The 56,997-nt window shown below is 68.0% G+C and carries 49 protein-coding genes and 3 tRNA genes (2 of these 52 running past the window's edge); 32 read left to right on the plus strand and 20 right to left on the minus strand.

The window, feature by feature from the left end:
• The 6 genes from ubiD to ACOMD9_RS02835 all read left to right on the plus strand — a co-directional run.
• Positions 1-185, plus strand: the final stretch of a protein-coding gene (gene ubiD / locus ACOMD9_RS02810) for a 4-hydroxy-3-polyprenylbenzoate decarboxylase (protein ID WP_421412037.1). 1,312 nt of this gene lie to the left of the window's left edge; the window shows 185 of its 1,497 coding nt (coding positions 1,313-1,497); its start codon lies beyond the left edge, outside the window; its stop codon occupies positions 183-185.
• Positions 182-961 (plus strand): NAD(P)H-flavin reductase, encoded by a 780-nt coding sequence (locus ACOMD9_RS02815; RefSeq protein WP_421412038.1) that lies wholly within the window; start codon positions 182-184, stop codon positions 959-961. The genes ubiD and ACOMD9_RS02815 overlap by 4 nt, the downstream gene beginning before the upstream one ends.
• Complete coding sequence (gene folM / locus ACOMD9_RS02820; RefSeq protein ID WP_421412039.1) at positions 958-1,671, plus strand: dihydromonapterin reductase; 714 nt, start codon at positions 958-960, stop codon at positions 1,669-1,671. Before ACOMD9_RS02815 ends, folM begins: the two co-directional genes overlap by 4 nt.
• Positions 1,672-1,882: 211 nt before the next feature.
• Positions 1,883-2,008, plus strand: a complete 126-nt coding sequence (locus tag ACOMD9_RS02825) for a hypothetical protein (RefSeq protein WP_421412040.1) — start codon at positions 1,883-1,885, stop codon at positions 2,006-2,008.
• Positions 2,009-2,544: 536 nt separating this feature from the next.
• Entirely contained in the window at positions 2,545-3,615 is a 1,071-nt protein-coding gene (locus tag ACOMD9_RS02830) for a 3-deoxy-7-phosphoheptulonate synthase (RefSeq protein ID WP_421412041.1), read from the plus strand.
• 242 nt (positions 3,616-3,857) lie between these two features.
• The gene (locus ACOMD9_RS02835) at positions 3,858-4,370 is read left to right on the plus strand and encodes a DUF3087 family protein (RefSeq protein ID WP_421412042.1); all 513 of its coding nucleotides are present in this window, start codon (positions 3,858-3,860) and stop codon (positions 4,368-4,370) included.
• Here ACOMD9_RS02835 and ppk1 read toward each other — a convergent pair.
• Together ppk1 and hemB are read right to left on the minus strand one after the other, a co-directional pair.
• A complete protein-coding gene (gene ppk1, locus ACOMD9_RS02840; RefSeq protein WP_421412043.1) occupies positions 4,367-6,556 on the minus strand; it encodes a polyphosphate kinase 1 in 2,190 nt (729 codons plus the stop codon). The genes ACOMD9_RS02835 and ppk1 overlap by 4 nt on opposite strands.
• Before the next feature lie 54 nt (positions 6,557-6,610).
• Positions 6,611-7,609, minus strand: coding sequence for a porphobilinogen synthase (hemB, locus tag ACOMD9_RS02845; protein WP_421412281.1), 999 nt, complete (start codon positions 7,607-7,609; stop codon positions 6,611-6,613).
• A gap of 223 nt (positions 7,610-7,832) precedes the next feature.
• Between hemB and elbB the strand changes: the two genes are divergently transcribed.
• The gene (gene elbB, locus ACOMD9_RS02850; protein WP_421412044.1) at positions 7,833-8,495 is read left to right on the plus strand and encodes an isoprenoid biosynthesis glyoxalase ElbB; all 663 of its coding nucleotides are present in this window, start codon (positions 7,833-7,835) and stop codon (positions 8,493-8,495) included.
• A 95-nt stretch (positions 8,496-8,590) separates the two neighbouring features.
• On the opposite strand, the gene tatC is transcribed toward elbB, so the two are convergent.
• The 13 genes from tatC to ACOMD9_RS02915 form a co-directional block, all read right to left on the minus strand.
• Complete coding sequence (gene tatC / locus ACOMD9_RS02855; protein ID WP_421412045.1) at positions 8,591-9,358, minus strand: twin-arginine translocase subunit TatC; 768 nt, start codon at positions 9,356-9,358, stop codon at positions 8,591-8,593.
• On the minus strand, positions 9,355-9,810 hold the full coding sequence (gene tatB / locus ACOMD9_RS02860) for a Sec-independent protein translocase protein TatB (RefSeq protein ID WP_421412046.1): 456 nt from the start codon (positions 9,808-9,810) through the stop codon (positions 9,355-9,357). Before tatB ends, tatC begins: the two co-directional genes overlap by 4 nt.
• A 6-nt stretch (positions 9,811-9,816) precedes the next feature.
• A complete protein-coding gene (tatA, locus tag ACOMD9_RS02865) occupies positions 9,817-10,080 on the minus strand; it encodes a Sec-independent protein translocase subunit TatA (protein WP_421412047.1) in 264 nt (87 codons plus the stop codon).
• A gap of 50 nt (positions 10,081-10,130) precedes the next feature.
• A complete protein-coding gene (locus ACOMD9_RS02870) occupies positions 10,131-10,466 on the minus strand; it encodes a phosphoribosyl-ATP diphosphatase (RefSeq protein ID WP_421412048.1) in 336 nt (111 codons plus the stop codon).
• Positions 10,467-10,512: 46 nt separating this feature from the next.
• On the minus strand, positions 10,513-12,135 hold the full coding sequence (gene ubiB / locus ACOMD9_RS02875) for a ubiquinone biosynthesis regulatory protein kinase UbiB (RefSeq protein WP_421412282.1): 1,623 nt from the start codon (positions 12,133-12,135) through the stop codon (positions 10,513-10,515).
• Positions 12,135-12,761 carry a ubiquinone biosynthesis accessory factor UbiJ gene (locus tag ACOMD9_RS02880; protein WP_421412049.1) on the minus strand — a complete coding sequence of 209 codons (627 nt, stop codon included), beginning with the start codon at positions 12,759-12,761 and terminating at the stop codon, positions 12,135-12,137. The genes ubiB and ACOMD9_RS02880 overlap by 1 nt, the downstream gene beginning before the upstream one ends.
• The gene (gene ubiE, locus ACOMD9_RS02885; protein WP_421412050.1) at positions 12,761-13,516 is read right to left on the minus strand and encodes a bifunctional demethylmenaquinone methyltransferase/2-methoxy-6-polyprenyl-1,4-benzoquinol methylase UbiE; all 756 of its coding nucleotides are present in this window, start codon (positions 13,514-13,516) and stop codon (positions 12,761-12,763) included. Before ubiE ends, ACOMD9_RS02880 begins: the two co-directional genes overlap by 1 nt.
• 322 nt (positions 13,517-13,838) lie before the next feature.
• Positions 13,839-14,222 carry a gamma-butyrobetaine hydroxylase family protein gene (locus ACOMD9_RS02890; RefSeq protein WP_421412051.1) on the minus strand — a complete coding sequence of 128 codons (384 nt, stop codon included), beginning with the start codon at positions 14,220-14,222 and terminating at the stop codon, positions 13,839-13,841.
• A gap of 29 nt (positions 14,223-14,251) precedes the next feature.
• The gene (gene hslU / locus ACOMD9_RS02895; RefSeq protein WP_421412052.1) at positions 14,252-15,574 is read right to left on the minus strand and encodes an ATP-dependent protease ATPase subunit HslU; all 1,323 of its coding nucleotides are present in this window, start codon (positions 15,572-15,574) and stop codon (positions 14,252-14,254) included.
• A gap of 11 nt (positions 15,575-15,585) precedes the next feature.
• On the minus strand, positions 15,586-16,104 hold the full coding sequence (hslV, locus tag ACOMD9_RS02900) for an ATP-dependent protease subunit HslV (protein WP_421412053.1): 519 nt from the start codon (positions 16,102-16,104) through the stop codon (positions 15,586-15,588).
• Positions 16,105-16,221: 117 nt separating this feature from the next.
• The gene (locus tag ACOMD9_RS02905) at positions 16,222-16,971 is read right to left on the minus strand and encodes an SPOR domain-containing protein (RefSeq protein ID WP_421412054.1); all 750 of its coding nucleotides are present in this window, start codon (positions 16,969-16,971) and stop codon (positions 16,222-16,224) included.
• A gap of 3 nt (positions 16,972-16,974) precedes the next feature.
• Positions 16,975-18,660 (minus strand): arginine--tRNA ligase, encoded by a 1,686-nt coding sequence (gene argS, locus ACOMD9_RS02910; protein ID WP_421412055.1) that lies wholly within the window; start codon positions 18,658-18,660, stop codon positions 16,975-16,977.
• A gap of 266 nt (positions 18,661-18,926) precedes the next feature.
• Positions 18,927-21,170, minus strand: coding sequence for a primosomal protein N' (locus ACOMD9_RS02915; RefSeq protein ID WP_421412056.1), 2,244 nt, complete (start codon positions 21,168-21,170; stop codon positions 18,927-18,929).
• Between the two features lie 165 nt (positions 21,171-21,335).
• Here ACOMD9_RS02915 and rpmE point away from each other — a divergent pair, with 165 nt between their 5' ends.
• Both rpmE and ACOMD9_RS02925 read left to right on the plus strand, forming a co-directional pair.
• Positions 21,336-21,551 carry a 50S ribosomal protein L31 gene (rpmE, locus tag ACOMD9_RS02920; protein WP_421412057.1) on the plus strand — a complete coding sequence of 72 codons (216 nt, stop codon included), beginning with the start codon at positions 21,336-21,338 and terminating at the stop codon, positions 21,549-21,551.
• Positions 21,552-21,844: 293 nt separating this feature from the next.
• Positions 21,845-23,113, plus strand: a complete 1,269-nt coding sequence (locus ACOMD9_RS02925) for a malic enzyme-like NAD(P)-binding protein (protein WP_421412058.1) — start codon at positions 21,845-21,847, stop codon at positions 23,111-23,113.
• A 71-nt stretch (positions 23,114-23,184) separates the two neighbouring features.
• Here ACOMD9_RS02925 and ACOMD9_RS02930 read toward each other — a convergent pair whose 3' ends face one another.
• Positions 23,185-23,949 (minus strand): DUF481 domain-containing protein, encoded by a 765-nt coding sequence (locus tag ACOMD9_RS02930; RefSeq protein WP_421412059.1) that lies wholly within the window; start codon positions 23,947-23,949, stop codon positions 23,185-23,187.
• Positions 23,950-24,050: 101 nt separating this feature from the next.
• The gene (locus tag ACOMD9_RS02935) at positions 24,051-26,579 is read right to left on the minus strand and encodes a penicillin-binding protein 1A (protein ID WP_421412060.1); all 2,529 of its coding nucleotides are present in this window, start codon (positions 26,577-26,579) and stop codon (positions 24,051-24,053) included.
• Positions 26,580-26,843: 264 nt separating this feature from the next.
• Between ACOMD9_RS02935 and pilM the strand changes: the two genes are divergently transcribed.
• The 12 genes from pilM to eno all read left to right on the plus strand — a co-directional run bounded on the left by pilM (position 26,844) and on the right by eno (position 43,977).
• Positions 26,844-27,905: a type IV pilus assembly protein PilM gene (gene pilM / locus ACOMD9_RS02940; RefSeq protein WP_421412061.1), complete on the plus strand. Its 1,062-nt coding sequence runs from the start codon at positions 26,844-26,846 to the stop codon at positions 27,903-27,905.
• A complete protein-coding gene (locus ACOMD9_RS02945) occupies positions 27,902-28,483 on the plus strand; it encodes a PilN domain-containing protein (protein WP_421412062.1) in 582 nt (193 codons plus the stop codon). The genes pilM and ACOMD9_RS02945 overlap by 4 nt, the downstream gene beginning before the upstream one ends.
• Positions 28,480-29,109, plus strand: coding sequence for a type IV pilus inner membrane component PilO (locus ACOMD9_RS02950; RefSeq protein ID WP_421412063.1), 630 nt, complete (start codon positions 28,480-28,482; stop codon positions 29,107-29,109). Before ACOMD9_RS02945 ends, ACOMD9_RS02950 begins: the two co-directional genes overlap by 4 nt.
• Entirely contained in the window at positions 29,106-29,633 is a 528-nt protein-coding gene (locus ACOMD9_RS02955) for a pilus assembly protein PilP (protein ID WP_421412064.1), read from the plus strand. The genes ACOMD9_RS02950 and ACOMD9_RS02955 overlap by 4 nt, the downstream gene beginning before the upstream one ends.
• A 78-nt stretch (positions 29,634-29,711) precedes the next feature.
• Positions 29,712-31,796 (plus strand): type IV pilus secretin PilQ, encoded by a 2,085-nt coding sequence (gene pilQ, locus ACOMD9_RS02960; RefSeq protein WP_421412065.1) that lies wholly within the window; start codon positions 29,712-29,714, stop codon positions 31,794-31,796.
• Positions 31,796-32,338: a shikimate kinase AroK gene (gene aroK, locus ACOMD9_RS02965; protein ID WP_421412066.1), complete on the plus strand. Its 543-nt coding sequence runs from the start codon at positions 31,796-31,798 to the stop codon at positions 32,336-32,338. The genes pilQ and aroK overlap by 1 nt, the downstream gene beginning before the upstream one ends.
• A gap of 4 nt (positions 32,339-32,342) precedes the next feature.
• Positions 32,343-33,449 (plus strand): 3-dehydroquinate synthase, encoded by a 1,107-nt coding sequence (gene aroB, locus ACOMD9_RS02970; protein ID WP_421412067.1) that lies wholly within the window; start codon positions 32,343-32,345, stop codon positions 33,447-33,449.
• 437 nt (positions 33,450-33,886) lie between these two features.
• Positions 33,887-38,335, plus strand: coding sequence for a glutamate synthase large subunit (gene gltB, locus ACOMD9_RS02975; protein WP_421412068.1), 4,449 nt, complete (start codon positions 33,887-33,889; stop codon positions 38,333-38,335).
• 47 nt (positions 38,336-38,382) lie between these two features.
• A complete protein-coding gene (locus ACOMD9_RS02980) occupies positions 38,383-39,801 on the plus strand; it encodes an FAD-dependent oxidoreductase (protein ID WP_421412069.1) in 1,419 nt (472 codons plus the stop codon).
• Between the two features lie 331 nt (positions 39,802-40,132).
• Positions 40,133-41,788 (plus strand): CTP synthase, encoded by a 1,656-nt coding sequence (locus ACOMD9_RS02985; RefSeq protein ID WP_421412070.1) that lies wholly within the window; start codon positions 40,133-40,135, stop codon positions 41,786-41,788.
• An 8-nt stretch (positions 41,789-41,796) separates the two neighbouring features.
• A complete protein-coding gene (gene kdsA / locus ACOMD9_RS02990; protein ID WP_421412071.1) occupies positions 41,797-42,648 on the plus strand; it encodes a 3-deoxy-8-phosphooctulonate synthase in 852 nt (283 codons plus the stop codon).
• A gap of 36 nt (positions 42,649-42,684) precedes the next feature.
• Positions 42,685-43,977: a phosphopyruvate hydratase gene (gene eno / locus ACOMD9_RS02995; protein WP_421412072.1), complete on the plus strand. Its 1,293-nt coding sequence runs from the start codon at positions 42,685-42,687 to the stop codon at positions 43,975-43,977.
• 498 nt (positions 43,978-44,475) lie between these two features.
• Here the strand turns inward: eno and fdxA are convergent, their stop codons facing one another.
• Both fdxA and mutS read right to left on the minus strand, forming a co-directional pair.
• The gene (fdxA, locus tag ACOMD9_RS03000; protein ID WP_421412073.1) at positions 44,476-44,799 is read right to left on the minus strand and encodes a ferredoxin FdxA; all 324 of its coding nucleotides are present in this window, start codon (positions 44,797-44,799) and stop codon (positions 44,476-44,478) included.
• 414 nt (positions 44,800-45,213) lie between these two features.
• Complete coding sequence (mutS, locus tag ACOMD9_RS03005) at positions 45,214-47,793, minus strand: DNA mismatch repair protein MutS (RefSeq protein WP_421412074.1); 2,580 nt, start codon at positions 47,791-47,793, stop codon at positions 45,214-45,216.
• 137 nt (positions 47,794-47,930) lie between these two features.
• On the opposite strand from mutS, the gene ACOMD9_RS03010 reads away from it, so the two are divergent.
• From ACOMD9_RS03010 to ACOMD9_RS03050, 9 genes are all read left to right on the plus strand, one after another.
• Positions 47,931-48,443, plus strand: coding sequence for a CinA family protein (locus tag ACOMD9_RS03010; RefSeq protein ID WP_421412075.1), 513 nt, complete (start codon positions 47,931-47,933; stop codon positions 48,441-48,443).
• Positions 48,444-48,553: 110 nt separating this feature from the next.
• Positions 48,554-49,618, plus strand: a complete 1,065-nt coding sequence (recA, locus tag ACOMD9_RS03015) for a recombinase RecA (RefSeq protein WP_421412076.1) — start codon at positions 48,554-48,556, stop codon at positions 49,616-49,618.
• Positions 49,619-49,621: 3 nt separating this feature from the next.
• Positions 49,622-50,116: a regulatory protein RecX gene (locus ACOMD9_RS03020; protein WP_421412077.1), complete on the plus strand. Its 495-nt coding sequence runs from the start codon at positions 49,622-49,624 to the stop codon at positions 50,114-50,116.
• 111 nt (positions 50,117-50,227) lie between these two features.
• Positions 50,228-52,837, plus strand: a complete 2,610-nt coding sequence (gene alaS, locus ACOMD9_RS03025; protein WP_421412078.1) for an alanine--tRNA ligase — start codon at positions 50,228-50,230, stop codon at positions 52,835-52,837.
• Between the two features lie 107 nt (positions 52,838-52,944).
• Positions 52,945-54,195, plus strand: a complete 1,251-nt coding sequence (locus tag ACOMD9_RS03030) for an aspartate kinase (protein ID WP_421412079.1) — start codon at positions 52,945-52,947, stop codon at positions 54,193-54,195.
• Between the two features lie 211 nt (positions 54,196-54,406).
• A complete protein-coding gene (gene csrA, locus ACOMD9_RS03035) occupies positions 54,407-54,604 on the plus strand; it encodes a carbon storage regulator CsrA (RefSeq protein WP_421412080.1) in 198 nt (65 codons plus the stop codon).
• Between the two features lie 98 nt (positions 54,605-54,702).
• A tRNA-Ser gene (locus ACOMD9_RS03040) sits at positions 54,703-54,795 on the plus strand.
• 28 nt (positions 54,796-54,823) lie between these two features.
• Positions 54,824-54,900, plus strand: a tRNA-Arg gene (locus ACOMD9_RS03045).
• Between the two features lie 74 nt (positions 54,901-54,974).
• A tRNA-Arg gene (locus ACOMD9_RS03050) sits at positions 54,975-55,051 on the plus strand.
• Positions 55,052-55,249: 198 nt separating this feature from the next.
• Here ACOMD9_RS03050 and ACOMD9_RS03055 read toward each other — a convergent pair.
• A complete protein-coding gene (locus ACOMD9_RS03055; RefSeq protein ID WP_421412283.1) occupies positions 55,250-56,251 on the minus strand; it encodes a tRNA dihydrouridine synthase in 1,002 nt (333 codons plus the stop codon).
• Between the two features lie 173 nt (positions 56,252-56,424).
• Here ACOMD9_RS03055 and ACOMD9_RS03060 point away from each other — a divergent pair, with 173 nt between their 5' ends.
• Positions 56,425-56,673 (plus strand): OadG family protein, encoded by a 249-nt coding sequence (locus ACOMD9_RS03060; protein ID WP_421412081.1) that lies wholly within the window; start codon positions 56,425-56,427, stop codon positions 56,671-56,673.
• A gap of 50 nt (positions 56,674-56,723) precedes the next feature.
• Positions 56,724-56,997, plus strand: the start of a protein-coding gene (gene oadA / locus ACOMD9_RS03065) for a sodium-extruding oxaloacetate decarboxylase subunit alpha (protein ID WP_421412082.1). 1,553 nt of this gene lie beyond the right edge of the window; the window shows 274 of its 1,827 coding nt (coding positions 1-274); it begins with the start codon at positions 56,724-56,726; its stop codon lies off the right edge, out of view.

A 56,997-nucleotide genomic window follows, 5' to 3' on the forward strand; every position in this document is an offset into this window, starting at 1 on the left:
CTTCACCGGTGGCCGGCCTGGGGTCCAAGATGGGCCTGGATGCCACCACCAAGTGGCCCGGCGAGACCGACCGCGAATGGGGCACGCCCATCGTCATGGACGAGGCCGTCAAGGCCCGCGTCAGCGATCGCTGGAACGACCTGGGCATTGTGCTCCCCCCCGACAACGACACGAGGCATTCATGACGCCAAGGACCCTGACCTGCCAGGTGAGCGAGGTGGAGGATCTCACGCCGGACGTCTTCCGCGTCACCCTGGAGGGCCGTGCCGAGGCCGTGGCCCATGCACCCGGCCAGTACCTGGAACTCAAGCTCGACGACGCGACCTGGGTGCCGTTCTCGATCGCCAATGCCCATGGCGGCGACGGTATCATCGAGCTGCATATCCAGCACTGGCCCGAGCGGGAGAACTCCGCACGCCTGCGAGAGCTGGTCCAGGTCGCCGAACGGCTCACCCTGCGCCTGCCCGGCGGCGACTGCGTGCTCGATCCGGACAGCTCGCGGCCGCTGCTGCTGGTCGCCGCCGGTACCGGCTTCGCCCAGATGAAGGCGATCATCGAGGCGGCGCTGCACGCCGACCCCGAGCGGGAGATCGAGCTCTGGTGGGCGGCCCGGGAGCATCGTGACCTCTATCTGGAGCGGCTGCCGCGGGAGTGGGCCGAGACCCATGACAATCTCCGCTTCCACGTGGTCACGGAAGTGATGCCCGAGGAGCCGGTGGCGGGCGAGCGGATCCTCGCCCATCGCGGTCGCATCGACCAGGCCCTGGCCGAGGGGCTCGACGACGTCTCCGGCCATGACGTCTACCTCTCGGGCTCGCCGGGCATGGTCTACGCCTGCGTGGACGTGCTGGCGTCCCTGGGACTGTCGCCCTCGCGGGTCTTCTCCGACGTCTTCGCCTATGCGCCGCGGGATCCCATCGTGCCCACCGCCGGCAGCCTGGTCAGGGAGGCCCGGTCATGAGCGCCTCACCGATCCTGATCACCGGCGGCGCCCAGCGGCTGGGGCGACACTGTGCGGAGCGCCTGCGTGACGACGGTCACCCGGTGATCATCAGCTACCGGCGGGAGCGCGATGAACTCGAGGCGCTGCGCGAGCGGGGCATCGTCACCCTGCAGGGGGATTTCGCCACCGAGGCGGGGATCCTCGATTTCATCACCCGCCTCAAGGCGGTAACCTCGTCGCTGCGAGCCATCGTCCACAATGCCAGCGACTGGGCCCCGGACACCACCGGTGACGCGGCCGGGGCCAACTTCGAGCGGTTGTTCCGCATCCACATGCTGGCGCCCTACCTGATCAACCTGCATGGCCGTGAACTCCTCGAGGCGTGCAGCGAGCCCCAGCGCGACATCGTCCACATGACCGACCATGTGGTGCAGAAGGGGTCCAGGAAGCATGCCGCCTATGCCGCCTCCAAGGCGGGGCTGGCCAACCTGACGCTGTCGTTCGCCGCCATGTATGCGCCGGCGATCCAGGTCAACGCCATCGCGCCGGCGCTGATCATGCTCAACGAGGGCGACGACGAGACCTATGTGGAGAAGGCGAAGGCCAAGTCGGTGATGGAGATGATCCCGGGCCCCGGGGTGATCTACCAGAGCCTGCGCTACCTGCTCGACAACCGCTATATCACCGGGGTGACCCTGCCGGTGGATGGTGGCCGTCACCTCCGCTAACAGGCCGTGCCCACGACAACGCCATCACCGGGGTGACCCTGCCGGTGGATGGTGGCCGTCACCTCCGCTAGCAGGGTCACCCCGGTGATGGTGGCCGGCATCCCCGCCGGCTGCGACAATCCGGCCCTGCCGGGCGGTCGATGGCGGGCGTCTTCTCCGCTAGAATGCTCCGACCCTGACAACACAATCCTCGCAGAAGGAGAAGAGACAGATGGCCGGACATGACGAGAACTTCAAGGATGGCAGTGGCCTGCTGGCCGTGGCGCTGGGCCTGGCGGTGCTGGTGGGCATGAGTGCCCTGCCGGCGACCATCGGCTGGGTGCAGTACTTCGCCTGAGCGAGACGAAGCCCTTGCCAAATCCCCATCGACACGGCACGATGGGGGCATCGCTCAGGAGATGACCATGACGACGACCCACCCCGCTGCCACCCGTTGCCCGAGCGCCCCCCGCGGCGTGCTGGTCGCTGGTCGTGGTGACGACGAGGGTGTCGCCGCGGGTCGTCGCTATTGGTCTGGATACTGGTTTAGCACCGGCGTGCCGGTGACCATGTCCTGACGACAGACCGAGCAGAGACATCGTCGCGAGGCACGCCCCCCAGGGGTTGCCTCCTCCACAGAACCCCCGGACGGCAACCCCGCCCGGGGGTTCTGCTTTTCGGGACGACACGAGACCTTCATCGAGGAGACGCATCATGACCGCTGCCATCGCTTTCCCGCTCCGTTACCCGACTCTCGGTCGCGGCTATTACGGCGCCTGGCGATTTAGCGACGCGCGGTCGGGCCAGTGCGCCACCTCCGACCGTGGCATCACCGGTGGCATCCACCCGATGTGTCCCACGACACGATGTCTGTCCGTTTCCCGGAGTTGAGCCATGACCGCCTCGCTTGCCACCGCGACCCTGAACGATACCGCCCGATCCATCCACTCCCCCGTCCGGGCCCTGCCCACCGCCGCCGAGCTGCGCCGTGCCCTGCCGCTGGCGCCTGGCCTCGCCGAGCGCATCGCCCACCAGCGCCGGGCGATCCGCGACATCCTCGCCGGCCGCGATGATCGCCTGCTGGTGGTGGTCGGGCCGTGCTCCATTCACGACCCCGAGGCGGCCCTGGCGTATGCCCGCCGGCTGGCCGAGCTTGCGGAGCGGGTCGCCGATCGGCTGTTGATCGTGATGCGTGTCTACGTGGAGAAGCCGCGCACCACCGTGGGCTGGAAGGGGCTCGTCTACGACCCCGACCTGGACGACAGCGGCGACATGGCCCGCGGCCTCGAGGTCTCGCGGCGACTGATGCGCGAGGTCGCCGAGCTGGGCCTGCCGGTGGCCACCGAGCTGCTGCAGCCGATGCTGGCGCCCTACCTGGAGGACCTGCTGGCCTGGGTCGCCATCGGGGCGCGGACTACCGAGTCCCAGTTGCATCGCGAGCTGGCCAGCGGCCTCGACGCCGTGGTCGGCTTCAAGAACGCCACCAGCGGCGATATCGGCGTGGCGCTGGACGCCATGCGGGCCGCCGCCCATCCGCACCAGCATTTCGGCCTCGACGCGACGGGGCGACCGGTGGTGCAGCACACCTCGGGCAACGCCCATACCCACCTGGTGCTGCGCGGTGGCCACGGCGAGCCCAACTACCAGGCCGCCCACGTCACGGCGGCGCGCCGTGCCCTCGAGGAGGCCGGGCTCACGCCGCGGCTGATGGTGGACTGCAGTCACGCCAACGCCCGCAAGGACCACCGCCGCCAGAGCGAGGTGCTGCTCGACGTGCTGGCCCAGCGGCTGGCGGGGGAGACCGCCCTGTGTGGCCTGATGATCGAGAGCCACCTGCACGAGGGCAAGCAGCCGCTGGCGCCGGGCCAGCTGCGCTACGGGGTCTCGGTCACCGATGCCTGCCTCGGCTGGGAGACCACCGAGCAGTTGCTGCTTGGCGCCGCGGAGCGCCTGCGCCAGAGCTGAGATCGCCTCGCTGTCAGGGGGTCTTTGCCATCTCGATGGGGCGGGGCTATCCCGGGGGCAGGCCTGCGCGAGGGCGCTGTGAACCCCTCCCTGGGCGCTACCTTTTCCTTCCCTGGAAAAGGACCCTCTTGCAGGCCTGCCCCCGGCGCCCCTCACCAAGGGCCGGCTGCCTGCCTGTACCCGGACGGAGAATGTCGGGATAATGCCGCCATTTGCCGCCTAGCACCGGTCCAGGAGATGCCATGCCGTTCCAGTTCGAAGACCACGACCCCGAAACCTATCGCCGCAAGGGCCGTTTCATCAGCCTGGCCATGGCCGGCCAGCTGATCGTCTTCGGCCTGGTGTTCGTCCAGCTGCTGCATGCCCTCTTCGATGGCGGCTTCTGGCTCAACGTGGCAGGGGTGCTGCTCGGCCTGGTGGCCACCAGCCTGGTGTTCGCCGTGCTGCGCGAGCGGCCCTGGATGACCGAGATGCGCTACGTCTGGCAGCTCAAGCATCACCTGTCGCGGGTCAGCGGCTACCTGCCGGCGTTGCGGCGTGCCGTGGCGGAGGACAACGACACGGCGCTGGCGGTGCTCTCCTTCTACCACCAGGGCATGGCCCAGCTTGCCGAACTCAACGGCCGTACCCTGGACGACGACGCCGAGCTGCTCGCCGAGCGCGAGACCGTCAGGGTCGCCCGCCGGGAGAGGGGACTGCCCGAGCGGGTCGACGGCTTCGATCCCGAGGACCTGCGCGCCTTCCGGCGCGGTTAGGCCCGGTTGGCGTAGGCGTAGAGCAGCGTCTCCTGGGCACTGATCGGCGCCGCCGCGCCGGGCTGCTGCTTGACGTAGAGGCCGTCGCTGCGCAGCAGCCAGCTCTGGCAGTTGTCCACCAGGTAGGTCTCGAGGTCCTTGCGGACCCGGGCGGCCAGCTTCCTGTCCAGCAGCGGGAAGCCGATCTCGACGCGATGGAACATGTTGCGTGCCATGAAGTCGGCACTGGAGCACCAGGTCTCCGGCTGGCCGTCGTTGTGGAAGTGGAAGACCCGGGTGTGCTCCAGGAAGCGGCCGATGATCGAGCGCACGCGGATGTTCTCCGAGATGCCGGGGATGCCCGGGCGCAGGCAGCACATGCCTCGGATGATCAGGTCGCACTCCACCCCGGCCCGCGACGCCCGGTAGAGGGCCTGGATCAGCTTCGGCTCGGTCAGCGCGTTGCACTTGACGATCAGGTGGGCACGCTTGCCCTGACGGGCATGCTCGGCCTCCCGGTCGATCCTGGCCACCAGCCCCTCGTGGAGGGTGAAGGGGGCGTGCAGCAGCTGCTCGATATGCCGGGCCCGGCCCATGCCCGAGAGCTGCTGGAAGACCTTGTGCACGTCGGCGCAGAGCACCGGGTCGGCGGTCAGCAGGCTGTAGTCGGTGTAGAGCCTGGCGGTCCGCGAGTGGTAGTTGCCGGTGCCCAGGTGGGCGTAGTAGCGCAGCCTTCCCCGTTCGCGACGCACGATGTGCATCATCTTGGCGTGGGTCTTGTAGGCCATCACCCCGTAGATGACGATGGCCCCGGCCTCCTGCAGGCGCGAGGCCAGCGCCAGGTTGTCGGCCTCGTCGAAGCGTGCCCGCAGCTCGATCACCACCGTGACCTCCTTGCCGTTGCCGGCGGCCTCGACCAGGGCATTGACGATGGGCGAATCGGCGCCGGTGCGGTAGAGGGTCTGCTTGATGGCCAGCACGTCCGGGTCCCGGGCGGCTTCCGCGAGCATCTCCTCCACGGGGGAGAAGGAGTGGAAGGGGTGATGGAGCAGGATGTCGCCATCGGCGATCGCGGCCAGCACGCTGTCGGCCTTGCGCAGTGACTTGGGCAGGCCAGGGGTGAAGGGGCGGTGGAGCAGCTCCGGGCGCTCCACGTCGCCCAGCACCGACAGCATGCGGGTCAGGTTCACCGGGCCGTTGACGCGGAAGAGGTCCGCCTCCTCGAGCTGGAACTGCCTGAGCAGGAATTCGGCCAGCTCGTCGGGGCAGTTGTCGGCCACCTCCAGGCGGACCCCGCTGCCGTAGCGCCGCGACAGCAGCTCGCCGCGCAGCGCCGAGGCGAGGTCGGAGACCTCCTCGGGGTCCACGGAGAGGTCGGCGTTGCGGGTCAGCCGGAACTGGTAGCAGCCGCGTACCGTCATGCCGGGAAAGACCTCCTCGGCATGGGCATGGATCATCGAGGAGAGGAAGACGTACTCGCTGAAGCCCGCCTCGCAGAGCGCCCCGGGCAGGGCGATCACCCGGGGCAGCGAGCGGGGAGCCGGCAGGATGGCGAGGCCCCCCTCGCGGCCGAAGGCATCCCTGCCCTCCAGCTGGACGATGAAGTTGAGGCTCTTGTTGACCAGGCGCGGGAAGGGGTGGGAAGGGTCCAGGCCGATGGGGCTGAGCACCGGCATGATCTCGTTCTCGAAGGTATCGCGGACCCAGGCCCGCTGCTCCTCTGACCAGTCTCCGCGGCGGCGAAAGCGCAGCCGCCGGGCCTCCAGGGCGGGGATCAGGACCTCGTTGAGGATCCGGTACTGGCGCGCCACCTGGGCGTGGGCCACCCGGGCGATCTCGGCCAGGACCGACCGGGGGGAACGCCCGTCGGCGCCGGTGGCATCATCGCCGAGCAGGATCTGGCGCTTGAGGCCGGCCACGCGGATCTCGAAGAACTCGTCCAGGTTGGACGAAAAGATCAGCAGGAACCTCAGCCGGTCGAGCAGCGGGTGCGCCTCGTCCAGGGCCTGTTCCAGCACCCGGACGTTGAACTGCAGGTGGGAGAGCTCGCGGTTGAAGTAGAGCCCGGCATCGGCCAGGTCCGCCGCCGGGTCCGGCAGCGCCCTGGGCTTGATCCCGGTGCGGGTCTGGTTCAGCCGGGGGGTGGGCGGCTCGGCCGACGGGACCTGGGGGGAGTCCTGAGTGTCGGGACTGCGCGGGGTTTCCATCCTCTCTCCTGGCGTCGATGGAAAGGCCCGCGTCGGGTCAACCGAGCCCTTCCCTCACTGGGCGAGCAGCCGCGCTGCCCGTTTGGCGAAATAGGTCAGCACGCCATCGGCGCCGGCACGCTTGAAGCAGAGCAGCGACTCGAGGATGACCTCGTCGGCCTCGAGCCAGCCGTTCTCGAAGGCGGCCATGTGCATGGCGTACTCGCCGCTGACCTGGTAGGCGAAGGTCGGGACCTTCAGCTCGTCCTTGATGCGACGCACCACGTCCAGGTAGGGCATGCCGGGCTTGATCATCACCATGTCGGCCCCCTCGGCGAGGTCGAGGGCCACCTCGTGGAGCGCCTCGTCGCCGTTGCCCGGGTCCATCTGGTAGGTGGTCTTGTCGGCACGGCCCAGGTTGCCGGCGGAGCCCACGGCGTCGCGGAAGGGGCCGTAGTAGCGCGAGGCGTACTTGGCGCTGTAGGCCATGATGCGGGTGTTGACCAGGTGCTCCTGCTCCAGCACCTGGCGGATCGCGCCGATGCGTCCGTCCATCATGTCCGAGGGGGCCACCACGTCGGCCCCGGCCTCGGCATGGGAGAGCGCCTGCTTGAGCAGTGTCTCCACGGTGCGGTCGTTGTGCACGTAGCCCTGCGCATCGAGGATGCCGTCCTGGCCATGGCTGGTGTAGGGGTCCAGCGCCACGTCGGTGATGATGCCGAGCCCGGGGAGCGCCTCCTTGAGGGCGCGCACGCTGCGCTGGACCAGGCCCGCCGCGTTATAGGCCTCCTCGGCGAGTTCGCTCTTCAGCGAGGCGCCGACCACCGGGAACAGGGCCAGGGCGGGAATGCCCAGTTCATGGGCCTCCCGGGCCTCCTCGATGAGCAGGTCCAGCGACAGTCGCTCGACGCCGGGCATGGAGGGCACGGCCTCCCGCTGGCCCTCACCCTCGAGCACGAACACCGGCCAGATCAGGTCGGCAGGGGTCAGCAGCGACTCGCGCATCAGGCGGCGCGAGAAGTCGTCACGGCGCATCCGGCGCATTCGGGCGGCGGGGAACTGACGTGTGGTCATGAAGCTCAAGGCGTGTCTCCAGCGGTGAGGTCGGGACCGCCACGGTTACAGGATGGCGGACGACGATGACGATACGATGACAGGGAATCGTTGCCTTGGAGTATATCAGCGCGGCCGTGCATCGAAAGTCGTGCCTTGTCGCACCCCGGGCGACTCTCTAAAGTGATGGGTTCGAATTATCGGGTCTGCTCGTCGGCAGGCGCATACCTTCAAGGAGATAGGCATGAGCAAACAGGTGGCGGTCATCCTCTCGGGCTGTGGCGTGTTCGATGGCTCGGAGATCTACGAGACCACCCTGACCCTGCTGCGGCTGGACCAGCTGGGCATCGGCTATCGCTGTTTCGCCCCGGACATCGACCAGCACCATGTCATCGACCATCGCAGCGGCGAGGTGGCCGAGGGCGAGGCCCGCAACGTGCTCGCCGAGTCCGCCCGCCTGGCCCGGGGGGAGATCTCGGCCCTGACCGAGCTCGAGGCGGGTGACTTCGATGCGGTGATCCTGCCGGGAGGCTTCGGTGCCGCCAAGAACCTCTCCAACTTCGCCGAGGCCAGCGACGAGATGGAGGTGCTTGGCGAGCTGGCCGCGGCGCTTGCCGGTTTCCACGAGGCGCGCAAGCCCATCGGCCTGATGTGCATCAGCCCGGTGCTGGTGCCGCGGCTGCTGGGGCGGGGCATCGCCGTGACCATCGGCCATGACCCGGGCGTGTCGGGGGCGATCAGCGCGATGGGCGGGCTGCACCGCAGCTGCGGCGTCGAGGACATCGTGGTCGACTTCGAGAACCGGGTGGTCACCACCCCGGCCTACATGCTCGCCACCCGCATCAGCGAGGCCGCCACCGGGATCTTCAAGCTGGTCGATCGCATCGACGAGCTGATGGACCTGTAGCCGCGAAGCGGCTGGAGCTGGAAGCTGGAAGGGAGATCGCCCCCATGGCCTTGCCATGGGGGCGATCTGTTTCAGGCTGCTTTCCAGCTTTCAGCTTACGGCTCGTCCGCTTCTTCCGCCTCGCGCTTCTTGCGCCGTGCCAGGCGGCCGAACAGAAGGCCGACCTCGTAGAGCAGGTACATGGGCACGGCCAGCAGGCTCTGGGAGATGATGTCCGGCGGGGTCAACAGCATGCCGATCACGAAGCAGCCCAGCACGATGTAGGGGCGCTTCTTCGACAGGCTCTCCACGCTGGCGGCGCCCGAGGCGATCAGCAGGAAAGTGGCGATGGGGATCTCGAAGGCCACCCCGAAGGCGAAGAACAGCTTGAGGACGAAGTTGAGGTAGGCGTTGATGTCGGTCATCACCGCCACGTTCTCCGGCCCCGTCTGGGTGAAGAACTGGAACAGCAGCGGGAAGACCACGTAGTAGGCGAACGCCGCCCCGGCGTAGAACAGTGCCACGCTGGAGGCGAGGATCGGCAGCGCCAGCGCCTTCTCGTTGTCGTAGAGCCCCGGGGCCACGAAGGCCCAGGCCTGGTGCAGCACGTAGGGGATGGCGATGAACACCGCCACCACCAGGGTCAGCTTGAAGGGCGCCAGGAAGGGCGAGGCCACCTCGGTGGCGATCATCTGGGAGCCTTCCGGCAGCAGGGCCATCAACGGCTGGGCCACGAAGCTGTAGATGTCGTTGGCGAAGGCGTAGAGGCCCAGGAAGATCACCAGGATGGCCACCACGGCACGCAGCAGCCGCGAGCGCAGCTCGATCAGGTGCTCTATCAGTGGGGCCTGGCTCTGCTCCTTGGGGTCACCGGTCTTGCTCATCGGGAGGTGGAGTCCTTGTCGCCGGCGTCGGCAGGTTCATCGGAGGGCGTATCGAGGCGTGCACGGGCCAGGGCGTCGTCCAGGCGTCTTTCCGGTGGCTCGCTCGGTGCCGAGGAAGCAGGGGCGTCGGCCGCCTTATGGCGTTCGGATGCGGGGTTGTCACTCGGGGTGTCGTCCGCCTTGCCGGTCTCCGGCTCGGCGATGCCTTCCACGCCGCGCTTGACCTGCTTGACGCTCTCGTCGAGCTTCTGCTGCTGCTCGTTGAGCTTCTGGCGCAGCTCCTCCGCCTCGAGCTGGGCGCTGATCTCACGCTGCATGCCGGAGACGGTACGCTTGATCTTGCCGATCCACAGCCCCAGGGTGCGCGCGGCCTTGGGCAGGCGCTCCGGGCCCAGCACCAGCAGGCCCACCACGCCGATGATCAGCAGTTCGAGAAAGCCCATATCGAACATGGCGGGTTACTTGCGCTCTTCCTGGTCCTCGACCTTGTGCTCGGCCTTGACGTCATAGGTGTCACCCTCGTCGTCATGGCTGACCTTGGCCTGCGGCTTTTCCTCCTCGTCCTTCTCCTTGTCCTTCTCCTCCTCGTGCATGGCCTTCTTGAAGCCCTTCACGGCGCCCCCCAGGTCGCCGCCGACATTGCGCAGCTTCTTGGTGCCGAAGATCAGGATGATGATGCCGAGTACGATCAGCAGCTGCCAGATACTGATACCACCTAACATGAGTGTTTCCTCTGATTGGGGTTCCGGTCCATCCGGAACGGCCGTTGAATCTATTGTTGCCTTGCGGCCTTCTCGTCGTGCCCCGACACGCCGAAGCGTCGGGCCAGCTCGTCCAGCACTGCGCGATGATCAAGATCGAGGTGCGACAGCATGACCATGCTATGAAACCACAGGTCCGCCGTTTCGGCGATCAACGCTTGCCGCTCGACCGCGCCGCCATGCTCGGCATCCTTGGCAGCCAACAGGGTCTCGGTGACTTCCTCGCCCACCTTCTCGAGTATCTTGTTCAGCCCCTTGCAATGCAAGGCGGCGACGTAGGAATCCTGTGGGTCGGCATGACGGCGTTGCTCGAGGATATCATGCAACTGGTCGAGTATATCGCACATGTATCAAGGTTCCGTTGATGGGGGCCATGCAGGCCGTTGTCGAGGGTCAGTGCCAGGCCAGCAGCAGCACGCCGATGGCGGCGGCGGCCAGCACCGGCCAGGGCTGGCCCGCTGCCCACTCGGTCAGCGGCTGCCAGGCGAGTGCCAGGGCCAGCAGCAGCGCCCCCAGGCGCAGGCGCCGCCGGCTGCTCCCCTGGCGCTGGAGCAGGCTGCGAATGCCGCTCATCGCCTCGGCCTGGCGGTGCCGCTGGCGGTGCTCGTGCTCGATGCGGCTGAGCGTCTGGTGGGCCAGGACGGGCAGTTCCGGCAGCTGGCGGGTCAGTTCCGGTGCCTGGCGCTTCAACGAGTCCCAGAAGCCGCTGGCACCGGCGCGTTCCTTCATCCACTGCTCGAGGTAGGGCTTGGCGGTGCGCCACAGGTCCAGGTCCGGATAGAGTTGCCGGCCCAGCCCCTCGATGTTGAGCAGGGTCTTCTGCAGCAGCACCAGTTGGGGTTGGACCTCCATGTTGAAGCGTCGTGCCGTCTGGAAAAGGCCCAGCAGTACCTGGCCGAAGGAGATGTCCTTGAGCGGTTTCTCCAGGATCGGCTCGCACACCGTGCGGATCGCCGCGGCGAACTCGTTGGCCCGGGTATTCTCGCCGACCCAGCCCGACTCGATGTGCAGGGCGGCCACCTCGTAGTAGTCCTGGTGGAAGAAGGCCAGCAGGTTGCGCGCCAGGTAGTCCTGGTCCTCGCGGGTGAGGCTGCCGACGATGCCGCAGTCGATGGCGATGTACTGCGGGTCGTGGGGGTGTTCGAAGGAGACGAAGATATTGCCCGGGTGCATGTCGGCATGGAAGAAGTTGTCACGGAACACCTGGGTGAAGAAGATCTCCACACCGCGCTCGGCAAGCTTCCTGAGGTCGGTGCCCTGGGCCACCAGGGCCGCGGTGTCCGCCACCGGCACGCCGTGGATGCGCTCCTGCACCATGACCCGCCGGCGGGTCAGCTCCCAGTGGATCGCCGGCACGAACAGCAGCGGCGAGTCCTTGAAGTTGCGCTTGAGCTGGGAGGTGTTGGCGGCCTCCTTGGTCAGGTCGAGTTCGTCGAACAGGGTCGCCTCGTAGTCGCGCACCACCTCCACCGGGCGCAGCCGTCGCGCCTCCGGGACGCGCTTGAGGAGGTGAGCGACGCGGTACATCAGCGCCATGTCCTGGCGCATCACCCGCTCGATGTCGGGGCGGATGATCTTGACCACCACCTCCTCGCCGCCGTGCAGTCGGGCGGCGTGGACCTGGGCGATCGAGGCCGAGGCGAGCGCCTCGGTCCCGAAGTGCGCGAAGGCCTCGTCGATGGACATGCCGAGCTCCTCCTCCACCCGGGCCCGGGCCTGGACCCCGGGGAAGGGCGGGACCTGGTCCTGGAGGCGACGCAGCTCGTCGGCGATGTCCTCGGGCAGCAGGTCGCGGCGAGTCGAGAGCACCTGGCCGAACTTGACGAAGATCGGACCCAGCGCCTCGAGGGCCAGGCGCAGCCGCTCGCCCCGAGAGCGCTGGCCGATCGGCACCAGGCGCAGTGGCGAGAGCCTGAACAGGCTGCGCAGCCACCAGGGCAGCCGCTCCAGGGGGAGCAGGGTGTCCAGCCGGAAGCGGGTGATCACCCAGAAGATGCGCAGCAGCCGCAGGGCCATCATGGGCGCGCCTCCCCGTCGACCAGCCGGCGATGCAACCGGGCGAGGCGTGCCTCGAGGCGGTCGGTGGTGACCTCGAGCTCGGTGAGATGGTCGCGCAGGGCGTCCATCTGGTGACGGCCGGGCAGCAGGCGGGCTTCCTCGAAGACATACTCGGAGACGTCGGCGCAGAACTCGTCGCGGGTGCGCAGGCCCCATCGGGTGACGCCGCGAAGCCCCTCGGCGAGGCTGTGGGCGGGCATGTCGCCGAGCCAGCGGGCCAGTTCGCCCTCCCAGTCCAGGTCGAGGTCGAGCAGCAGGTCGCGGGTGGCCTCGAGCAGGTGGATGCGCCCGCGCACCGCCAGCTTGCCCTGGAACATCAGCCGCTCGATGGACTCGCCGCCGAGCAGTTCGCCGGCGGTCTCGGCGTCGAGTTCGACGATGGCGTCGAAGGCTTCCTCCGCGGTGTCGTCCGGGCGCAGCAGGTCCAGGCCGTGGGGATGGAAATGGATGGCCAGGGCCAGGGCGGGGCGCTCGAGCCGCAGCAGGATGCGCTGGCCCGCGAGGCGGGCCAGCCGTGCCGGCGCCGCCGGGTCGCGGGCCAGCAGGGCATTGAGGGTGCGCTCGAGGCAGGCCAGGACCAACATTATAACTTGATGCCGCGATGCAGGGCGACGATACCACCGGTGAGGTTGGTGTACTCGACCCGTTCGAGGCCCGCGGCCTCCATCATGCCCTTGAGGGTCTCCTGATCCGGATGCATGCGGATCGACTCGGCCAGGTAACGGTAGCTGTCGCCATCGCTCGCCACCAGTTCGCCCATCCTCGGCAGCAGGCGGAAGGAGTATTCGTCGTAGGCCCTGGAGAGCAGGGGGTTGGCCGGCTTGGAGAACTCCAGCACCAGCAGCCGGCCACCGGGCTTGAGCACCCGGGTCATGGAGCGCAGGGCGGCATCCTTGTCGGTGACGTTGCGCAGGCCGAAGGCGATGGTGATGCAGTCGAAGGTGTTGTCCGGGAAGGGCAGGCACTCGGCGTTGGCCTGGACATACTCGACGTTGCCACCCACGCCATGGTCGAGCAGCTTGTCGCGGCCCACCCGCAGCATGGACTCGTTGATGTCGGCCAGCACGACCCGGCCGCGGGGACCCACCATGCGCGAGAACTTCTGTGTCAGGTCACCGGTACCCCCGGCGATGTCGAGCACGCTGTGACCCGGACGCACGCCCGAGCGCTCGATGGTCAGCCGCTTCCACAGGCGATGGATGCCCAGCGACATCAGGTCGTTCATGACGTCATAGCGGGCCGCCACCGAGTGGAAGACATCGGCCACGCGAGAGGCCTTCTCCTCGACCGGCACTTCCTGGTAGCCGAAGTGGGTGGTGCGCTTGTCGCTGGGGCTCATGCCGTGGGGCTCCCGAATCGCTGCAGTGGGGTGAGGCGGAGGCCTCGGAATGGGCGACATTGTAGCCTTCCCCGGCGGCGATTGTCTTGACGAGGATCGGGCTTGAAACTCGCGGCTGATCCGGCGACAGGCCTGCGAGGGGGCGCTGTGAACCCCTCCCTGGGCGCTACCGATGCCCTGCTGCGCTCTCGCATCCTGCTTCGCTTGCAGGACCGGTGCTGGCCATCCATGGCCAGCCCGTTCGGAGCGATGCTCCTCACCCATGGCATAGGACCCCCCCTCTTCGGCCTGCCCCCGGCGCCTCTCGTCGCGATCTCGTGTTCTACAGCTGCTTGATCTCGATGCCCAGCGGCTCGCGGCTGGCGCCGGCTTCCTCCAGGCGCTTCAGGTAGTCGGCCCAGTTGGCCTCCCGGTCACGGATCAGCGCATACAGGTAGTCCCAGCTGTAGAGGCCGCTGTCATGGCCGTCGTCGAAATGCAGCTTGAGCGCGTAGCGGCCGGCCTGGGTGATGTTCTGAAGGCCGACGTGCTTCTTGCCCACCTGCAGGGTGGCGGTGTCGCGGCCGTGGCCGCGCACCTCGGCCGAGGGCGAGAAGACCCGCAGGTACTCCACCGACAACCGGTAGGATTCTCCCTCGGCGTAGGTGAGCTCGAGCTCGCGGTCCTTCTTGTGGTAGTGCACCTTGACGGGAATCGGGGCTGTCATAAGCACCTCCGGTGAGCCGCAAGCTGGGGTTAGAGGATATAGCGAGACAGGTCCTCGTCCATGGCCAGCTCGCCGAGCTGGGAGTCGACGTAGTCGGCGTCGATCGCCAGCGGGGTGCCGATGTCGGCACCGCTGAACGAGGCCTCCTCGAGCAGGCGCTCCATCACGGTGTGCAGGCGGCGGGCGCCGATGTTCTCGGTACCTTCGTTGACCTTCCAGGCGATCTCGGCGATGCGCTCGATGCCGTCCGCGGTGAACGAGATGTCGAGCCCCTCGGTGGCCAGCAGTGCCTGGTACTGCTTGGTCAGCGATGCCGACGGCTCGGTGAGGATGCGCTTGAAGTCGTCGGGGGTCAGCGCATTGAGCTCGACACGGATCGGCAGCCGGCCCTGCAGCTCGGGGATCAGGTCCGACGGGCGCGACAGGTGGAAGGCGCCGGAGGCGATGAACAGGATATGGTCGGTCTTGACCATGCCGTACTTGGTCGAGACCGTGGAGCCCTCGATGAGCGGCAGCAGGTCGCGCTGCACGCCCTCGCGAGAGACCTCGCCGCCGCTGCTCTGGCCGCTGCCCTTGGCGACCTTGTCGATCTCGTCGAGGAAGACGATGCCGTTCTGTTCCACGGCATCGATGGCGCGGTGCTTGATCTCCTCCTCGTTGACCAGCTTGGCGGCCTCCTCGTCACGCAGCAGGGCGAAGGCATCCTTCACCGCCACACGGCGGGTCTCGGTCTTCTGCTTGCCCATGCCGGCGAACAGGCTCTGCAGCTGGTTGGTCATCTCCTCCATGCCCGGCGGGGTCATGATGTCGATGCCCGGCCCCTGGGGCGTGACCTCGATGTCGATCTCCTTGTCGTCGAGCTGCCCCTCGCGCAGCTTCTTGCGGAAGAGCTGGCGGGTCGAGCTGTCCTGGCGAGGCGCGTCCTCCTGGCCGCGGGGCGGCGGCAGCAGGGCGTCGAGGATGCGATCCTCGGCGGCGTCCTCGGCGCGGTGGCCGACCTCCTCCTTGGCCTGCTCTCGCACCAGCTTGATGGCGGCCTCGGTGAGGTCGCGGATGATCGACTCCACGTCGCGGCCCACATAGCCCACCTCGGTGAACTTGGTCGCCTCGACCTTGATGAAGGGGGCGCGTGCCAGCTTGGCCAGGCGGCGGGCGATCTCGGTCTTGCCCACCCCGGTGGGGCCGATCATCAGGATGTTCTTGGGGGTGACCTCGTGGCGCAGGTCACCGTCGAGCTGCATGCGCCGCCAGCGATTGCGCAGGGCGATGGCCACGGCGCGCTTGGCGTCCTGCTGGCCGATGATGTACTGATCCAGGGCGTGGACGATCTCGCGGGGTGTCATCTGGGTCATGGTGGCGGCCTTCAGAGCTCTTCGAGCGTGACGTGGTGGTTGGTGAATACGCAGATGTCGCCGGCGATCTCCAGCGACTTCTCGGTGATCTCGCGGGCCGAGAGGTCGGTGTTCTCGAGCAGTGCGCGGGCCGCGGCCAGGGCGAAGTTGCCGCCGGAGCCGATGGCGATGATGCCGCGCTCGGGCTCCACCACGTCGCCGTTGCCGGTGATGATCAGCGAGGCGTCCTTGTTGGCCACCGCCAGCAGGGCCTCCAGGCGACGCAGGGCGCGGTCGGTGCGCCAGTCCTTGGCCAGCTCCACGGCGGCCTTGACCAGGTTGCCCTGGTACTTCTCCAGCTGCGCCTCGAAGCGCTCGAACAGGGTGAAGGCATCGGCGGTGCCGCCGGCGAAGCCCGCCAGCACCTCACCACGATAGAGGCGGCGTACCTTGCTGGCATTGCCCTTCATCACGGTATTGCCCAGCGACACCTGGCCGTCACCGGCCAGTGCGACCTGGTCACCGCGGCGCACGGAAACGATCGTGGTCATGGAGGGAACTCCTTGGGGGAGCAGAGCAGATGGCTCCCGATGACTTTCGGCACCGCGGGGGTGGCCCGGGTGCCGTGACTGAGCTTTCAGGGGAAGTGCGGGCAGGGCGGTCGGAATTCAACCGCCGGGGCGAGATGGCATCGCCTGATTCTGCAGCCGGATGACCAGCGGCTCGATGCCCTGGGTGGTCATCAGGTCCTGGGCGCGGTTGAGTTCACGGGTGTCCTCGTAGGGGCCGACCTGCACCCGGTGCCAGGTCTCGCCGCCGCTGGTCTGCACCTCGCTGACCTGTGCCAGCAGGCCGAAGTCGCGCAGCCGCTGGCGCAGCTGCTCGGCATCGCCGGATTCACGGAAGGAGGCGGCCTGGAGCATGTAGCGACTGGCGTCGGCGGCGCTGACGCTCCCGGACGGCTCGCTCGCCTCCGGGCGCAGGTTGGCGGCGATCACCCGGGCAATGGGGTCGTCCTCGGGGTCGGCGCCGGTTTCGGGGTCGGGCTCCCTCGCCGGTGCCGGCGGCCGGGCGGTCGAGGCGGGCACCTCGCCGCGAGGCGTGACCACCTCGGACTCGGGCAGCAGGGTGTAGAACTCGAAGGTCGGCATGCGCGGCTCCTCCGGCGCGGGGCTGGCCGGGGCGCCCTGCGTCGCCTCGTCACCGGGCGAGGGCATCCGGGGGACCACCGTGGCGAGGGGGGAGTCGCTGCCTTCCTGCCAGGGGGCCGTGCCGTGCTGGTGCTGGGCGAGCAGGAAGCCGGCCGCGAGGCCGACGAGGCCCCACAGCCAGCCCGGCAGGCCGCGGCTCGTCCTGGGGGAAGCGCGTCGCTTGCTGGACGTGGCACCACGCTTCTTCGGAGCGGGACGACGGGCCATGGCTTACATCTCCTCGGGAGCGCTCACACCCATCAGGTCGAGGCCGTTGCGCAGCACCTGGCGGGTGGCCAGGCCCAGCGCCAGGCGGGCGTTGCGCCGGGCGTCGTCCTCGACCATCACCTTCACCGCGTTGTAGCAGGTGTGGAACTCGGCGGCGAGGTCGAGCAGGTACTGGGCGATCTGCTGGGGCTCGCGGGCGGCGGCGGCGTGCTCGACCACTTCCGGGTAGCGGGCCAGGCGGTTCATCAGGGCCTTCTCCGGGTCCTCGTCGAGCAGTGCCAGGCTGGCCATGGCCAGGTCATGGTCGAAGGCCATGCCGCCGGCCTCGGCGCGCCGCAGCATGCTGCAGACCCGGGCGTGGGCATACTGCACGTAGTAGACCGGGTTGTCGTTGGACTGGGAGCGGGCCAGGTCGATGTCGAAGGTGAGCTGGGAGTCGGCACGGCGAGCGGCCAGGAAGAAGCGGGTGGCGTCGCGGCCCACCTCGTCGATGAGGTCGCGCACGGTCACATAGCTGCCGGCGCGCTTGGAGAGCTTCACCTCGACCCCGGAACGGGTGACCATCACCATCTGGTGCAGCACGTAGTCGGGCCAGCCCTGGGGGATGCCGGCCTCCAGGGCCTGGAGCCCCGCACGCACGCGGGTCACCGTGGAGTGGTGGTCGGCGCCCTGTTCGTTGATCACCGTCTCGAAGCCGCGCTGCCACTTGTCGAGGTGGTAGGCCACGTCGGGCAGGAAGTAGGTGTAGCTGCCGTCGGACTTGCGCATCACCCGGTCCTTGTCGTCGCCGAAGTCGGTGGTGCGCAACCAGACGGCGCCATCCTGCTCGTAGGTGTGGCCCTTGGCGATCAGCCGCTCGACGGTGGCCTCGACCTTGCCGTCCTCGTAGAGCGAGGATTCGAGGAAGTAGACGTCGAACTCGACGCCGAAGGCGCGCAGGTCCAGGTCCTGCTCGCGGCGCAGGTAGGCCACGGCGAAGTCGCGGATGGCATCGAGGTCCTCTGGGTCGCCCTTGGCGGTGACGTGGCGGTCGTCGGCGTGGACCGCCTCGCGGGCCAGGTAGGCGTTGGCGACGTCGATGATGTAGCCACCCCGATAGCCGTCGGCGGGCCAGCCCTCGTCGCCGGGGTCGATGCCCAGGGCGCGGGCCTGCACCGAGAGGGCCAGGTTGCTGATCTGGGCGCCGGCGTCGTTGTAGTAGAACTCGCGCGTGACGTCGTGCCCGGTGGCCTCCAGCAGCCGGCAGATGCAGTCGCCGATGGCGGCACCCCGGCCGTGGCCGACGTGCAGGGGGCCGGTGGGATTGGCGGAGACGAACTCCACCTGCACCTTCCGGCCCTGGCCGACGAGGCTGCGGCCGTAGGCGTCACCCGCGTCGAGCACCTGGCGGATGACCTGGGCGGCGGCATCGGTGGCAGCGAAGAAGTTGACGAAGCCGGGGCCGGCGATCTCCACCTTGTTCACGGCATCGCTCTCGGGCAGGGCACCGACCAGTGCCTCGGCGAGCTCACGGGGCTTCTTGCCGGCGGGCTTGGCCAGCATCAGTGCCAGATTGGTCGCATAGTCGCCGTGGGCCTTGTCCCGTGTGGGATCGACCTTGATGGTCGGCGAGAGGTCGGCGGGCAGTACGCCTTGCTGCTTGAGAGTGTCGAGGGCGCCCTCGAGCAGGGTGATGATGGTGTCTTTCATGAAGCGTCAGGTGTCCTGTGGCGCCGGCCGGTGCGAGGTAAAGGGTGGTGACGAGGCGCTCGCGGCGGGCTCGGGCGTGAAAACGGTACCCGGGAACGGGTATGGCCGGCCATTATCGGCAATTGTGGCGCGGCTTTAAAGCCCAGCCCCGACCCGGCTTCGCCGGGAGCCGCAAGCCTTGAGCTGGATGAGCGGCGCTCCGCGCCTGGAAGCTTGAAGAAACGGCTGGACCCCCTGAGGGGCAGTCACAAGCTGGCTTCCAGCTTTCAGCTGAGCGTCTGCGGGTCGATATCCAGCGACCAGCGTACCCGGCGGGCCTCAGGGGCGGCCTCGAGCCAGGCGACCAGGCGGGCGCCGGCCTCGTGCAGGGCGCTGCGGCGGGAGCTGGCGAGCATCAGCTGCAGGTGGTAGCGATTCTGGCGCCGCTCCATGGGGGCCGGCACCGGACCCAGGCAGTCCACCTCGAGGCCGCGCTGCCTGATCCACCCGCGCAGGGCATCGGCGGCCTGGCCGCCAAGGGCATTGACCTCCTCCTCCCCCGGGCTCTCCAGGCGCAGCAGGGCCAGGAAGCGGAAGGGTGGCAGGCCGGCGGCGCGGCGCTCCTCGAGCAACTGGCTGGCCAGGGCCGCATAGCCCTGTTCGGCCAGCAGCTTCAGGTGCGGGTCGTCGCCGTGCAGGGTCTGGACCAGCACCCGTCCGGGGTGGGCGGCGCGCCCGGCGCGTCCGGCGACCTGCACCAGCAGCTGGGCGCTCTGCTCGAGGGCGCGGAAGTCGCTGGCGTAGAGGCCGGCATCGGCGTTGACCACCACCACCAGGGTGACGTGGGGCAGGTGGTGCCCCTTGGCCAGCATCTGGGTGCCGACCAGCAGGCAGGGTTCGCCGCGGCGGACCTCGGTGAGCACGCGCTCGAAGGCGTCGCGACGGCGGGTGCTGTCGCGGTCGATGCGGTGCACCGGGACCTCGGGGAAGAGGGGCGCCAGGGTCTCCTCGGTGCGCTCGGTGCCGCTGCCCAGGGGGCGCAGGTCGCCGCTGCCGCAGCTGGGGCAGGTATCGGGCAGGGCCCGGCGACGATCGCAGTGGTGGCAGGCGAGCAGCGGCGGCTGTCGGTGCAGGGTCATGCGGGCGTCGCACTGGTCGCACTCGGCCAGCCAGCCACAGGCGTGGCAGGCCAGGGTGGGGGCGAAGCCGCGGCGGTTGATGAACACCAGCACCTGGTGGCCGGCGCCGAGGGTCTCGCGGATGGCCTCGATCACCGGGGGGATCAGCCCGCCCTGGCGGGGCCGGCCGCGCAGGTCGATGAGCTCCAGCCTTGCCGGGGCGTGGCGGCTGGCGCGACGGGTCAGCTGGAGGTGTCGCCAGTCGCCGCTGCGGGCCCGGGAAAGGCTCTCCAGCGACGGGGTGGCGCTGCCCAGCACCACCGGGATGCCGTGGTGGTGGGCGCGGGCGACGGCGAGGTCGCGGGCGTGGTAGCGCAGGCCATCCTGCTGCTTGAAGGAACCGTCGTGCTCCTCGTCGACGATGATCGCCCCGGGCCGGGCCAGGGGGGTGAAGATCGCCGAGCGGGTGCCGATGACGATGGGGGCCCGCCCGCTGGCGGCCGCCTCCCAGGCATCGAGGCGCTCGTGGTCGGTGAGCCCCGAGTGCAGGGCCACCACCGGCACGCGAAACCGCTGGCGGAAGCGGGCGAGGGTCTGGGGGGTGAGGCCGATCTCCGGGACCAGGACCAGGGCCTGGCGGCCGCGGCCCACCACGGCCTCGATCAGCTGCAGGTAGACCTCGGTCTTGCCGCTGCCGGTGACCCCCTCGAGGAGGCAGGGGTGGTAGGCATCGAGGCGCTCGTGAAGGGCGGCGAGCACGGTGGCCTGCTCGCGGGTGAGCGGCAGGGCCGGTTCGGCGAGCAGGTGGTCGCCTGCGCGCTTCCAGTGGGCGGTGAGGGGCTCCTCCCGACAGTCGATCAGGCCCTTGTCGGCGAGGGCGCGAAGCTGCTCGCGGGTGAACGACTGGGCGAGGATGGCCTGGGCGCCCAGGCCGTGGGGGTGCTGGCGGAGCATGGCCAGCAACTCGGCCTGTCGCGGGGCGCGGGAGAGCCCGGGCGGGTCGGTCGCCTGGCCGGCGGGGGTGACCTGCCAGCGCTCTCGGGTGCGTGCCTCCAGGGGCCGGCCCTGACGCAGCAGCACCGGCATGGCCTGGTGCAGGGTGTCTCCCAGGGCGTGCTGGTAGTAGCGGGCGGTGAAGCGACACAGCCACAGCCAGTCGGCGGGCAGGGGCGCCGGGTCGAGGCAGGATTCGACGGGTTTCAGTCGGGCCAGGGGCAGTTCGCTCTCGTCGCGGCACTCGATGACCACGCCCACCAGCTGGCGACGGCCGAAGGGCACGCGCACGCGCAGTCCCGGCTGCCAGCCCCCGGCGGGAGCGTCCCGGCAGGGGCGGTAGTCGAACAGGCGGCGCAGTGGCGAGGGAATGGCGATGCCCAGCACGCGAGGCGCATTCGGGCGGGGGGGATTGGACAATTGGCCTCCGGCGTCGGCTCTGCTAGAATGCCCCGCCGCCGCGGACACCCTGGTGTACACTGGGCGGTGTACCCGGCGGCAAAACCGGTTTGTACGTCGACAGAAACCCGTATGCGGTGCCTGGCAGCGGATCAGGTGGCGGCATACAGCTTCATGAGGCTCAAGATGAAACAAGGTATCCACCCGGATTACAAGACGGTCACCGCGACCTGCTCCTGTGGCGCCAGCTTCGAGGTCGGTTCCACCGTGGGTCACGACCTGTCCCTGGACGTCTGCTCCCAGTGCCACCCCTTCTACACCGGCAAGCAGAAGCAGGCGACCACCGGCGGTCGTGTCGAGCGCTTCAACAAGCGCTTCGGTGCCGCCATCAAGCGGGGCTGATCAGCGCCCCGTCACGGTTTCGGCCATCGCGTCCGACCGTCGAGAAGACCCGCCCACCGAGGCGGGTCTTCTTCTTTGTGCGCGCGCCAGGCATGGCGCCACCCCCTCTTCTGCGCCATCCTTGTCGATATAAGTGATGCATTATGGCTGGCCGGGATGAGTATAAGTTGCAGCAAATGCTGTCGAACGGCGTCAAACGAGCGTACAAAAGGCGGGAAATTCTGCTCAGTTGAGTTGTGGAAGTTTTTTCTATATTCTGATCGACCCCTATTTCACCTGACCGGACCCTCAGCATGACAGACGCAAGAAAGGCGGCGCTGGACTACCACGCGAAACCCATTCCCGGAAAGCTGTCGGTGGAACTGACCAAGCCCACCGCGACTGCTCGGGACCTCTCCCTGGCCTACAGCCCGGGCGTGGCGGAACCGGTCCGCGAGATTGCCCGCGACCCGGAGAATGCCTACCTGTATACCGGCAAGGGCAACCTGGTGGCGGTGATCTCCGACGGCAGTGCCATCCTCGGCCTCGGGAACCTGGGGGCGCTGGCGAGCAAGCCGGTGATGGAGGGCAAGGGCGTGCTGTTCAAGCGCTTTGCCGGCATCAACTCGGTGGATCTCGAGGTCAACGCCGAGAGTCCCCAGGCGTTCATCGACACCGTGGCACGCATCGCCGATACCTGGGGGGGGATCAACCTCGAGGACATCAAGGCGCCGGAATGCTTCGAGATCGAGCAGGCGCTGATCGAGCAGTGCAACATCCCGGTCTTCCACGACGACCAGCACGGCACCGCCATCGTCACCGCGGCGGGCATGCTCAATGCCCTGGACATCGCCGGCAAGTCCCTCGACAGCGCCCGCATCGTCTGCCTGGGAGCCGGGGCCGCGGCGATCGCCTGCATGAAGCTGCTGGTCTCCTGCGGGGCGCATCCCGAGAACATCGTGATGCTCGATCGCAAGGGGGTGATCCACACCGGCCGAGAGGACCTCAACCAGTACAAGGCGATGTTCGCCCTCGACACGGACAAGCGCACCCTCGATGACGCCATCGACGGGGCCGACGTCTTCATCGGCCTTTCCGGCCCGGGACTGATGAGTGCCGACCACATCCGCAAGATGGCGCCCAAGCCGGTGGTCTTCGCCTGTACCAACCCGGATCCGGAGATCCACCCCGACCTGGCCCGCGAGACGCGCCCCGACGTGATCATGGCGACCGGCCGCTCCGACTACCCGAACCAGGTCAACAACGTGCTGGGCTTCCCCTTCCTCTTCCGCGGGGCCCTGGACGTGCGCGCTACCCGCATCAACGAGGAGATGAAGGTCGCCGCGGTCCATGCCCTCAAGGACCTGGCCCGCGAGCCGGTTCCCCGGGAGGTGCTGGAAGCCTACGACATGGAGGCCATGAGCTTCGGCCCCGAGTACATCATCCCGACCCCGGTGGATGTTCGCCTGCTGGAGCGGGTCTCCTCGGCGGTGGCCCAGGCGGCGGTGGACTCGGGAGTGGCACGCAAGCCCTACCCGTCCCATTACCCGCTGAAGACCGTGGATGACGTCTACGGCGGCTGAAGGCCTGCCTGGAGATCAGACTGACACGACGCCGGCCCGCAAGGGCCGGCGTCGTCGTTGGTGGGTCCCGGCTACCAGCTGTAGAGCAGCGAGGCGCTGGTGGTGTGGTCGGTACGGGCCTCGGCGGTTTCCGGCGGCTGGGAGTTGTGCTTGATCTCGTGGGACAGCTTCAGCGCCAGGCGTGAATTGAGGCGGGCCGTGAGCGACGACAGGGAGCGGGAGGTGGTGTTGTCGTCGGTGGCCTCCACCGAGAGCTCCTGCGTCAGGGCCGAGGTGCCGGAGAGGTCGTACTCGTAGGCCAGGGCGCTGTAGGCCACCGCCAGGGTCTCGTTCTCCTCCTCGCGGATGCGGTCGTGGCGAACGCCCGGGCCGGCTTCCAGCGAAAGCCGCTGGTGCTCGCTGTCGACCAGGTCGCGGCCGTAGCCGCCGATGCTGGTGACCTGCTGGTCATAGCCGCTGAATCGGTCCTTCTCCCAGCGGGCGAAGCCGAACAGGTAGTGGGGGCCCTCGAGCTCGTAGCGCTCGCGGCCGGCCAGCAGGTACTGCTCGGCGCTGGTGTCACCGTTGCGGGCGACGTTGCGCGCCTCGACGCGCAGGGTATGGGTCCACTTGCCGGTGAGCCAGGTCAGGCGCCCCTTGCCGATCAGGGTCTGGCTGTCGGTGTTGCCGGACAGCCGGGTATAGCCGAGCTCGGCCTCGCCGCTGAAGGTCTTGGCGTCCTCGGCGGGCGGGGGAGGGGCATAGAAGGGGCTGGCCTGCACGCTGCCCGCGGCCGCCAGCAGCCCGCACAGGATCCGCCAGGAGGGCCTGGATCGGCTCGTCGCATCACGCGGCATGTCGGTCTCCGTGGGTTGCCGGTTGTCGGGGCCGCCGCCAGGGCGGCACTCGCGGTTGGCAGATGAAACGGGCGGCATTCCCTGCCGCCTGGCGTGCATTCTCAGAAGATGGCTTCGTAGGCCCCGGTGCCCTGCGACCCGCTGCGCTGTTCGACCTCGCGGTCGACGCGGCGTGACTGGTAGTCGGGCATGAAGTCGGGGTGAAAGATCTCGCTGATCCCGCCCGACTCCCCGTCGTGCAGGAGCCGGCCGGACTGGGGGTCCACCCGAGCGGTCACGAGTTCGGCGGGTGGCTCCGGGAAGGCCTCGGGGCGGCCCTCGAGCGCCGTGCCCATGAAGTCGATCCAGATCGGCAGGGCGGCGTTGCCGCCGTACTCGGCGATGGTCTCGTTGTCGTCCTTGCCCACCCAGACGGTGGCCACCAGGTCGCTGTTGTAGCCGGCGAACCAGGCATCACGGTAGCCGTTGGTGGTGCCGGTCTTGCCGACGAGATCGCTGCGCTCCAGCGCCAGGGCGGCACGGCCGGTGCCGCTCTCGATCACGTCGCGCAGCATGTCGCGCAGGATGTAGACGGCGGTGGGGTCGGCGACGCGTGGTGCCACCGGGTGGCGGCGGCCGTCGATCTCCACCTCGGTCTGGCCGTCGCGGCAGTCACGGCAGGCGACCGTCGGCAGCGCTTCATCCAGGACGTTGCTGTCGTCGCCCCGGGTGATCCGCTCGATGAACCAGGGGGAGACCTGGAAGCCGCCGTTGGCCAGCACCGCATAGGCGTTGGTCATCTCCAGTGGCGTCAGGTCGGCGCTGCCGAGTGCCAGCGACAGGCCGTTGGGCAGGCGTCCCTCGGCGAAGCCGAAGCCCTTGAGGAAGTCGAGGGTGGCGTCCAGCCCGACCTGCTGCAGCACGCGAATGGTGACCAGGTTGCGGGACCGGGCCAGGGCCACCCGTAACCGGGTGGGGCCGAGGAAGTCGCGGCTGGAGTTGACCGGGCGCCACAGCTCGTTGCTGCCGTCCTCCATCACCACCGGGGCGTCGTTGACCACGCTGGCGGCGGTCATCAGGCCGCTGTCGAGGGCGGCCAGGTAGACGAAGGGCTTGAAGATCGAGCCGGACTGGCGCTGGGCCTGCACGGCGCGGTTGAACTTGCTGGCGCTGAAGCTGAAGCCTCCCTGGAGGGCGAGGATGGCGCCGGTGTCGGGTTCCATCACCACCAGCGAACCCTCGGCATCGGGGCGCTGGGAGAGGCGATGGCTGCCGTCCTCCCGGGCGAGGATCCGCACCAGGTCGCCGGGCTCGGCGATCTCGGCCGCGGAGCCCGGTTCGGGGCCCCGGCTCCTGGGGCTGAGATAGGGGCGCGCCCAGCTCAGGCCCTCCCAGTCGAGAGTGTGCAGCTCACCGCCGCGCGACATGACCCGCATCTCGCGCCCCTCGCTCGACACCACGATGGCCGGCTGCAAGGGGCCGAAGCCCGGGGTGCGCTCGAGCACCTGCAGCCAGTTGCTGACATCGCCGTCGATGCCCTCGACCCGGGTCTGGCTGCGCTCGGCGGCGCGGCGAGCGGTCTGCATCACCTCGGGCGACTCGGCGAGCTCCTCCTCGAGGCCCTGGCGCTCGGTGCGGTCCTGGGCTTCCACCAGGCTCGGCGGGATGTCGCGCTCCTCGGGGCCGCGCCAGCCATGCCGGGTATCGTAGGCGATCAGGCCATCGGCCAGGGCGCGACGGGCATAGGGCTGGAGTTCGCTGTCGAGGGTGGTGTGGATGCGATACCCCCCGGTGTAGGCCTCATCGCCGAAGCGTTCGATGGCGAACTGGCGAGCCATTTCGGCGACGTACTCCGCATCGACCTCGGGCCGGGTGATATGGCGGCGGGCGGTGATCGGGGCCTGGACCGCCTCGTCGTAGGCGACCTGGTCGATATGGCCCAGCTCGCGCATGCGGAACAGGATCCAGTTGCGGCGGATCAGCGAGCGTTCGGGGTTGGCCAGTGGGTTGAAGGTGGAGGGGGCCTTGGGCAGGCCGGCGATCATCGCCTTCTCGGCCAGGGTCAGCTCGACGAGCGGGCGGTCGTAGTAGGTCTCGGACGCCGCGGCGATACCGTAGGCGCGGTGGCCGAGGAAGATCTTGTTGACGTAGAGTTCGAGGATCTCCTCCTTGGAGAGGATCTGCTCCATCTGCAACGCCAGCAGGATCTCGCGGATCTTGCGGGTGAAGGTGCGGTCCAGGGTCAGCAGGTAGTTGCGCGCCACCTGCATGGTGATGGTGGAGCCGCCTGACTGGATGTCGCCACCGCTCGAGACCAGTTCGAGGGCGGCTCGTGCCAGGCCGCGGGGGTCGACGCCGCGATGTTCGAAGAAGGCCCCGTCCTCGGCCGCCAGCAGGGCCTGGATCATCTCCGGCGGGATCTCGTCGAACTCCACCGGCATGCGGCGCTCATCGCCGAACTCGCCGATCAGCTTGCCGTCGCGGGTGAAGATGCGCAGCGGGGTGTGCAGCTCGAAATCCTGCAGCTGGCGGACATCCGGCAGGCCCGGGGCGAAGTAGAGGGCGGCGCCCACCACGCCCAGGACCGTGGCGGTGGTAAGCGATACCAGCAACCACGCGGCCGAAAGGATCAGGGTTCTGAGAAACGTCATGAAATCGCGGTATCCGTGCTGGGAACTGGAGTGGTCTGGCGGCGAAAGGGGTGCACGTCAAGATGCCGCCATTATATGAATCCTGGCGAGTGGTCACCAGCGTTGACGTTTGGCGACAGGGATTGCAGTGTGAGGTTTGGCAATATCATGTAACCTCTGATTACAGGTCGGGAGTATGATTCCCGTAGCCCGTTCCCCCTTCAGGCGGAATGGACCATCATAATGAGCGGCAAGCCGCATGGATCAGGCAGGGGCATGACCTAGATGCGACTCAGAGCATCCGGCAAGGGACTGATCGGTGTCGATATCACATCGGCCACCGTCAAGCTCATCGAACTCAAGCGAACCGGCGCCCACTATCAGGTCGACAGCTACGCCGTTCGACCGCTGCGCGAGGGGGCCGTGGTCGAGCGGCGAATACGGGACATGGGCGAGGTCGTCGATGCCCTGGCACGTGCGGTCCAGCAGGCCAGGCCCACGTCGCGTCGGGCGGCGGTGGCGGTGCCTGCCAGCGCGGCGATCACCAAGACCCTGACCCTGCCCGCCTCGCTCAACGACGACGAGATCGAGGCGCGCATCCAACTCGACTCGGACAAGCATATTCCCTTTCCGTTCAGTGAAGTCGCCTTCGACTTCCAGCGCCTGGGCCTCAATGCCCGCTACGGCGACCAGCAGGACGTGCTGCTGGTCGCCTGCCGCCAGCAGGACGTCGGCCAGCTGACCGATGCGCTGCTGCAGGCCGGCCTGACCCCCGGGGCGGTGGACGTGGAGACCTTCGCCATGGAGCGAGCCTTCACCGAACTGCGCCACCAGCTGCCTGCCGGTGGCGACGAGGAGGACTGCGTGGCGCTGGTGGACATCGGGGCCACCATGAACGCCTTCCACGTGCTGCGCGAGGGGCGCATCGTCTACACCCGCGACACCGTCTTCGGTGGCCGTCAGCTCACCGAGGAGATCCGCAGCCGCTACGGGCTGAGCCTGGAAGAGGCGGGGCTGGCCAAGAAGCGGGGCGGCCTGCCCGAGGACTACCAGCGCAGCGTGCTCGACCCCTTCCTCGACACCCTGGTACAGCAGGTCGGTCGCTCGCTGCAGCTCTACTACACGGCCGGGCGCAAGCACGAGGTGCGCCGAATGGTGCTGGCCGGTGGCTCCAGCGTGATTCCCGGCCTGGCCGAGCGCCTGGCCCAGGAGAGCGGCATGGAGGTGGTGATCGCCAACCCCCTCCAGCGCATGAAGGTCAATACCCGCATCGACGTGCAGACCCTGGCCGGTGATGCGCCGGCCATGCTCACGGCCTGCGGCCTGGCGATGAGGTCCCGCGCATGACCATCGAGATCAATCTGCTGCCCTGGCGGGAGGAGATCCGCGCCCGCAACAGCAAGCGCTTTTTCGTGGCGCTGGGGCTGATGGCGGTGCTGGGGCTGGGCGGCGGCTATGGCATGACCTGGTACTACGACCAGCAGTTCGAGGTCCAGCAGCAGCGCAATGCCCATATCCAGGCCCAGAGCCGGGAGCTCGACACCGCCATCCGCGAGATCAGCGAGCTGGAGGCGATCCGGGAACGCATGCTGGAGCAGGTCCAGGTGTTCACCGACCTGCAGATGGGTCGTACCCAGACCGTCCATGTGTTCAGCGACCTCACCACCAGCCTGGTCGACGGGGTGCACTATACCCGGCTGGCCCGCCAGCAGGATGAACTGAGCCTGGCAGGGCTGGCCGAGAGCAACCGCCAGGTTTCCGATCAGCTGCGTGCCCTGGCTGCCGCCGACACCTTCTCGGTGCCCGTGCTTTCCGAGGTCGAGGCCGAGGGGGAGGGCGAGAACCGCCGCTTCAGCCTGAGCATGAACCAGCACATGCCGGCCGTGGAAGGCGAGTCGGGTGAGAATGCACAGGAGGTGCCATGAGTCTCAAGGGTGAGCTGCGCCGGCTGCGCGAGCTGGACTGGCGGGAGCTGGACATCAAGGAGGCCGGTGTCTGGCCCTGGTCGCTGCAACTGATCTGTTGCCTGCTGGTGCTGGGGCTGACCTTTGCCGGCATGCACTGGTACCTGGCCGCCCCGGCCAGGGAGGAGCTGGAGAGGGTGGAGGCCGAGGAGAGCCGCCTGCTGCGCGACTATCGCAGCAAGGCGGCCCAGGCCGCCAACCTGCCACTGATGCGCGAACAGATGGAGGTGCTCGAGGCGCGGATGGGAGCGCTTCGCGAGATGCTGCCCAGCGGAACCGAGATTCCCTCGCTGATCGACAACATCAGCGAGACGGCTATCGACAACCAGCTCACCATCGACTTCATTCGCCTGCGCAGCCCGGTGGCGCAGGAGTACTACACCGAGCAGCCCTTCGACATCCAGGTCCAGGGCGACTACCACCAGGTCGCGGCCTTCCTGGCAGGCGTCGCCGGGTTGCCCCGCATCGTCACCCAGCACGACTTCACCCTGGCGCCCATCGAGGGCGGCAGCGGCCAGCGGCTGCGCCTGTCGATGCTGGCGCGAACCTACAGCTACCGGCCGAACGATGAGGAGGAGGCGCCATGAGGATGATGCGCGTGTCGTTCGTGCCGCTGGGCGCGGTGCTGCTGTGGCTGGCCGGCTGTGCCGATCCCCAGCTGGGCAGCCTCGATCGCGATCTCTCGGCCATTCGCAACGATCCGGGACAGGTGCCGCGGGTGGAGCTGCCCGAGATACCCGAGTACGAGCCGGTGCCCTACGACGAGGCCGACCGGCGCAGCCCCTTCATCGCCCAGCTGCCGGAAGCGGAGCAGCCGCCCCGGGGGTCCGAGGAGCTGGCGCCGGATCTGGAGCGCCCCCGGGAGGCGCTGGAGGCCTACGGGCTCGGCGAGCTCGACCTGGTGGGAACCCTGCAGGTGGGTGGCCAGCCCTCGGCCCTGGTGAGGGCGCCTGACGGCCAGGTGCATCGCCTGCGGGTCGGCAACCACCTGGGCAGCGATTTCGGGCGCATCGTCAGCATCACGGAAGCCTCGGTCCAGCTGGTCGAGGTGGTGCCGACGGGGCGTGGTGGCTGGATCGAGCGCAGCACACGGCTGACGCTGGATGACTGACAGCACTTGCAGACTGACAATACGGGTGTCGTCGCGCCGCGCAGGGACGGGCGACACTTCAGCGGGGGGAAGGGAACCATGAGACAGATGATGCGCGGACTCGCGACACTGCTGCTGCTGACGGCCTCCTCGGCCGCCCTGGCGGCCTCCACACTGGATGAGCTCGACTTCCGGCAGGGCAGCAGCGGCGAGCTGGAAGTGGACATGGGGTTCAGCGGGCCGGTGCCCGAGGTGCGCGGCTACCGGCTCGACGACCCGGCCCGCCTGACCATCGACCTGATGGACACATCGAGCCGGCTCGGCCAGCGGCGCTACGACCTCGGCATCGCAGGGGTCGAGCAGGTCACCGCCCTGGAGGCGGGCTCCCGTACCCGCCTGGTGTTCGACCTGCAGGGCCCGCTGCCCTACAACACCACCCAGCAGGGTGACCGGCTGCGGCTCTCCATCGGCGGCGGTGGCGAGCCGCAGCCGGCCCGGACGGCCGAGGCCGCGCCGAGCAGCGAGCCTTCCCCGGCGCCGGCCAGGGTCGGTGGGCCCGCCATCGCGGACATCGACTTCCGCCGCGGCGACGGCGGTGCCGGTCGGCTGATCGTCACCTTCGACCGGGCCGGCGTCGACGCCCGCGTCCGGGAGGCCGGGCGTCATCGCATCACCGCCGAGCTGCGCGATGTCGCGCTTCCCGACTCCCTCAACCAGGTCTATGACGTCAGCGACTTCGGCACCCCGTTGCAGCGCATCACGCCGAGGCCAGGCCGGGACGGCGTGACCCTGGACATCGAGGGCAGCGGCGACTTCGCCATGCTCTCCACCCAGAGCGGCCGGCAGTTGACCATCGAGGCCCAGCCGGTGACACGGGAGGAGCGCGAACAGCGCGTCCGGGACCAGTTCGACTACACCGGGGAGCGAATCACCCTCAACTTCCAGGACATCGAGGTGCGCTCGGTGCTGGCGATCATCGCCGACTTCACCGGGCTGAACCTGGTGGCCAGCGACAGCGTCACCGGCCGCGTGACCCTCAACCTCCAGGAGGTGCCCTGGGACCAGGCGCTCGACCTGGTGCTCAAGAGTCACGGCCTGGCCAGCCGCCAGGAGGGCAACGTCATCGTGGTGGCACCCGCCAGCGAACTGGCCGACATCGAGCGCCAGGAGATCGAGGCGCGCAGCCAGATGGAGACCCTGGCGCCGCTGCAGTCGGAATACGTGCAGGTGAAGTATGCCAAGGCGGACGACCTGGCCCGGCTGCTGCGCGGAGGGGAGGGGTTCGGCCTGCTCTCGGAGCGCGGTCGCGTGGCCGTGGACCAGCGCACCAACACCCTGCTGATCCAGGACACCGCTGACCAGATCGACGAGATCCTGCGCACCCTCGATCGGCTCGATGTGGCGGTGCGCCAGGTGCAGATCGAGGCGCGCATCGTCATCGCCCGCGACGGCGTCACCCAGGAGCTGGGGGTCAACTGGGGCGTCTCGCGGGACGGGAATCGATTCCGCATGGGCGGGGCCGCCACCGGCGAGAACCCCCAGCAGATCTGGTTCGATCCCGTCGAGGACGAGCTCGTCCGGCGTGAGCGGGGCGGCCTGGCGGTGGACCTCGGTGGCGATGGTCGTGACCCGCTCACCTCCCTGGCCTTCGGCTACCTGTCCGGTGATATCCTGCTCGACCTCGAGCTGCGCGCCCTCGAGAGCGAGAGCAAGAGCCAGACGATCTCCCAGCCGCGGGTGATCACCGCCAACCAGCGCACCGCGGTGATCAAGCAGGGGCAGGAGATTCCCTATCAGGAGGCCACCTCCAGTGGGGCGACCAACGTGCAGTTCAAGGAGGCGGTGCTGTCGCTGGAGGTGACGCCGCAGATCACCCCCGACAACCGCATCATCATGGACCTGGTGATCAACAACGACACCATCGCCGACCAGGTGTTCGGCGGGGTGCCGGCCATCGACACCAACCAGATCGAGACCCAGGTGCTGGTGGACAACGGCGAGACCGTCGTCCTGGGTGGTATACTCACGACCGAGGAGTTGTCCCGACTGGCCAAGACCCCGTTCTTCGGCGACCTTCCGGTACTGGGGCGGCTTTTCCGATACAATGAGAGCAGTAACCAGAAAGTGGAGCTGTTGGTCTTCATCACTCCCAGAATCCTGGAGGACGGCCTGGCCATTCGCTGATGCAGGACTTACCCAACCTGATACTGATCGGCCCCATGGGGGCCGGCAAGAGCACCATCGGCCGCCTGCTGGCGGCCGAACTGTCACGCGAGTTCCTCGACAGTGACCACGAGATCCAGGCGCGTTGCGGCGCCGACATCCCCTGGATCTTCGACGTCGAGGGCGAGGCGGGCTTTCGCGATCGCGAGTCCCAGATGATCGACGAGCTGACCCGCCTCGAGAATGTGGTCATCGCCACCGGGGGCGGTGCCGTGCTGCGCGAGGAGAACCGCCGCGCCCTGCGCGAGCGCGGCACCGTCATCTACCTGTTCACCACCGTCGAGCAGCAACTCAGGCGCACCGCCAAGGATCGCAACCGGCCGCTGCTCCAGCGCCCCGATCGCGAGGCCGTGCTGCGCGAGATGTTCGCCCTTCGCGACCCGCTCTACCGCGCCACCGCCGATATCATCGTGCGTACCGATCGCCGCGGCCCGCGGGCCGTGGTCAACGAGATCGTGCGGCGCGTGACGCGCCTGGTCGATCCCCTGCAATGCAAGGCCTGATCCCATGAGCGACTCCCGGAACGCCCCGCACACCCTCCGGGTGGCGCTGGGCGATCGCAGCTACCCCATCCACATCGGTCCCGGCCTGCTGGGCGATCCCCGCTGGCTCTCGCCCTACCTGGCCGGGCGCCAGGTGATGATCATCACCAACGAGACCATCGCCCCGCTCTATCTCGAGCGCTGCCGCCAGGGCCTCCCCGAGGGGCTCGAGGTGCGTGAACTGGTGCTTCCGGACGGCGAGGCCACCAAGAGCCTGGCCAGCGTCGAGCGGATCTGGGACGCCCTGCTCGAGGCCGGCTTCAACCGTCGCTGCACCCTCGTCGCGCTGGGGGGCGGGGTGATCGGCGACATGGTCGGCTTCGCGGCGGCCTGCTACCAGCGCGGCGTGGCCTTCATCCAGGTGCCCACGACGCTGCTGGCCCAGGTGGACTCCTCGGTGGGCGGCAAGACGGGGGTCAATCACCCCCGCGGCAAGAACATGATCGGTGCCTTCTGGCAACCCAGGGCGGTGCTGATCGACACCGACACCCTGGCGACCCTGCCGCCGCGGGAGCTCTCCGCGGGACTCGCCGAGGTGATCAAGTACGGCCTGATCCGCGATGCCGAGTTCCTGGCCTGGCTGGAAGGCGAGATGCCCTCCCTGCGGGCCCTGGACGCCCCGGCCCTGACGCGGGCCATCGAACGCAGCTGCGAGATCAAGGCCGAGGTCGTCGCCGAGGACGAGACCGAGCAGGGGGTGCGGGCGCTGCTCAACCTGGGTCACACCTTCGGGCACGCCATCGAGGCCCACCAGGGCTACGGCAAGTGGCTGCACGGCGAGGCAGTGGGCGCCGGGATGCTGATGGCCGCCGAGCTCTCGCAGCGACTGGGCTGGCTGAGTGCCGGGCAGGTGGCGCGCACCCGGTCGATCATCGAGGCCGCGGCGCTGCCGCTGTCCGCTCCGGCCGACATGTCGGGGGAGGATTTCCTGGTCCGCATGCGCCTGGACAAGAAGAACATCGACAGCCGCCTGCGCCTGATCCTGCTGCGTGCGCTGGGGGATGCCCGCGTGCACGACGAGACCCCGCCCGAGACGCTGGCTGCGCTGCTCGAGGAGTTCCCCCGCCGCTGACGCTCGCCCGCTGCCATCGACACTGCCGACGCCCGCCTCGTGCGGGCGTCGGCGTATCCGGGTGCCGTCGACCGGCCGGCAGGCTCGGTAATTCGCTAATCCGCATGCGTTATGCCGTATCGGCATGGAAAAAATCGGCCAGATTAGACCAAAGTCTATATCCTTGTGGCATGCGTTAAAAAATCGTTGTAGGGCTTTGCAAGTCGTTGACTTGCCGGGTTTTTTTGCCGTGACTGTTCTGCAAGTCACGGATTTTTCGTTGTTTTTCCAGCGCGATCCGGGGCGGGGTCATTGCGTGTTGGCCGTTGGGCTGGCTATTCTTGTGGCCCTTTTTGCCGCACGGCTGATGCGAGCGATGTCGGGGAAGCAAAAAAGAAAAACCGTCTAAAATACCATGCATCAGCTGTAAAAGAAATACCTTTACCCGAGGCACGCCCATGAACAGAGGTCTTCACCAGCCCGGCGAGTTCCGTGACAACTGCGGGTTCGGCCTGATCGCCCATATGGAGGGACAGGCCAGTCACGACCTGCTCAAGACCGCCATCGAATCCCTGACCTGCATGACCCATCGTGGCGGCATCGCCGCCGACGGCAAGACCGGCGACGGCTGTGGCCTGCTGCTGAAGATGCCCGACGCCTTCATGCGCGAAGTCGCACAGGAATCGCTCAAGGTCGAGCTGGGCGAGCGCTATGCCGTGGGCGCCATCTTCCTGCCCGACGACGATGCTCGCGAGGCCCGCGGGCGCGAGGCCCTGCAGGCCGAGCTCGAGGCGCGTGGCCTCAAGGTGCTGGGCTGGCGCGATGTGCCGGTGGACCCGAGCATCTGCGGCCCCATGGCGCTGGACTGCCTGCCGCGCATCCGCCAGGTGTTCGTCGAGCCGGCCGAAGGGGAGGGCGAACGGTTCGATGTCGACCTGTTCATGGCCCGTCGCCGTGCCGAGCAGGCGCTGCGCGACGACGCGGACTTCTATGTCTGTTCGCTGTCGCCGGAAGTGCTCTCCTACAAGGGGCTGGTGATGCCGGTGGACCTGCCGGCCTTCTACCGGGACCTGGGGGACGAGCGGCTGGAGACCGCCATCTGCGTCTTCCATCAGCGCTTCTCCACCAATACCGAGCCCCGCTGGCCGCTGGCCCAGCCGTTCCGCCTGCTGGCCCACAACGGTGAGATCAACACCATCGAGGCCAACCGTGGCTGGGCGAACTCGCGCAAGGAGAACTTCATCAGCGAGCGCCTTCCCGAGATCGTCGAGCTCGACGAGATCGTCAACACCACGGGCTCCGACTCCTCGAGCATGGACAACATGCTGGAAGTGCTGCTGACCGGTGGCATGGAACTTCACCGTGCGGTGCGCATGATGGTGCCGCCGGCCTGGCAGAACGTGGAGTTGATGGATGGCGAGCTGCGCGCCTTCTACGAGTACAACTCCATGCACATGGAGCCCTGGGACGGCCCGGCCGGCGTGGTCATGACCGACGGCCGCCAGGCCGTCTGCATGCTCGACCGCAACGGCCTGCGTCCCGCCCGCTGGGTGGTCACCCGCAACGGCTACATCACGCTGGCCTCCGAGATCGGTACCTACGACTACAAGCCCGAGGACGTGGTGGCCAAGGGCCGCGTCGGCCCGGGGCAGATCCTGGCCGTGGATACCGAGACCGGCGAGGTGCTGCATACCAGCGATGTCGACGAGCGGTTGAAGGCGGCCTATCCCTACAAGCGCTGGCTCAAGCAGGAGGCCAACTACCTGGAATCGGCGCTCACCGAGCTGGCCAGCTTCCAGAACATGGACGTCGACACGCTGAACGTGCAGCAGAAGATGTTCCAGGTCAGCTTCGAGGAGCGCGACCAGCTGCTGCGCCCGCTGGCGGAGAGCGGCCAGGAAGCGGTCGGCTCCATGGGTGACGATACCCCCATGGCCGTGCTCTCCGGCAAGCAGCGCCTGCTGACCGACTACTTCCGCCAGAAGTTCGCCCAGGTCACCAACCCGGCCATCGACCCGCTGCGCGAGGCGATCGTGATGTCGCTGGAGACCTGCATCGGCGCCGAGCGCAACGTCTTCAAGGCGACCCCCGAACACGCCCACCGCATCATCCTGACCACACCGGTGCTCTCGCCGCGCAAGTTCACCGCGCTGGTGGAGCAGGAGGAACCGGCCTTCGCTCCCCACCGGCTGCGCATGGCCTATGACCCCGAGAGCCTTGGGCTGCAGGCGGCCATCCGCGAGCTCTGCCGCCAGGCCGAGGAGGCCGTGAAGGCGGGCAAGGTGGTGCTGGTGCTGTCGGACGCCGACCTCGAGAAGGGCGAGCTGCCGATCCACGCGGCCATGGCCGTGGGGGCCGTGCACCACCACCTGGGTCGCCTGGCCCTTCGCCCGCGCGCCAATATCGTGGTGGAGACCGGCTATGCCCGCGACGCCCACCAGATGGCGGTGCTGTTCGGCGTCGGGGCCACCGCGGTCTTCCCGTGGCTGGCCTATCAGGTGATGGCCGACATGCACCGCACCGGCGAGCTGGTCGGCAACCCGGCCGACGCACGCGAGAACTACCGCAAGGGCCTGCAGAAGGGGCTGTTCAAGATCCTCTCCAAGATGGGCATCTCGACGCTGGCCTCCTACCGCGGCTCCCAGCTGTTCGAGGCGGTGGGCCTGGCCGACGAGGTGATGGAGCTGTGCTTCACCGGCATGGCCTCGCGTATCCAGGGCACCGGCTTCGCCGAGCTGCAGCTGCAGCAGGAGTGGCTGGCCCGCGACGCCTGGACCCCGCGCAAGGGCATCTCCCAGGGCGGCCTCGTCAAGTACGTGCACGGCCACGAGTACCACGCCTACAACCCCGACGTGGTGAAGGCGCTGCAGGAGGCCGTGCAGGAGGGCGACTACGCCAAGTGGAAGACGTTCGCCGCGCTGGTCAACGAGCGTTCGCCGGCCACCATCCGTGACCTGCTCCAGTTGAAGCCGGCCGCCGAGCCGCTGCCGCTCGAGGAGGTCGAGGCGGTCGAGGACCTGATCCCGCGCTTCGACAGCGCCGGCATGTCGCTGGGGGCGCTGTCGCCCGAGGCCCACGAGGCCCTGGCCCAGGCCATGAACGAGGCGGGGGGGCGCTCCAACTCCGGCGAGGGCGGCGAGGATCCGGCCCGCTACGGCACCGTGCGCTCCTCCAAGATCAAGCAGATCGCCTCCGGGCGCTTCGGCGTGACCCCGGCCTACCTGGTCAACGCCGAGGTGCTGCAGATCAAGGTGGCCCAGGGCGCCAAGCCCGGCGAGGGCGGCCAGCTGCCCGGTGGCAAGGTCAACGAACTGATCGCCCGGCTGCGCTACTCGGTGCCCGGCGTGACCCTGATCTCGCCGCCGCCGCACCACGACATCTACTCCATCGAGGACCTGGCGCAGCTGATCTTCGACCTCAAGCAGGTCAATCCGGACGCCCAGGTCTCGGTCAAGCTGGTCTCGGAGCCCGGCATCGGCACCATCGCCACCGGCGTGGCCAAGGCCTATGCCGACCTGATCACCGTGTCCGGCTACGACGGCGGCACCGCGGCGAGCCCGCTGACCTCGATCAAGCACGCCGGCTCGCCCTGGGAGCTGGGCCTGCCCGAGGTGCACCAGGCGCTGCGCATCAACGGCCTGCGCGACAAGATCCGCCTGCAGACCGACGGCGGCCTGAAGACCGGCCTCGACGTGGTCAAGGCGGCGATCCTCGGCGCCGAGAGCTTCGGCTTCGGCACCGCGCCGATGGTGGCGCTGGGCTGCAAGTACCTGCGCATCTGCCACCTCAACAACTGCGCCACCGGGGTGGCCACCCAGGACGACTACCTGCGCGGCGAGCACTTCCGCGGCACCGTGGACATGGTCAAGCACTACTTCCGCTTCATCGCCGAGGAGGTGCGCGAGCTGATGGCCATGCTGGGCGTGCGCCGGCTCACCGACCTGATCGGCCGCACCGACCTGCTCGAGGTGCTCGAGGGCGTGACCGCCTCCCAGCGGCGGCTCGACCTGACCCCGCTGCTCGGCAACGACTTCGTGCCGGCGGATGCGCCGCAGTTCTGCCGGGTCAGCCGCAACGTGCCCCATGACCCGGGGGCCAAGAATCAGGAGGTGCTGGAAGCGCTCAAGGACGCCATCGAGGCGAAGTCCGGCGGTGAGTTCGCGTTCACCATCACCAACTGCGACCGCTCCGTCGCGGCGCTGGCCTCCGGCGCCATCGCCAAGCGCTACGGCGAGCAGGGGCTCGAGGATGCACCGATCACCGCGCGCTTCAAGGGCGTGGCCGGGCAGAGCTTCGGCGTCTGGAACGCCCGCGGCCTGCACCTCTACCTGGAGGGCGACGCCAACGACTACGTCGGCAAGGGGATGAACGGCGGCAAGGTGGTGATCGTGCCGCCGGCGGGCAGCTCCTTCGAGAGCCACAGGACGGCGATCATCGGCAACACCTGCCTGTACGGCGCCACCGGCGGCAAGCTGTTCGCCGCCGGCACCGCGGGCGAGCGCTTCGGGGTGCGCAACTCCGGCGTCCATGCGGTGATCGAGGGCGCCGGTGACCACTGCTGCGAGTACATGACCGGCGGCCTGATCTGCGTGCTCGGCGAGACCGGGGTGAACTTCGGTGCCGGCATGACCGGTGGCTTCGCCTATGTGCTCGACGAGGATCGCACCTTCGTCGACAAGTACAACCATGAACTGGTGGAGATCCACCGGGTGAATACCGAGGCCATGGAGGCCTACCGGCGTCACCTGCGGGAGGTCATCGAGGAGTTCGTCGCCGAGACCGGCTCTGCCCGGGGCGCGGCGATCCTCGAGGACTTCAGCGACTTCATTCGCCACTTCTGGCTGGTGAAGCCCAAGGCAGCGAGCCTCAACGGCCTGCTTGCCCAGTCCCGGCGTCAGCCGGAATGAATGAGTCGTTGGCGTTCCGAGTCAGCCCGCAGAGAGGAGCAGAGACCATGGCAAACCGTCTGAGCAACGATTTCCAGTTTATCGACGTGGGTCGCCAGGACCCGAAGAAGAAGGAGGTGCGCACCCGCTCGCGGGAGTTCGCCGAGATCTACGAGCCCTACAAGCCCCAGGAGGCGGCCAGCCAGGCGCACCGCTGCCTGCATTGCGGCAACCCCTATTGCGAGTGGAAGTGCCCGGTCCACAACTACATTCCCAACTGGCTGCAGCTGGTGGCCGAGGGCAACATCCTCGAGGCGGCCGAGCTGTCGCACAAGACCAATACGCTGCCCGAGGTGTGCGGCCGGGTCTGTCCCCAGGACCGCCTGTGCGAGGGGGACTGTACCCTCAACGATGGCTTCGGCGCGGTGACCATCGGCTCGGTGGAGAAGTACATCACCGACACCGCCTTCGCCATGGGCTGGCGCCCGGACATGTCCAAGGTGATCTGGACCGATCGCAAGGTGGCGGTGATCGGGGCTGGCCCGGCGGGCCTGGGCTGCGCGGACATCCTGGTGCGCAACGGCGTCAAGCCGGTGGTGTACGACCGCTATCCGGAAATTGGAGGGCTGCTGACCTTCGGCATCCCCGAGTTCAAGCTCGAGAAGAACGTCATGGAGCGCCGCCGGGCGGTGTTCGAGGAGATGGGCATCGAGTTCCGCCTCGGCGTCGAGATCGGCAGGGACATCCCGTTCGACACCCTGCTGGAGGAGTACGACGCGGTCTTCCTCGGCATGGGCACCTACAAGTACATGGAAGGCGGTTTTCCCGGCGAGGACCTCCCCGGGGTGCACAAGGCCCTCGACTTCCTGATCGCCAACGTCAATCACTGCCTGGGCTTCGAGAAGGACCCGCGTGACTACATCTCCTTCAAGGGCCAGCGGGTGGTGGTGCTGGGTGGCGGTGATACTGCCATGGACTGCAACCGCACCTCGATTCGCCAGGGCGCGGCCAGCGTGACCTGTGCCTATCGCCGCGACGAGGAGAACATGCCGGGCTCGCGGCGCGAGGTGGCCAACGCCCGCGAGGAGGGCGTGGAGTTCCTGTTCAACCGCCAGCCGGTGGCCGTGGTCGGCGAGGGCAAGGTCGAGGGCGTCAAGGTGGTGCGTACCCGCCTGGGCGAGCCCGACGAGAACGGCCGCCAGCGGCCCGAGGTGGTGCCGGGCTCCGAGGAGATCGTACCCGCCGATGCCGTGGTCATCGCCTTCGGCTTCCAGCCGAGCCCCGCGCCCTGGTTCGAGACCGTGGGCATCGAGCTCGACGAACGCGGCCGGGTCAAGGCGCCGGAAGAGGGCGCCCACGCCTTCCAGACCACCAACGAGAAGATCTTCGCCGGTGGCGACATGGTGCGCGGCTCCGACCTGGTGGTCACCGCCATCTACGAGGGCCGCCAGGCCGGCGAGGGCATCCTCGACTATCTGGGCGTATAAGCCACGGGCAGCAGGCTTCGGGCCGCGAGTCGTAATGCTACTGACTGGGGCTTGAATCCGCGGCTTTCCCGGCGACAGGTCTACGAGGGGGCGCTGTGAACCCCTCCCTGGGCGCTACCGACGCCATCCCTGGCGTAGGACCCCCTCTGCGACCTGCCCCCGGCGCCGCTAGCCTCGTCAGCACCGATTGCCGGGTACCTGCAAGCGAAGGTTTCATACTGCTTGGCGCTTGGCGCTGAAATTGAGCCATTGGTCGTATTCTGCTAGTCTGTCGTCCCATCCTGGCGCGGCTTCCTGCCGAGCCTCATGATCACGTTTCGACAGGTTCTCCATGACACGATATATCTTCGTGACCGGTGGCGTTGTGTCCTCACTCGGCAAGGGCATCGCGTCGGCCTCGCTGGCGGCGATTCTCGAGGCGCGCGGCCTCAAGGTCACCATGCTCAAGCTCGACCCGTACATCAACGTGGACCCGGGCACCATGAGCCCCTTCCAGCATGGCGAGGTGTTCGTCACCGAGGATGGCGCCGAGACCGACCTCGACCTGGGCCACTACGAGCGCTTCATCCGCACCAAGATGACCCAGGGCAACAACTTCACCACCGGGCGTGTCTACGAGCATGTGCTGCGTCGCGAGCGCCGCGGCGACTACCTGGGCGGTACCGTGCAGGTGATCCCGCACATCACCGACGAGATCAAGCGCCGCGTCTATGCCGGCGGCGAGGGCTTCGACGTGGCGCTGGTGGAGATCGGCGGCACCGTGGGTGATATCGAGTCACTGCCCTTCCTGGAGTCGATCCGTCAGATCCGCAGTGAGCTGGGGGCGAGTCGGGCGATCTTCATGCACCTCACCCTGGTGCCCTATATCAAGACGGCCGGTGAGACCAAGACCAAGCCGACCCAGCACAGCGTCAAGGAGCTGCGCTCCATCGGCATCCAGCCGGACATCCTGATCTGTCGCAGCGAGGTGGAGCTCGAGGAGGGCGAGCGGCGCAAGATCGCGCTCTTCACCAACGTGGAAGAGCGCGCGGTCATCCCGCTGCAGGATGCCGACACCATCTATCGCATCCCGCTGATGCTCCACGAGCACGGCCTCGACGAGATCGTCTGCGACAAGCTGCGCCTCGAGGCGGACGAGGCCGACCTCGCCGAGTGGGTCAAGGTGCTCGATGCCAAGCTCAACCCGCTGAAGTCGATCAATATCGCCATGGTCGGCAAGTACATGGAACTGCTCGACGCCTACAAGTCGCTCAACGAGGCGCTGATCCACGCCGGCATCCAGACCCGGGTCAAGGTCAACGTCGACTACATCGACTCCGAGGACATCGAGCGCCACGGCCCGGAACGGCTGGCGGGCAAGGACGCCATCCTGGTCCCCGGCGGCTTCGGCGAGCGCGGCGTGGAGGGCAAGATCGCCGCCGCCCGCTACGCCCGCGAGAGCGGCATCCCCTACCTCGGCATCTGCCTCGGCATGCAGGTGGCGGTGATCGAGTTCGCCCGGAACAAGGCCGGCTGGGAGGACGCCAACTCCACCGAGTTCACCCACGACACCCAGCACCCGGTGGTGGGCCTGATCACCGAGTGGATCACCCCCGAGGGCAAGATCGAGCTGCGTGACGCGGCCTCCGACCTGGGTGGCACCATGCGCCTGGGCGGCCAGATCTGCCACCTGGCGGCCGGCAGCAAGGCCCGCGAGGCCTACGGCAGCGACGAGATCGTCGAGCGCCATCGCCACCGTTTCGAGGTCAACAACCAGTTCGTCGAGGCGCTGGAGAAGGCCGGGCTGGTGGTCTCCGGCAGGAGCGTCGACAATTCCCTGGTGGAGATGGTCGAGCTGCCGGATCATCCCTGGTTCGTGGCCTGCCAGTTCCACCCGGAGTTCACCTCCACGCCGCGTGATGGTCACCCGTTGTTCACCGGCTTCGTCAACGCGGCGCTGGAGCACAAAGCGATGCGCACCCGCGCCCAGTCTTCGCACCAGGAGTGAGGCAAGCCATGTCAGAACCCGAACGTCATGTCGACATTGCCGGCCTGAAGGCCGGCAATTCGTTGCCGCTGATGCTGCTGGGCGGCATGAACGTGCTGGAGTCCCGGGAGCTGGCGCTCCAGGTCGCCGAGGCCTACGTCGAGGTCACGGGCAGGCTCGGGATGCCCTATGTGTTCAAGGCGAGCTTCGACAAGGCCAACCGCAGCTCGATCCACTCCTTCCGCGGTCCGGGCCTGGAGAAGGGGCTGGAGATACTGGCCGAGGTGAAGGCGCGCTTCGGGGTGCCGATCATCACCGATGTCCACGAGCCCTGGCAGGCCGCCCCGGTGGCCGAGGTGGCCGACGTGATCCAGCTGCCGGCCTTCCTGGCACGCCAGACCGACCTGGTGGTGGCCATGGCCCGGACCGGCGCGGTGATCAACATCAAGAAGCCGCAGTTCCTGGCCCCCCACGAGATGCGCCATATCATCCGCAAGTGCGAGGAGGCCGGCAACGACCGCCTGATCCTCTGCGAGCGGGGCTCCAGCTTCGGCTACAACAACCTGGTGGTGGACATGCTCGGCTTCGGCGAGATGAAGCAGACCGGCTGCCCACTGTTCTTCGACGTGACCCACTCGCTGCAGCGCCCGGGCGGGCGCTCCGACAGCGCCGACGGCCGCCGGGCGCAGGTGGCCGAGCTGGCCCGTGCCGGGGTCGCGGTGGGCCTCGCCGGGCTCTTCCTCGAGGCCCATCCGGACCCGGATGCGGCCCTGTGCGACGGCCCCTGCGCGCTGCCGCTGGACCGGCTCGAGCCCTTCCTGGCCCAGCTCAAGGCCCTCGATGAGCTGGTGAAGGGCTTTACGCCGCTCGAGATCCCGTAACGACTCCACAGCTGACAGGACAAAAGGAAACCTCGTATGACCAAGATCGTCGACATTCGCGCCCTCGAGGTGCTCGACTCCCGCGGCAACCCGACCGTGCAGGCCGAGGTGCGCCTCGAGAGCGGCGCCGTGGGCGTGGCCTGTGCCCCCAGCGGGGCCTCCACCGGCTCGCGCGAGGCCCTGGAGCTGCGCGATGGCGACAAGAGTCGCTATCTCGGCAAGGGCGTGCTGAAGGCCGTCGAGGCGGTCAATGGCGAGATCCGCGAGCGCCTGGTGGGCATGGATGCTCGTGATCAGCGTGGCCTCGATGACGCCATGCTGGCGCTCGACGGCACCGACAACAAGGCCAAGCTGGGGGCCAACGCCATCCTGGCGGTGTCGCTGGCCGCCGCCAAGGCCGCGGCCAATGCCAAGGGCATGCCGCTCTATGCGCATGTCGCCGAGCTCTACGGCCAGCCGGGCCAGTACAGCATGCCGGTGCCGATGATGAACATCCTCAACGGCGGCGAGCATGCCGACAACAACGTCGATATCCAGGAGTTCATGATCCAGCCGGTGGGCGCCCCGAACTTCCGCGAAGGCCTGCGCATGGGCGCCGAGATCTTCCATGCCCTGAAGAAGGTGCTCGGCGCCCGGGGCCTGGCCACCGCGGTGGGCGACGAGGGCGGTTTCGCCCCCAACCTGGCCTCCAACGCCGAGGCCCTGGCGGTGATCAAGCAGGCCGTGGCCGATGCCGGCTACGAGCTCGACCGCGACATCACCCTGGCCCTGGATTGTGCCTCCTCCGAGTTCTACCGGGACGGTCAGTACGACCTCTCCGGGGAGGGGCAGTCCTTCGATGCGGCAGGCTTCGTCGACTACCTGGCCGGCCTGTGCGACGACTACCCCATCGTCTCCATCGAGGACGGCATGGACGAGTCCGACTGGGACGGCTGGAAGGCGCTGACCGAGAAGCTCGGCGACAAGGTGCAGCTGGTGGGCGACGACCTCTTCGTCACCAATACCCGGATCCTCAAGCGCGGCATCGACGAGCAGATCGGCAACTCGATCCTGATCAAGTTCAACCAGATCGGTTCGCTCTCCGAGACCCTCGATGCCATCCGCATGGCCCAGGACGCCGGCTTCACCGCGGTGATCTCGCATCGCTCCGGCGAGACCGAGGACACCACCATCGCCGACCTGGCCGTGGGCACCTGTGCCGGCCAGATCAAGACCGGCTCGCTGTGCCGCAGCGATCGCGTTGCCAAGTACAATCGCCTGCTGGTGATCGAGCAGGAGCTGGGCGACCGCGTGAGCTACCCGGGCCGCGCCGCGATCAAGGGCCAGTAAGCGAACGCTGTTGCCTTTTGCGCGATTTTTTGTAGGAAATCGCCTACAAAAAGGCGAAGAGATTCGCTAGAGACGGATTGGGAAGACCGACATCCTTGGGTGTCGGTCTTTTTTATACCATTGATTTTGAAAGATTAAATTCTATCCCTCCATCGGCCGCTCAAGGGGGCTCACCTTCGGAGCATGGCGGGGGGAGGGTTGTGCTGCAGCGCAGGGCTGCCACAATGGACCACGGGACAAGGGAGAACGGCAAGGGTCTCCCGGCAGGATGCAACGGGATGCAAGACGTGGTGCGCCTGGTGCGACAGGAAGCCGCTTCCGGGCAGGGAAGGCACCACAGGAGTCGAGCGGAGGGAACCGCTCAAGGATTGGCTGGGAGCGGGCGGCCTGCGGGCCGCCTTTTTGCCTGGTGTTCTCCTTCTTCGCTCAGGGCAGAAACGACACCGCCGAATGTCTCGCGACATTCGGCGGTGTCGTTTCTGCTTCCCGGTGCCGGGGTCAGCGCTCGAGGTGCTCGAGCTTGCCCGGCTTGCCGTCCCACTCCTCGGCGTCGGGCAGCGGGTCCTTCTTCTCGCTGATGTTCGGCCAGACGTCGGCCAGTTCGGCGTTGATCTCGATGAACGGCTCCTGGCCCTCGGGCAACTCGTCCTCGGAGAAGATCGCCTCGGCGGGGCATTCCGGCTCGCAAAGGGCGCAGTCGATGCACTCGTCGGGGTGGATGACCAGGAAGTTGGGGCCCTCGTAGAAGCAGTCCACCGGGCAGACCTCGACACAGTCGGTGTACTTGCACTTGATGCAGTTCTCGGTGACGACGAACGTCATGCCACTCTCCCTTCCTCGGGCCGGCGTCGCTCGGCCACTGTGGATAGTTGATGAAACAGTTATAAAAGCCGAGTTTCTTATGCTAAGGCGGCGGTGAATCTGACCATTCTAGTCGCGGCCCAATAGCCTCGCAAGACGAAGGGTTGCAAGTTCAGGGCTATGTCAGGGGTCAGCATCGCTCAAGGCTGTTTCGGCGACAGGCCTGTTCGGGGGCGCTATGAATACTTCCTGTACGCTACCTCGGCCCTGCATCGCTCTCGCGTCCCGCTTCGCTTGCAGGTCCGGTGCTGGCCATCCTTGGCCAGCCCGTTCGGAGCGGTGCTTCTCACCCCTGGTCCTCGGACCCCCTCTCTGACCTGTCCCCGGCGCCTTTCGCTGACACGGCTCGGCAACTCCGGTAGACCTGACTGCACATTACAACGACTCCCGCCAGCGGTAGAGCAGCTCCAGGGCCTGGCGCGGCGTCAGCTCATCCAGGGCCAGGCCGCCGAGCTCTTCCACCAGCGGGTGGGGCGCGCTGGCGAAGAGGTCGGTCTGCTGCGGTACATCGCCGCCCCCCGTCGCCGTGGTGAACTGGCGGCTGCCCTGGTCGATCTCCTGCTGCTCGAGCAGGGCGAGCTTCTCCCGGGCGCGGGCGATCACTCCCTGGGGTACCCCGGCCAGCTGGGCCACCTGCAGGCCGTAGCTCTGGCTGGCGGGGCCTTCCTCGACCCGGTGCATGAAGACGATGCCATCCCTGTGCTCCGCCGCCGTCAGGTGCACGTTGGCCACGCTGTCGGCCTGCTCGGCCAGGGCCGTCATCTCGAAGTAGTGGGTGGCGAACAGCGTGAAGGCCCTCGAGCGGGTCAGGTGCTCGGCGCTGGCCCAGGCCAGCGACAGGCCGTCGAAGGTGCTGGTGCCGCGGCCGATCTCGTCCATCAGTACCAGGCTGTGGTCGGTGGCGTTGTGCAGGATGCTGGCGGTCTCGGACATCTCCACCATGAAGGTGGAACGCCCGCCGGCCAGGTCGTCGGAGGAGCCGATGCGGGTGAAGATGCGGTCCACGGGGCCGATCTCCGCCGTGTCCGCCGGCACGAAGCTGCCGGTGTGGGCGAGCAGGGTGATCAGCGCCGCCTGGCGCATGTAGGTGGACTTGCCGCCCATGTTGGGGCCGGTGATGACGAGCATCCTGCGCTCATCATTCATGATCAGGTCGTTGGGCACGAAGGGCGCCTCGCTGACCTGCTCGACGACCGGGTGGCGGCCACCGCGGATGCTGATCCCGGGCGTCTCGGCGAGCCGGGGGCGGGCGAAGTCCAGCGCCTGGGCGCGCTCGGCGAAGGCGCACAGCACGTCCAGCGCCGCGAGTGCCCGGCCGCTGGCCTGCAGCGCATCGAGGTCGGCATTGAGGGTGTCGAGCAGGCCGTCGTAGAGCAGCTTCTCGCGGGCCAGGGCGCGGGACCTGGCCGACAGTGCCTTGTCCTCGAACTCCTTGAGCTCGGGGATGATGAAGCGCTCGGCATTCTTCAGGGTCTGGCGGCGCACGTAGTCCGCCGGGGCGTCGCGGGCCTGGGCTCGGGGAATCTCGATGTAGTAGCCGTGGACCCGGTTGTAGCCGACCTTGAGCCCGGGCAGGCCGGTGCGCTCGCGCTCGCGGGTCTCGAGCCGGACCAGGTAGTCGCCGGCGTGTTCGGCGAGGCCGCGGTGCTCGTCGAGCTCGTCATCGAAGCCCTCGGCGATCACGCCGCCGTCGCGGATCACCACCGGGGGGTTCTCCACCAGCGCCCGGGTCAGGGTGTCGGCGAGCTCGGGATAGGGGCGGATGTGCCGCTTCAACTCGTCCAGCGCGGTGCCGTCGGTGTAGGTGGTGAGCGCTTCCTCCAGCTCGGGCAGCGCCGCCAAGGCGTCACGCAGCCGGGCGAGATCCCGCGGGCGGGCGCTGTAGAGCGCGACCCGGGCCAGGATGCGCTCCATGTCGCCGATCGCCTTGAGCGCCTCGCGCAGCGGCACGAAGCCCTCGATGTCGAGCAGCAGGGCCACCGCCGCCTGCCGGGCCGCGACCTGGTCGCGGTCGCGCAGGGGGCGGTTGAGCCAACGCTTGAGCAGCCGCGAGCCCATGGCGGTGGTGGTGGTATCGAGCACGCTGGCCAGGGTGTTGTCGGCGGTACCGCCGAGATTGAGGTCGATCTCCAGGTTGCGGCGGCTGGCGGCGTCGATCACCACGGCGTCGTCGCGGCTCTCCACGCCGATGGCGGTGACATGGGGCAGCCGCGAGCGCTGGGTGTCGCGGGCGTAGTCGATCAGCACCCCGGCGGCGGTCAGCGCCGCTTCCAGGTGGGCACAGCCGAAGCCGCGCAGGTCCTGGACCTCGAACTGGTCGCACAGGGTGCGGGTGGCACTCTCCAGGTCGAACAGCCAGTCGCTCTGGCGGCGCAGGCCGCGCCGGCCCTCCAGTGCCGGGGGAAGCGTGGAGCTCTCCGCCACCAGCAGTTCGGCGGGGTCGAGTCGCTGCAGCTCGGCGAGCATCTCGCTCTCGCCCTCGACCTCGAGCACGCTGAAGCGGCCACTGGAGAGCTCCAGCCAGGCCAGCCCCCAGCACTCGCCGCGAGGGTGCAGGGCGACCAGCAGGTTGTCGCGGCGGGCGTCGAGCAGTGCCTCGTCGTAGAGGGTGCCGGGGGTGACGATGCGCACCACGCGGCGCTCCACCGGGCCCTTGGCGGCGGCGGGGTCGCCGATCTGCTCGCAGATCGCCACCGATTCGCCGGCGGCCACCAGGCGCGCCAGGTACCCCTCGGCACTGTGGTAGGGCACCCCGGCCATGGGGATCGGCTTGCCCGCCGACTGGCCCCGCTGCGTCAGGGTGATGTCGAGCAGCGCGGCGGCGCGCCGGGCATCGTCGAAGAACAGCTCGTAGAAGTCGCCCATGCGGTAGAAGAGCAGCACGTCCGGGTGCTCGCGCTTGATCGTCAGGAACTGTTGCATCATGGGCGTGTGCTGGGCGCTGGCCTGGGACATGGGTTTCCTGTCGCTCGATGATGTCGGGGCTGGCGCGCCATGACATGGCGCAGACAAAGGCAGTATTCTACGCACAAGCGTGGCCGGCGTCAGGAGACCCCTCGCCGGTGCGGTTTCACTCGTGCAGGAGCGATGCGATGTCCCCCAGCGATACCGGCCTGGCCGATCTCGACCTGACCCTGCTCGCCGAGCGGCTGGGGCGGGCCTGCCGCCAGCGTGGCGTGACGGTGACCGCCGCGGAGTCCTGCACCGGCGGTGGGGTGGCCAGCGCCATCACCGCCGTGGCCGGCAGCTCCCGCTGGTTCGAGACCGGTTATGTCACCTACTCCAACGCTGCCAAGACCCGCCTGCTGGGGGTGCCGGAGGCCAGCCTGGCGGAGCACGGCGCGGTCAGCCGCGAGGTGGTGGACGCCATGGTCGCCGGTGCCTGCCGCGACAGCGGCGCGGATCTCGGCGTGGCGATCAGCGGCGTGGCCGGCCCCGGCGGCGGCACCCCGGACAAGCCGGTGGGCACCGTCTGGCTGGCCTGGGGGAACGGCGAGCGCCAGCAGGCGGTCTGTCGCCACTTTCCCGGCGATCGCCGCGCGGTACGCGAGCAGTCCGTGCGCGAGGCCCTGGTCGGGCTGGTCCGGCACCTGGAGCACGACTGAGGCGCCGTCGCCGACGCTGGCCGAGCGCGGATTTTTTCGCCATACTACTGTGCAGTCATACAGTACCCAAACCATTCCTCTCGTTTCATTCCACTGCCAGGAGACCCGTGATGGCTCAGGACGACAACCGCTCCAAGGCGCTGAATGCCGCGCTTTCCCAGATCGATCGCCAGTTCGGCAAGGGCACCGTGATGCGTCTCGGCGATGCCCCGCGGGTGGTCATGCCCTCGGTGTCCACCGGTTCGCTCGGGCTCGATATCGCGCTCGGCATCGGCGGTCTGCCGCTGGGCCGGGTGGTGGAGATCTTCGGACCGGAGTCCTCGGGCAAGACGACGCTGACCCTGTCGGTGATCGCCCAGGCCCAGAAGCAGGGCAAGACCTGCGCCTTCATCGACGCCGAGCACGCCCTCGACCCCAGCTATGCCGAGAAGCTCGGCGTCAACCTCGACGACCTGCTGGTCTCCCAGCCGGACACCGGCGAACAGGCGCTGGAGATCTGCGACATGCTGGTCCGCTCCGGCGGCGTCGACGTGATCATCATCGACTCGGTGGCCGCCCTCACCCCGCGGGCCGAGATCGAGGGGGAGATGGGCGACTCCCACGTCGGCCTGCAGGCGCGCCTGATGTCCCAGGCGCTGCGCAAGATCACCGGCAACATCAAGAACGCCAACTGCATGGTGGTGTTCATCAACCAGATCCGCATGAAGATCGGCGTGATGTTCGGTAGCCCCGAGACCACCACCGGCGGCAACGCGCTGAAGTTCTACGCCAGCGTGCGTCTCGACATCCGCCGCACCGGCTCGGTGAAGCAGGGGGACGAGGTGACCGGCAACGAGACCCGCGTCAAGGTGGTCAAGAACAAGGTGGCGCCGCCATTCCGTCAGGCCGAGTTCCAGATCCTCTACGGCAAGGGCATCTACCATGCCGGCGAGGTGATCGACCTGGGCGTGCAGTGCAAGCTGGTCGACAAGGCCGGCGCCTGGTACAGCTACCAGGGCAACAAGATCGGCCAGGGCAAGGCCAACGCCGCCCAGTTCCTCGAGGACAACCCGGCCATCATGGAGGAGATCGAGAGCCAGATCCGCGCCCAGCTGCTCGCCGCGCCGGAGGCGAAGAAGGAGGAGACCGAGGAGGCGGTGGCCGGCACCGAGGCGCGCGAGGACGACCTGCTCTAGGCCATGCTCGACCAGCCAGCCCCCGGTCGCGACGCGACCCCCCGGGACGATGCCATCCGCCTGCTGGCGCGGCGCGAGTACTCCCGCGCCGAGCTGCTCGAGCGGCTGTCTGCCCGCGGCCATGACGCGGCCGACATCCTGGCCTGCCTCGATGCCCTGGCCGAGGAGGGACTGCAGTCCGACGCACGCTTCGCCGAGAGCTTCCTGCGCTCGCGGATCGCCCGCGGGCAGGGGCCGCGGAAGATCCGTGCCGAGCTCGAGCGGCGCGGCATCGACCGCGACGGTATTCGCGCCGCCTTCGCCGAGTCCGGGGAGGCGGGCGAGGCCGACTGGTTCGCCCTGGCCTGCGAGACCCTGGCCAGGCGCTTCTCCGGCCCCGGCGACACGCCCCGCGAGCGGGCCCGTCGCGAGCGCTTCCTGGCCGGCCGCGGCTTCGATTTCGACCAGCTGCGCCACGCCCTGGATCACGCCTGGGATAGCCCTGCCGACCAGGATTGATGAGGGGCGCCCCTTCAGTCCCTTGACAGCTGCGCTATAATGGGTCCCTTTGCGGACGCCCCGGGTGACCTCGTTGCTGACGGACACCCCGCCCATCGCCACGGATATTCCATGAAAAGCGCAGACATCAGACAGGCCTTTCTGAGTTTCTTCGAGCAGCACGGTCACACCGTCGTGCCGTCCAGTTCCCTGGTGCCGGGCAACGACCCGACCCTGCTGTTCACCAACGCCGGCATGGTGCCGTTCAAGGACGTCTTCCTCGGCCGCGACCCGCGCCCCTACGTGCGGGCGGCCTCGTCCCAGCGCTGCGTGCGCGCCGGCGGCAAGCACAACGACCTCGACAACGTCGGCTATACCGCGCGGCACCACACCTTCTTCGAGATGCTGGGCAACTTCAGCTTCGGCGACTACTTCAAGCGCGACGCCATCCGCTTCGCCTGGACCTTCCTCACCGAGGTGCTGGGCCTGCCGAAGGAGAAGCTGTGGGTCACGGTGCATGTCAGCGATGACGAGGCCGAGCGCATCTGGAAGGAGGAGATGGGGATCGACCCGGCGCGCTTCTCCAAGCTCGACGAGGACAACTTCTGGCAGATGGGCGACACCGGCCCCTGCGGCCCCAGCTCCGAGATCTTCTTCGACCATGGCCCCGAGGTATGGGGCGGGCCTCCCGGCAGCCCCGAGGAGGACGGCGACCGCTACATCGAGATCTGGAACCTGGTGTTCATGCAGTTCGACCGCGACGCGGCCGGCAACCTGAACCCGCTGCCCAAGCCCTCCATCGACACCGGCATGGGGCTGGAGCGCATCGCCGCGGTGATGCAGGGCGTGCACTCCAACTACGAGATCGACCTGTTCCAGAACCTGCTCGAGGCGGCGGCGCGCCATACCGGCCACGCCGACACTCGCAACCCCTCGCTGCGGGTCATCGCCGACCATATCCGCTCCTGCGCCTTCCTGGTCACCGACGGCGTGCTGCCCTCCAACGAGGGCCGCGGCTACGTGCTGCGGCGGATCATCCGCCGCGCCATCCGCCACGGCCACAAGCTCGGCGCCAAGGACAACTTCTTCCACAAGCTGGTGGGGGCGCTGGACGTCGAGATGGGCGATGCCTACCCCGAGCTGCGCAACGGCCGCCACCAGATCGAGCGCGTGCTGCTCAAGGAGGAGGAGCAGTTCGCCCGCACCCTGGAGCACGGCATGGGCCTGCTGGAGGAGGCGCTGGCCGACCTCGATGGCGAGGTGCTGCCCGGCGAGACGGTGTTCAAGCTCTATGACACCTACGGCTTTCCCTATGACCTGACCGCCGACGTCTGCCGCGAGCGCGACGTGACGCTCGACGAGATCGGCTTCAAGCGTGCGCTGGAGGCCCAGCGCGAGCGCGCCCGCGCGGCCAGCCAGTTCGGTGCCGACTACGGCGCGGCCCTGGAGCTCGAGGGCGAGACCGCCTTCACCGGCCATGACCGACTGGAGGATCGTGCCACCGTCACCGCCATCGTCGACCGCGAGGGCAATGCCCTGGCCGGGCTCGAGCCCGAGCAGCACGGGATCGTGGTGCTCGATCGCACGCCCTTCTACGGTGAATCGGGCGGCCAGGTGGGCGACACCGGCTACCTGCACCTCGAGGGCGGCGGCCGCTTCCTGGTCACCGATACCCAGAAGCAGGCCGGTCACCACCTGCACCACGGGGTGCTGCTCGAGGGCGGTCTCGCGGTGGGGGCCGAGGTGCGCCCGCAGGTCGACGCGCGGCTGCGTGCGGCCACGGTGCGCAACCATTCGGCCACTCACCTGATGCACAAGGCGCTGCGCCTGGTGCTCGGTGATCATGTCCAGCAGAAGGGCTCGCTGGTGACCCCCGAGCGCCTGCGCTTCGACTTCAGTCACTTCGAGGCGATGACGGCCGAGCAGCTGGCCGAGGTGGAGCGCCTGGTCAACGAGCAGATCCTCGCCAACGCGCCGACGCGCATCGAGCACATGAGCCTGGACGAGGCCAAGGCCAAGGGGGCCGCGGCACTCTTCGAGGCCAAGTACGCCGACAACGTCCGCGTGCTGACCATCGGCGACGATGACTTCTCCATCGAGCTCTGCGGCGGCACCCACGTGGCGCGCAGCGGCGACATCGGCTGCTTCCATATCGTCAGCGAGACCGGTATCGCCTCCGGGGTGCGTCGCATCGAGGCGATCACCGGCGAGGGGGCACTGGCCTGGTTCCGCGAGCAGGAAGCCCGCCTCAACCGCATCGGCGAGCGGCTCAAGGCCAGCCCGGAGCAGGCGGAAGAGCGGGTGGAGTCGCTGCTCGAGCGCAACCGCGGCCTGGAGAAGGAGCTCGAGCGGCTCAAGGCCAAGCTCGCCAGCGCCGCCGGCAGCGACATGCTCAGCCAGGCCCGGGAGGTCAACGGGGTCAAGGTGCTCTCCACCCGCCTCGAGGGGGTCTCCGGCAAGGAGCTGCGCGGCATGCTCGACCAGCTCAAGAACAAGCTGGGCTCCGGCATCGTGGTGCTGGGCGTGGCCGACGCCAGCGCCGGCAAGGTGAGCCTGATCGCCGGCGTGACCGACGATCTCACCGGTCGCGTCAAGGCCGGCGAGCTGGTCAACCACGTGGCCTCACAGGTCGGCGGCAAGGGAGGGGGGCGCCCCGACATGGCCCAGGCGGGCGGCAACGATGTGGCGGCCCTGCCGGGGGCGCTCGAGAGCGTGCCGGCCTGGCTCGAGGCGCGGCTCTAGTCAACATCGGGGGCCGGTGGCAGCAATGCCCCGGCCCCTGCTTCTATCGGCTTCATTCACCCGTCACCCATTCGCACGCTAACTCGACATACGAGGTAAAACGGCATATGGCACTATACGTACAGAAGTTCGGCGGCACCTCGGTGGGCTCCGTGGAGCGCATCAAGGCCGTGGCCGAGAAGGTCAAGGGCTTCCGCGACAACGGCCACCAGGTCGTGGTCGTGGTCTCCGCCATGAGCGGCGAGACCAACCGCCTCATCGGCATGGCCAACGAGATCAACGACGAGCCGACACCCCGCGAGATGGACATGCTGGTCTCCACCGGCGAACAGGTCACCATCTCGCTGCTGGCCATGGCCCTGCACAAGCTCGGCGTACCGGCGACCTCCTACACCGGTTCCCAGGTGGGCATCCTCACCGACAGCGCCCACACCAAGGCGCGCATCCAGCGGATCGAGACCGACGAGATGCGCGAGGACCTGGACGACGGCAAGGTGGTGGTGGTCGCCGGCTTCCAGGGCGTGGACGAGGAGGGCAACATCACCACCCTGGGTCGCGGCGGCTCCGACACCACCGGCGTGGCCCTGGCGGCGGCGCTGGGTGCCGACGAGTGCCAGATCTATACCGATGTCGACGGCGTCTATACCACCGACCCCCGTGTCTGCTCCAGGGCCCAGCGCCTGGACACCATCACCGTCGAGGAGATGCTGGAACTGGCGAGCCTCGGCTCCAAGGTCCTGCAGATTCGCGCCGTCGAGTTCGCCGGCAAGTACAATGTCGCGCTGCGCGTGCTGTCCAGCTTCGAGGACGGCCCCGGCACCCTGATCGTTGCAGATTCCGACCAAGACGAGGACTCCATGGAAGAACCGCTGATCTCCGGTATCGCCTTCACCGCCAACGAAGCCAAGCTGACCCTGCTCAATACCCCGGACGTGCCGGGTGTGGCATGGCGCATCCTGGGCCCGATCGCCGATGCCAACATCGAGGTCGACATGATCGTCCAGAACGTGGCGCCGGCGGGTGACTACACCGACTTCACCTTCACCGTGGCCAAGGGTGACTACAAGCAGACCCTGAAGATCCTCAAGGAGCAGGTCCTGCCCGACCTCGGGGAAGGCGAGGTCAAGGGCGACGACAACATCGCCAAGGTGTCGCTGGTGGGCGTGGGCATGCGCTCGCACGCCGGTGTGGCCTCCAAGATGTTCCGCGTGCTCTCCGAGGAGAACATCAACATCCGCATGGTCTCCACCTCCGAGATCAAGATCTCGGTGGTCGTCGACGAGAAGCACATGGAACTGGCGGTCAAGGCGCTGCACAAGGCCTTCGGCCTCGACAAGAGCGATATCGAGAGCGAATAAGGGCGTCGCGTACGGCCGACACCTTCTACGCTGAAGGGAAGTCCGTGACACCCTCGTGACGGCGCTTCCCTTCAACGGGCTTCTCGGGTGTCATGGAGTCGGCGCCATTGGTCAAGGACGACGCAATGCCACATAATGAGGCGGCGCCGCCCTGTCGGCGAACATCCCGTTGCCAGCAAGTCCGAGAACAAGTCTGAGAAGGAGATCAGCCATGCTCATCCTGACTCGCCGTGTCGGCGAAACCCTGATGATCGGAGACGACATCACCGTCACGGTGCTGGGCGTCAAAGGAAACCAGGTCCGCATCGGCGTCAATGCCCCCAAGGATGTTGCCGTACATCGTGAGGAGATCTACCAGCGCATCCAGCGCGAGAAGGCCGATGTGGAGGATGGTGATCAGGGCAGCTGAAGGGTGCCGGAAGTATCGCCGCCGCCAGCCTGAAAAAACTCCCGGGGCCGCTGGACAATGGCCTTCAGAAACGGTAACATACGCGCCGTGTCGATGAGGGAGAGGTGGCCGAGTGGCTGAAGGCGCTCCCCTGCTAAGGGAGTATGGGGTTTATAGCCCCATCGAGGGTTCGAATCCCTCCCTCTCCGCCATTGAGCCTCGACACGACGTGAAGAATGAGCGCCCGTAGCTCAGCTGGATAGAGTACCTGACTACGAATCAGGTGGTCGGAGGTTCGAATCCTCCCGGGCGCGCCATCTTCATGCAAGTGTTGCCGGTGGCTAGACCGCATCGTGCTTCATGCCCCGCAGTGACCCCGTCATTGCTATCAGCGCCCGTAGCTCAGCTGGATAGAGTACCTGACTACGAATCAGGTGGTCGGAGGTTCGAATCCTCCCGGGCGCGCCAGATCCCGACCCGTCCTCGCCTGCGAGGGCGGGTCTTCTGCTTTCCATATCCGCTTTTCGCTGGCTGGAGCGGCGCTGCAGCTCGTGCGCCGGTCTCGCGATCGTTTGAGGCGCCGTCGCAATGCGACGAGCGCCTCTTTTTTCACGCCTCGCAGGCTGACGTGTGAAGCGCCGAGTCCCACCCAGGCCGTCCAGCCGCTCACGCCCGTTCGCGGAGAGCCCTTGCGGGTTCATCGCCTGTCGCCTCGTCCCGGGCAGGCTGCGCGGCGCCGGCGTCCGCCTGCAGGCCGAGGAGCAGCTCGTCCAGCCGGGTGAGGCGCTTCAGCGAGGCGAAGCGGCGTGCCGCCTCGGCATCACGGGCGCGCATGTGGTTGAGCCACTGCTTTATGAGAGACGTGACAACCCTGTCGGGGAGTGTGTTACGCTGCAATGCAGCAAAGTCGGCAAGGATGGCGGCCCGGGCCTGCCAGGGTGTCTCGCCCAGGCGTTCGCCAGTGGCCAGCCAGTGACGGATGCGCGCCGCGAGCCAGGGGTCGGCCAGGGCGCCGCGGCCGAGCATGACATCCCGGCAGCCCGACAGGGTGCGGGCCTTCCAGTAGTCCTCGAGGGTCCAGATATCACCGTTGGCCACCACCGGGATGCGCAGCCGCCGGTGAATGCGGCCGATCCACTCCCAGTGGGCGGGTGGGCGGTAGCCCTCGTCGCGGGTGCGTCCATGGACCACCAGCTGTCGTGCTCCGCCGTTCTCGGCGGCCAGGGCGCACTCCAGCGCCCTGAGGCGGTCGGAAAAGCCCAGGCGGATCTTGGCGGTCACCGGGATCGCGTCGCCAACCGCGCTGGATACCGCGGCCACGGCGGCCTCTACCCGGCGCGGGTCGCGCAGCAGCGAGGCGCCGCCGTCATGACGGTTGACGAGTTTGGCCGGGCAGCCGAAATTGAGGTCGAGGCTCACGGCGCCCAGTTCGAGCGCCTGGCGGGCATTGGCGGCCAGGGCCGGTGGATCGGCGCCCAGCAGCTGGAGGTGGACCGGTACGCCGCTGGGCGTGGCCACGTCCGGCCGGGCCAGCTCAGGGCAGTGCTTGTGGAAGACGCGAGGCGGCAGCCTGGCGTCAACGACGCGCACGAACTCGGTCACCGTCCAGTCGAATCCTGGCTGGCGAGTCAGCAGTTCTCGGGTGATCGAATCGATCACCCCTTCCATGGGGGCCAGGCCGATTCGACCGTCTTGTAGTAAATTAACAACGCTGACTTCCACCATGGCGCTCTTGTAATCTGTCGGGGATATGGCAGGTTATATGATCGAAAAAATTACGCAAGCCGCCCTGATCGCGTTAGATCGATGCCGGCTGGAGACAAGATCTAGGAGAATGTCGTATGCAGGACATCGAGCTTCTACAGGAGGGGCTTGCCCTGATGGGCCTCGGCATGGGGTTTGTTTTTGTTTTTCTTACCGTGCTGGTGATCACTACCACCCTGATGTCCATGGCCGTGCGCCGCCTCGTCCCCGAGCCTGCCAAGGCCGCTCCCGGTGATGGGCCACGCCCTCCGGCCCGGGCTGACGACGAGCTGATGGTGGTGATCAGTGCCGCCCTGCATCGCTATCGTCGGCGCCATCGTCGCTGACGACGCCTCCCCTTCGCTTTCCCTCTCCCTGAAATGACAAGGTCGCTTTCATGACTGACAACGCTCGCCCGCTCGGCATCACCGACGTCGTCCTGCGTGATGCCCACCAGTCGCTGTTCGCCACGCGCATGCGCCTGGATGACATGCTGCCCATTGCCGAGAAACTCGATCGCGTCGGCTTCTGGTCGCTCGAATCCTGGGGCGGGGCCACCTTCGACGCCTGTATCCGCTACTTGGGCGAGGACCCCTGGGAGCGGATACGGGCGTTGAAGGCAGCCATGCCCAATACCCCGCAGCAGATGCTGCTGCGCGGCCAGAACCTGC

The sequence above is a fragment of the Halomonas terrestris genome (genome assembly GCF_049166755.1).
GTDB lineage: Bacteria > Pseudomonadota > Gammaproteobacteria > Pseudomonadales > Halomonadaceae > Halomonas.

Bases quoted from the DNA above. Each gene is read 5' to 3' on its own strand.
- ACOMD9_RS02815 (WP_421412038.1), top strand. From the start codon at position 182: ATGACGCCAAGGACCCTGACCTGCCAGGTGAGCGAGGTGGAGGATCTC.
- folM (WP_421412039.1), top strand. From the start codon at position 958: ATGAGCGCCTCACCGATCCTGATCACCGGCGGCGCCCAGCGGCTGGGG.
- ACOMD9_RS02825 (WP_421412040.1), top strand. From the start codon at position 1,883: ATGGCCGGACATGACGAGAACTTCAAGGATGGCAGTGGCCTGCTGGCC.
- ACOMD9_RS02830 (WP_421412041.1), top strand. From the start codon at position 2,545: ATGACCGCCTCGCTTGCCACCGCGACCCTGAACGATACCGCCCGATCC.
- ACOMD9_RS02835 (WP_421412042.1), top strand. From the start codon at position 3,858: ATGCCGTTCCAGTTCGAAGACCACGACCCCGAAACCTATCGCCGCAAG.
- ppk1 (WP_421412043.1), bottom strand. From the start codon at position 6,556: ATGGAAACCCCGCGCAGTCCCGACACTCAGGACTCCCCCCAGGTCCCG.
- hemB (WP_421412281.1), bottom strand. From the start codon at position 7,609: ATGACCACACGTCAGTTCCCCGCCGCCCGAATGCGCCGGATGCGCCGT.
- elbB (WP_421412044.1), top strand. From the start codon at position 7,833: ATGAGCAAACAGGTGGCGGTCATCCTCTCGGGCTGTGGCGTGTTCGAT.
- tatC (WP_421412045.1), bottom strand. From the start codon at position 9,358: ATGAGCAAGACCGGTGACCCCAAGGAGCAGAGCCAGGCCCCACTGATA.
- tatB (WP_421412046.1), bottom strand. From the start codon at position 9,810: ATGTTCGATATGGGCTTTCTCGAACTGCTGATCATCGGCGTGGTGGGC.
- tatA (WP_421412047.1), bottom strand. From the start codon at position 10,080: ATGTTAGGTGGTATCAGTATCTGGCAGCTGCTGATCGTACTCGGCATC.
- ACOMD9_RS02870 (WP_421412048.1), bottom strand. From the start codon at position 10,466: ATGTGCGATATACTCGACCAGTTGCATGATATCCTCGAGCAACGCCGT.
- ubiB (WP_421412282.1), bottom strand. From the start codon at position 12,135: ATGGCCCTGCGGCTGCTGCGCATCTTCTGGGTGATCACCCGCTTCCGG.
- ACOMD9_RS02880 (WP_421412049.1), bottom strand. From the start codon at position 12,761: ATGTTGGTCCTGGCCTGCCTCGAGCGCACCCTCAATGCCCTGCTGGCC.
- ubiE (WP_421412050.1), bottom strand. From the start codon at position 13,516: ATGAGCCCCAGCGACAAGCGCACCACCCACTTCGGCTACCAGGAAGTG.
- ACOMD9_RS02890 (WP_421412051.1), bottom strand. From the start codon at position 14,222: ATGACAGCCCCGATTCCCGTCAAGGTGCACTACCACAAGAAGGACCGC.
- hslU (WP_421412052.1), bottom strand. From the start codon at position 15,574: ATGACCCAGATGACACCCCGCGAGATCGTCCACGCCCTGGATCAGTAC.
- hslV (WP_421412053.1), bottom strand. From the start codon at position 16,104: ATGACCACGATCGTTTCCGTGCGCCGCGGTGACCAGGTCGCACTGGCC.
- ACOMD9_RS02905 (WP_421412054.1), bottom strand. From the start codon at position 16,971: ATGGCCCGTCGTCCCGCTCCGAAGAAGCGTGGTGCCACGTCCAGCAAG.
- argS (WP_421412055.1), bottom strand. From the start codon at position 18,660: ATGAAAGACACCATCATCACCCTGCTCGAGGGCGCCCTCGACACTCTC.
- rpmE (WP_421412057.1), top strand. From the start codon at position 21,336: ATGAAACAAGGTATCCACCCGGATTACAAGACGGTCACCGCGACCTGC.
- ACOMD9_RS02925 (WP_421412058.1), top strand. From the start codon at position 21,845: ATGACAGACGCAAGAAAGGCGGCGCTGGACTACCACGCGAAACCCATT.
- ACOMD9_RS02930 (WP_421412059.1), bottom strand. From the start codon at position 23,949: ATGCCGCGTGATGCGACGAGCCGATCCAGGCCCTCCTGGCGGATCCTG.
- ACOMD9_RS02935 (WP_421412060.1), bottom strand. From the start codon at position 26,579: ATGACGTTTCTCAGAACCCTGATCCTTTCGGCCGCGTGGTTGCTGGTA.
- pilM (WP_421412061.1), top strand. From the start codon at position 26,844: ATGCGACTCAGAGCATCCGGCAAGGGACTGATCGGTGTCGATATCACA.
- ACOMD9_RS02945 (WP_421412062.1), top strand. From the start codon at position 27,902: ATGACCATCGAGATCAATCTGCTGCCCTGGCGGGAGGAGATCCGCGCC.
- ACOMD9_RS02950 (WP_421412063.1), top strand. From the start codon at position 28,480: ATGAGTCTCAAGGGTGAGCTGCGCCGGCTGCGCGAGCTGGACTGGCGG.
- ACOMD9_RS02955 (WP_421412064.1), top strand. From the start codon at position 29,106: ATGAGGATGATGCGCGTGTCGTTCGTGCCGCTGGGCGCGGTGCTGCTG.
- pilQ (WP_421412065.1), top strand. From the start codon at position 29,712: ATGAGACAGATGATGCGCGGACTCGCGACACTGCTGCTGCTGACGGCC.
- aroK (WP_421412066.1), top strand. From the start codon at position 31,796: ATGCAGGACTTACCCAACCTGATACTGATCGGCCCCATGGGGGCCGGC.
- aroB (WP_421412067.1), top strand. From the start codon at position 32,343: ATGAGCGACTCCCGGAACGCCCCGCACACCCTCCGGGTGGCGCTGGGC.
- gltB (WP_421412068.1), top strand. From the start codon at position 33,887: ATGAACAGAGGTCTTCACCAGCCCGGCGAGTTCCGTGACAACTGCGGG.
- ACOMD9_RS02980 (WP_421412069.1), top strand. From the start codon at position 38,383: ATGGCAAACCGTCTGAGCAACGATTTCCAGTTTATCGACGTGGGTCGC.
- ACOMD9_RS02985 (WP_421412070.1), top strand. From the start codon at position 40,133: ATGACACGATATATCTTCGTGACCGGTGGCGTTGTGTCCTCACTCGGC.
- kdsA (WP_421412071.1), top strand. From the start codon at position 41,797: ATGTCAGAACCCGAACGTCATGTCGACATTGCCGGCCTGAAGGCCGGC.
- eno (WP_421412072.1), top strand. From the start codon at position 42,685: ATGACCAAGATCGTCGACATTCGCGCCCTCGAGGTGCTCGACTCCCGC.
- fdxA (WP_421412073.1), bottom strand. From the start codon at position 44,799: ATGACGTTCGTCGTCACCGAGAACTGCATCAAGTGCAAGTACACCGAC.
- mutS (WP_421412074.1), bottom strand. From the start codon at position 47,793: ATGTCCCAGGCCAGCGCCCAGCACACGCCCATGATGCAACAGTTCCTG.
- ACOMD9_RS03010 (WP_421412075.1), top strand. From the start codon at position 47,931: ATGTCCCCCAGCGATACCGGCCTGGCCGATCTCGACCTGACCCTGCTC.
- recA (WP_421412076.1), top strand. From the start codon at position 48,554: ATGGCTCAGGACGACAACCGCTCCAAGGCGCTGAATGCCGCGCTTTCC.
- ACOMD9_RS03020 (WP_421412077.1), top strand. From the start codon at position 49,622: ATGCTCGACCAGCCAGCCCCCGGTCGCGACGCGACCCCCCGGGACGAT.
- alaS (WP_421412078.1), top strand. From the start codon at position 50,228: ATGAAAAGCGCAGACATCAGACAGGCCTTTCTGAGTTTCTTCGAGCAG.
- ACOMD9_RS03030 (WP_421412079.1), top strand. From the start codon at position 52,945: ATGGCACTATACGTACAGAAGTTCGGCGGCACCTCGGTGGGCTCCGTG.
- csrA (WP_421412080.1), top strand. From the start codon at position 54,407: ATGCTCATCCTGACTCGCCGTGTCGGCGAAACCCTGATGATCGGAGAC.
- ACOMD9_RS03055 (WP_421412283.1), bottom strand. From the start codon at position 56,251: ATGGAAGGGGTGATCGATTCGATCACCCGAGAACTGCTGACTCGCCAG.
- ACOMD9_RS03060 (WP_421412081.1), top strand. From the start codon at position 56,425: ATGCAGGACATCGAGCTTCTACAGGAGGGGCTTGCCCTGATGGGCCTC.